The 57,671-nt window shown below is 56.8% G+C and carries 52 protein-coding genes, 3 tRNA genes and 1 other RNA gene (1 of these 56 running past the window's edge); 14 read left to right on the top strand and 42 right to left on the bottom strand.

Going from position 1 to position 57,671, the window contains the following annotated elements; genetic code table 11:
* The 9 genes from AC1EJZ_RS10220 to pheS form a co-directional block, all read right to left on the bottom strand.
* Window positions 1-637 carry the 5' portion of an argininosuccinate synthase gene (locus tag AC1EJZ_RS10220; protein ID WP_480294811.1) on the bottom strand. Its footprint begins 602 nt before the window's first position, so 637 of the gene's 1,239 nt are visible here — the first part of the coding sequence; its start codon is at window positions 635-637; its stop codon lies beyond the left edge, outside the window.
* 42 nt (window positions 638-679) lie between these two features.
* Window positions 680-1,198, bottom strand: coding sequence for an arginine repressor (gene argR, locus AC1EJZ_RS10215; RefSeq protein ID WP_058236925.1), 519 nt, complete (start codon window positions 1,196-1,198; stop codon window positions 680-682).
* Window positions 1,198-2,451, bottom strand: coding sequence for an acetylornithine transaminase (locus AC1EJZ_RS10210; protein WP_480294810.1), 1,254 nt, complete (start codon window positions 2,449-2,451; stop codon window positions 1,198-1,200). Before AC1EJZ_RS10210 ends, argR begins: the two co-directional genes overlap by 1 nt.
* The gene (gene argB, locus AC1EJZ_RS10205; RefSeq protein WP_092648636.1) at window positions 2,448-3,350 is read right to left on the bottom strand and encodes an acetylglutamate kinase; all 903 of its coding nucleotides are present in this window, start codon (window positions 3,348-3,350) and stop codon (window positions 2,448-2,450) included. The genes AC1EJZ_RS10210 and argB overlap by 4 nt, the downstream gene beginning before the upstream one ends.
* The gene (gene argJ / locus AC1EJZ_RS10200) at window positions 3,347-4,543 is read right to left on the bottom strand and encodes a bifunctional glutamate N-acetyltransferase/amino-acid acetyltransferase ArgJ (protein WP_480294808.1); all 1,197 of its coding nucleotides are present in this window, start codon (window positions 4,541-4,543) and stop codon (window positions 3,347-3,349) included. The genes argB and argJ overlap by 4 nt, the downstream gene beginning before the upstream one ends.
* On the bottom strand, window positions 4,540-5,601 hold the full coding sequence (argC, locus tag AC1EJZ_RS10195) for an N-acetyl-gamma-glutamyl-phosphate reductase (RefSeq protein WP_480294819.1): 1,062 nt from the start codon (window positions 5,599-5,601) through the stop codon (window positions 4,540-4,542). The genes argJ and argC overlap by 4 nt, the downstream gene beginning before the upstream one ends.
* Before the next feature lie 64 nt (window positions 5,602-5,665).
* A complete protein-coding gene (locus AC1EJZ_RS10190; protein ID WP_092648639.1) occupies window positions 5,666-6,187 on the bottom strand; it encodes a flavodoxin domain-containing protein in 522 nt (173 codons plus the stop codon).
* A gap of 181 nt (window positions 6,188-6,368) precedes the next feature.
* A complete protein-coding gene (gene pheT, locus AC1EJZ_RS10185; RefSeq protein WP_480294806.1) occupies window positions 6,369-9,023 on the bottom strand; it encodes a phenylalanine--tRNA ligase subunit beta in 2,655 nt (884 codons plus the stop codon).
* 2 nt (window positions 9,024-9,025) lie between these two features.
* On the bottom strand, window positions 9,026-10,111 hold the full coding sequence (gene pheS, locus AC1EJZ_RS10180; protein ID WP_285015546.1) for a phenylalanine--tRNA ligase subunit alpha: 1,086 nt from the start codon (window positions 10,109-10,111) through the stop codon (window positions 9,026-9,028).
* A 176-nt stretch (window positions 10,112-10,287) separates the two neighbouring features.
* Here pheS and panB point away from each other — a divergent pair, with 176 nt between their 5' ends.
* On the top strand, window positions 10,288-11,142 hold the full coding sequence (gene panB / locus AC1EJZ_RS10175; protein ID WP_480294805.1) for a 3-methyl-2-oxobutanoate hydroxymethyltransferase: 855 nt from the start codon (window positions 10,288-10,290) through the stop codon (window positions 11,140-11,142).
* Between the two features lie 39 nt (window positions 11,143-11,181).
* Window positions 11,182-12,102, top strand: a complete 921-nt coding sequence (gene map, locus AC1EJZ_RS10170; protein ID WP_257590273.1) for a type I methionyl aminopeptidase — start codon at window positions 11,182-11,184, stop codon at window positions 12,100-12,102.
* A 5-nt stretch (window positions 12,103-12,107) separates the two neighbouring features.
* Here the strand turns inward: map and rnpB are convergent.
* The 6 genes from rnpB to orn form a co-directional block, all read right to left on the bottom strand.
* An RNA gene (rnpB, locus tag AC1EJZ_RS10165) (RNase P RNA component class A) lies at window positions 12,108-12,488 on the bottom strand.
* 152 nt (window positions 12,489-12,640) lie between these two features.
* Window positions 12,641-13,372, bottom strand: a complete 732-nt coding sequence (locus tag AC1EJZ_RS10160; protein WP_092648641.1) for a zinc ribbon domain-containing protein — start codon at window positions 13,370-13,372, stop codon at window positions 12,641-12,643.
* Window positions 13,369-14,217, bottom strand: a complete 849-nt coding sequence (locus AC1EJZ_RS10155; RefSeq protein WP_058236934.1) for a Nif3-like dinuclear metal center hexameric protein — start codon at window positions 14,215-14,217, stop codon at window positions 13,369-13,371. The genes AC1EJZ_RS10160 and AC1EJZ_RS10155 overlap by 4 nt, the downstream gene beginning before the upstream one ends.
* A gap of 71 nt (window positions 14,218-14,288) precedes the next feature.
* Window positions 14,289-15,971 carry an energy-dependent translational throttle protein EttA gene (gene ettA / locus AC1EJZ_RS10150; protein WP_480294802.1) on the bottom strand — a complete coding sequence of 561 codons (1,683 nt, stop codon included), beginning with the start codon at window positions 15,969-15,971 and terminating at the stop codon, window positions 14,289-14,291.
* Between the two features lie 181 nt (window positions 15,972-16,152).
* Entirely contained in the window at window positions 16,153-16,650 is a 498-nt protein-coding gene (locus AC1EJZ_RS10145) for a single-stranded DNA-binding protein (protein ID WP_092648643.1), read from the bottom strand.
* Window positions 16,651-16,815: 165 nt separating this feature from the next.
* Entirely contained in the window at window positions 16,816-17,457 is a 642-nt protein-coding gene (gene orn / locus AC1EJZ_RS10140) for an oligoribonuclease (protein WP_480294800.1), read from the bottom strand.
* A gap of 232 nt (window positions 17,458-17,689) precedes the next feature.
* On the opposite strand from orn, the gene ilvA reads away from it, so the two are divergent.
* From ilvA to AC1EJZ_RS10125, 3 genes are all read left to right on the top strand, one after another.
* The gene (gene ilvA, locus AC1EJZ_RS10135) at window positions 17,690-19,009 is read left to right on the top strand and encodes a threonine ammonia-lyase IlvA (protein WP_480294798.1); all 1,320 of its coding nucleotides are present in this window, start codon (window positions 17,690-17,692) and stop codon (window positions 19,007-19,009) included.
* Between the two features lie 66 nt (window positions 19,010-19,075).
* Window positions 19,076-19,151, top strand: a tRNA-Arg gene (locus AC1EJZ_RS10130).
* 237 nt (window positions 19,152-19,388) lie between these two features.
* Window positions 19,389-20,522, top strand: a complete 1,134-nt coding sequence (locus AC1EJZ_RS10125; protein ID WP_480294797.1) for a tyrosine-type recombinase/integrase — start codon at window positions 19,389-19,391, stop codon at window positions 20,520-20,522.
* Here the strand turns inward: AC1EJZ_RS10125 and AC1EJZ_RS10120 are convergent.
* From AC1EJZ_RS10120 to AC1EJZ_RS10065, 12 genes are all read right to left on the bottom strand, one after another.
* Window positions 20,519-20,749 (bottom strand): helix-turn-helix domain-containing protein, encoded by a 231-nt coding sequence (locus AC1EJZ_RS10120; protein ID WP_480294795.1) that lies wholly within the window; start codon window positions 20,747-20,749, stop codon window positions 20,519-20,521. The two genes, AC1EJZ_RS10125 and AC1EJZ_RS10120, sit on opposite strands and share 4 nt — an antisense overlap.
* 137 nt (window positions 20,750-20,886) lie before the next feature.
* The gene (locus AC1EJZ_RS10115; RefSeq protein WP_480294794.1) at window positions 20,887-21,192 is read right to left on the bottom strand and encodes a hypothetical protein; all 306 of its coding nucleotides are present in this window, start codon (window positions 21,190-21,192) and stop codon (window positions 20,887-20,889) included.
* A gap of 111 nt (window positions 21,193-21,303) precedes the next feature.
* Complete coding sequence (locus AC1EJZ_RS10110; RefSeq protein ID WP_480294793.1) at window positions 21,304-21,564, bottom strand: hypothetical protein; 261 nt, start codon at window positions 21,562-21,564, stop codon at window positions 21,304-21,306.
* A gap of 138 nt (window positions 21,565-21,702) precedes the next feature.
* Window positions 21,703-22,707 carry a hypothetical protein gene (locus tag AC1EJZ_RS10105; protein WP_480294791.1) on the bottom strand — a complete coding sequence of 335 codons (1,005 nt, stop codon included), beginning with the start codon at window positions 22,705-22,707 and terminating at the stop codon, window positions 21,703-21,705.
* Window positions 22,700-23,590: a pentapeptide repeat-containing protein gene (locus AC1EJZ_RS10100; protein WP_480294789.1), complete on the bottom strand. Its 891-nt coding sequence runs from the start codon at window positions 23,588-23,590 to the stop codon at window positions 22,700-22,702. Before AC1EJZ_RS10100 ends, AC1EJZ_RS10105 begins: the two co-directional genes overlap by 8 nt.
* An 18-nt stretch (window positions 23,591-23,608) precedes the next feature.
* On the bottom strand, window positions 23,609-23,848 hold the full coding sequence (locus tag AC1EJZ_RS10095; RefSeq protein ID WP_480294787.1) for a hypothetical protein: 240 nt from the start codon (window positions 23,846-23,848) through the stop codon (window positions 23,609-23,611).
* A 418-nt stretch (window positions 23,849-24,266) separates the two neighbouring features.
* A complete protein-coding gene (locus AC1EJZ_RS10090) occupies window positions 24,267-25,523 on the bottom strand; it encodes an AGE family epimerase/isomerase (protein WP_480294786.1) in 1,257 nt (418 codons plus the stop codon).
* 2 nt (window positions 25,524-25,525) lie between these two features.
* Window positions 25,526-26,740 carry an ADP-dependent glucokinase/phosphofructokinase gene (locus AC1EJZ_RS10085; protein ID WP_480294784.1) on the bottom strand — a complete coding sequence of 405 codons (1,215 nt, stop codon included), beginning with the start codon at window positions 26,738-26,740 and terminating at the stop codon, window positions 25,526-25,528.
* Between the two features lie 13 nt (window positions 26,741-26,753).
* A complete protein-coding gene (locus AC1EJZ_RS10080) occupies window positions 26,754-27,614 on the bottom strand; it encodes a ketose-bisphosphate aldolase (protein WP_480294783.1) in 861 nt (286 codons plus the stop codon).
* A 39-nt stretch (window positions 27,615-27,653) separates the two neighbouring features.
* Window positions 27,654-28,499, bottom strand: coding sequence for a carbohydrate ABC transporter permease (locus tag AC1EJZ_RS10075; RefSeq protein WP_480294782.1), 846 nt, complete (start codon window positions 28,497-28,499; stop codon window positions 27,654-27,656).
* A gap of 6 nt (window positions 28,500-28,505) precedes the next feature.
* Complete coding sequence (locus tag AC1EJZ_RS10070; RefSeq protein WP_480294781.1) at window positions 28,506-29,423, bottom strand: carbohydrate ABC transporter permease; 918 nt, start codon at window positions 29,421-29,423, stop codon at window positions 28,506-28,508.
* Window positions 29,424-29,469: 46 nt separating this feature from the next.
* A complete protein-coding gene (locus tag AC1EJZ_RS10065; RefSeq protein ID WP_480294780.1) occupies window positions 29,470-30,762 on the bottom strand; it encodes an ABC transporter substrate-binding protein in 1,293 nt (430 codons plus the stop codon).
* Window positions 30,763-30,929: 167 nt separating this feature from the next.
* Here AC1EJZ_RS10065 and AC1EJZ_RS10060 point away from each other — a divergent pair, with 167 nt between their 5' ends.
* Window positions 30,930-31,751, top strand: coding sequence for a DeoR/GlpR family DNA-binding transcription regulator (locus tag AC1EJZ_RS10060; RefSeq protein WP_480294778.1), 822 nt, complete (start codon window positions 30,930-30,932; stop codon window positions 31,749-31,751).
* On the opposite strand, the gene AC1EJZ_RS10055 is transcribed toward AC1EJZ_RS10060, so the two are convergent.
* From AC1EJZ_RS10055 to rpmF, 6 genes are all read right to left on the bottom strand, one after another.
* Entirely contained in the window at window positions 31,742-32,545 is an 804-nt protein-coding gene (locus tag AC1EJZ_RS10055; protein WP_480294776.1) for a class C sortase, read from the bottom strand. The genes AC1EJZ_RS10060 and AC1EJZ_RS10055 overlap by 10 nt on opposite strands.
* On the bottom strand, window positions 32,532-33,956 hold the full coding sequence (locus tag AC1EJZ_RS10050) for a SpaH/EbpB family LPXTG-anchored major pilin (RefSeq protein ID WP_480294774.1): 1,425 nt from the start codon (window positions 33,954-33,956) through the stop codon (window positions 32,532-32,534). The genes AC1EJZ_RS10055 and AC1EJZ_RS10050 overlap by 14 nt, the downstream gene beginning before the upstream one ends.
* Before the next feature lie 79 nt (window positions 33,957-34,035).
* Complete coding sequence (locus tag AC1EJZ_RS10045; protein ID WP_480294772.1) at window positions 34,036-35,520, bottom strand: SdrD B-like domain-containing protein; 1,485 nt, start codon at window positions 35,518-35,520, stop codon at window positions 34,036-34,038.
* 1,232 nt (window positions 35,521-36,752) lie between these two features.
* Window positions 36,753-38,246, bottom strand: coding sequence for a C4-dicarboxylate transporter DcuC (gene dcuC, locus AC1EJZ_RS10040; RefSeq protein WP_480294771.1), 1,494 nt, complete (start codon window positions 38,244-38,246; stop codon window positions 36,753-36,755).
* 117 nt (window positions 38,247-38,363) lie between these two features.
* Window positions 38,364-39,092 (bottom strand): Type 1 glutamine amidotransferase-like domain-containing protein, encoded by a 729-nt coding sequence (locus AC1EJZ_RS10035; protein ID WP_070725182.1) that lies wholly within the window; start codon window positions 39,090-39,092, stop codon window positions 38,364-38,366.
* Between the two features lie 255 nt (window positions 39,093-39,347).
* The gene (rpmF, locus tag AC1EJZ_RS10030) at window positions 39,348-39,524 is read right to left on the bottom strand and encodes a 50S ribosomal protein L32 (protein ID WP_058236940.1); all 177 of its coding nucleotides are present in this window, start codon (window positions 39,522-39,524) and stop codon (window positions 39,348-39,350) included.
* 318 nt (window positions 39,525-39,842) lie between these two features.
* Between rpmF and AC1EJZ_RS10025 the strand changes: the two genes are divergently transcribed.
* The 4 genes from AC1EJZ_RS10025 (at window position 39,843) to AC1EJZ_RS10010 (ending at window position 43,044) form a co-directional block, all read left to right on the top strand.
* Window positions 39,843-40,484 carry a YigZ family protein gene (locus tag AC1EJZ_RS10025; RefSeq protein ID WP_480294770.1) on the top strand — a complete coding sequence of 214 codons (642 nt, stop codon included), beginning with the start codon at window positions 39,843-39,845 and terminating at the stop codon, window positions 40,482-40,484.
* Window positions 40,485-40,733: 249 nt separating this feature from the next.
* The gene (gene cysK, locus AC1EJZ_RS10020) at window positions 40,734-41,675 is read left to right on the top strand and encodes a cysteine synthase A (RefSeq protein ID WP_092648653.1); all 942 of its coding nucleotides are present in this window, start codon (window positions 40,734-40,736) and stop codon (window positions 41,673-41,675) included.
* 96 nt (window positions 41,676-41,771) lie between these two features.
* Window positions 41,772-42,380 (top strand): serine O-acetyltransferase, encoded by a 609-nt coding sequence (gene cysE, locus AC1EJZ_RS10015; RefSeq protein ID WP_058236943.1) that lies wholly within the window; start codon window positions 41,772-41,774, stop codon window positions 42,378-42,380.
* A gap of 145 nt (window positions 42,381-42,525) precedes the next feature.
* The gene (locus AC1EJZ_RS10010) at window positions 42,526-43,044 is read left to right on the top strand and encodes a GNAT family N-acetyltransferase (protein ID WP_058236944.1); all 519 of its coding nucleotides are present in this window, start codon (window positions 42,526-42,528) and stop codon (window positions 43,042-43,044) included.
* A 233-nt stretch (window positions 43,045-43,277) separates the two neighbouring features.
* Here AC1EJZ_RS10010 and AC1EJZ_RS10005 read toward each other — a convergent pair whose 3' ends face one another.
* From AC1EJZ_RS10005 to AC1EJZ_RS09990, 4 genes are all read right to left on the bottom strand, one after another.
* A complete protein-coding gene (locus tag AC1EJZ_RS10005) occupies window positions 43,278-45,155 on the bottom strand; it encodes a DUF4185 domain-containing protein (RefSeq protein ID WP_092648654.1) in 1,878 nt (625 codons plus the stop codon).
* A 64-nt stretch (window positions 45,156-45,219) separates the two neighbouring features.
* Window positions 45,220-46,134 carry a carbohydrate ABC transporter permease gene (locus AC1EJZ_RS10000; RefSeq protein ID WP_058236946.1) on the bottom strand — a complete coding sequence of 305 codons (915 nt, stop codon included), beginning with the start codon at window positions 46,132-46,134 and terminating at the stop codon, window positions 45,220-45,222.
* 2 nt (window positions 46,135-46,136) lie between these two features.
* On the bottom strand, window positions 46,137-47,045 hold the full coding sequence (locus tag AC1EJZ_RS09995; RefSeq protein ID WP_058236947.1) for a carbohydrate ABC transporter permease: 909 nt from the start codon (window positions 47,043-47,045) through the stop codon (window positions 46,137-46,139).
* A 47-nt stretch (window positions 47,046-47,092) separates the two neighbouring features.
* Window positions 47,093-48,487, bottom strand: coding sequence for an ABC transporter substrate-binding protein (locus AC1EJZ_RS09990; RefSeq protein WP_058236948.1), 1,395 nt, complete (start codon window positions 48,485-48,487; stop codon window positions 47,093-47,095).
* A 224-nt stretch (window positions 48,488-48,711) separates the two neighbouring features.
* Here AC1EJZ_RS09990 and AC1EJZ_RS09985 point away from each other — a divergent pair, with 224 nt between their 5' ends.
* A complete protein-coding gene (locus AC1EJZ_RS09985; RefSeq protein ID WP_480294769.1) occupies window positions 48,712-49,839 on the top strand; it encodes a glycoside hydrolase family 172 protein in 1,128 nt (375 codons plus the stop codon).
* A gap of 34 nt (window positions 49,840-49,873) precedes the next feature.
* Here the strand turns inward: AC1EJZ_RS09985 and AC1EJZ_RS09980 are convergent, their stop codons facing one another.
* Together AC1EJZ_RS09980 and AC1EJZ_RS09975 are read right to left on the bottom strand one after the other, a co-directional pair.
* Window positions 49,874-50,821: an Fpg/Nei family DNA glycosylase gene (locus AC1EJZ_RS09980; protein WP_480294768.1), complete on the bottom strand. Its 948-nt coding sequence runs from the start codon at window positions 50,819-50,821 to the stop codon at window positions 49,874-49,876.
* A 34-nt stretch (window positions 50,822-50,855) separates the two neighbouring features.
* On the bottom strand, window positions 50,856-53,762 hold the full coding sequence (locus AC1EJZ_RS09975) for a leucine--tRNA ligase (RefSeq protein ID WP_480294767.1): 2,907 nt from the start codon (window positions 53,760-53,762) through the stop codon (window positions 50,856-50,858).
* Between the two features lie 181 nt (window positions 53,763-53,943).
* On the opposite strand from AC1EJZ_RS09975, the gene AC1EJZ_RS09970 reads away from it, so the two are divergent.
* Window positions 53,944-54,390 carry an HIT family protein gene (locus AC1EJZ_RS09970; protein WP_070725198.1) on the top strand — a complete coding sequence of 149 codons (447 nt, stop codon included), beginning with the start codon at window positions 53,944-53,946 and terminating at the stop codon, window positions 54,388-54,390.
* A gap of 42 nt (window positions 54,391-54,432) precedes the next feature.
* Here AC1EJZ_RS09970 and AC1EJZ_RS09965 read toward each other — a convergent pair whose 3' ends face one another.
* Complete coding sequence (locus AC1EJZ_RS09965) at window positions 54,433-55,161, bottom strand: metal-dependent transcriptional regulator (RefSeq protein ID WP_480294766.1); 729 nt, start codon at window positions 55,159-55,161, stop codon at window positions 54,433-54,435.
* 167 nt (window positions 55,162-55,328) lie between these two features.
* Here AC1EJZ_RS09965 and AC1EJZ_RS09960 point away from each other — a divergent pair.
* A tRNA-Lys gene (locus AC1EJZ_RS09960) sits at window positions 55,329-55,404 on the top strand.
* 12 nt (window positions 55,405-55,416) lie between these two features.
* A tRNA-Lys gene (locus AC1EJZ_RS09955) sits at window positions 55,417-55,489 on the top strand.
* 337 nt (window positions 55,490-55,826) lie between these two features.
* Here AC1EJZ_RS09955 and AC1EJZ_RS09950 read toward each other — a convergent pair.
* Complete coding sequence (locus tag AC1EJZ_RS09950; protein WP_157886364.1) at window positions 55,827-56,300, bottom strand: Imm61 family immunity protein; 474 nt, start codon at window positions 56,298-56,300, stop codon at window positions 55,827-55,829.
* 718 nt (window positions 56,301-57,018) lie between these two features.
* The coding region (locus tag AC1EJZ_RS09945; RefSeq protein ID WP_480294764.1) for a glycohydrolase toxin TNT-related protein at window positions 57,019-57,671 on the bottom strand (653 nt) is incomplete at its 5' end.

Raw genomic sequence — 57,671 nt, 5'->3', positions numbered from 1 at the left:
AGGTCGGGTCGTCGGTGTAGTTGTACACGTCCTTGGTCGGCGCGTTCCAGATGTCTTCAAGGAATCCTGTTTCGATGGCACGACCCCACACGTTCTGGTCGATCGAGAAGGGATTGTGTTTCGTCGTCTCAATGGGCAGATTGTGCTTGTTGGCGTAGTCGATGGCCACGTCGCGGGTCAACGCGAGGTCACGCACGGGAGCGATCGTTTTCAGGTCAGGAGCCATCGATGTGAGGGATACTTCGAAGCGGACCTGGTCGTTGCCTTTGCCGGTGCAGCCGTGTGCCACGGTGGTGGCGCCGAATTGCCGTGCGGCGCGCACCAGGTGCTTAACGATCAGCGGGCGTGACAGCGCAGATACGAGGGGGTAGCGCCCCTGGTACAGTCCGTTGGCTTTCAGCGCGGGCATGCAGTAGTCGAAAGCAAACTCTTCCTTCGCATCTGCGACGTATGCTTCCACGGCGCCGCAGTCGAGGGCGCGTTGGCGGATCACCTCCAGGTCTTCGCCGCCCTGCCCCACGTCAACGGCAACGGCAACCACTTCCATACCTGTCTGCTGTTCGATCCAGCCGATTGCAACAGAGGTGTCAAGCCCACCGGAGTAGGCCAGTACAACGCGGTCCTTGTGTTCACTCATTTCGTTTCTACCCTTTGATTGTCGTACTCGAATGATTCACGCTTATTGGCGAGGCTCGACCAGTGCGATCAGTGTTGACTGAAGTTCCACGGCGTCCTCAGTGCTGCGACATGCGACGAAAATAGTGTCATCTCCTGCCACGGTGCCAACGACTCCCTCGAGCCGCGCGGTGTCGATGGCTGATCCGAGCAGGTTGGCTGCGCCCACTGGTGTGCGCACAACTAGGAATGTGCCGGCGGTGTCTACTGCAACGAGCAGGTCCTGAGCCCATCGCTCCAGGCGCGCCAGTGATTCTTCTCCACGACGCGTCTGTTCCCCGTCCAGGTCCGGCACTGAATAGATCTGTTTACCTGAGGCCGTGCGAATCTTCGTGGCGTGCATCTCCACGAGGTCACGTGACAAAGTGGCCTGCGTCGTTTCGATACCCAGCACGGCCAGTGCTTCACGCAGTTCCTTCTGAGAGGAGATCTGCTGATCGGCAAGGATGTCCACAATGGCTCCGCGGCGAGCGGTGCGTGACGACGGGATGCCTTGCGTGTCAGGGCCGGCGTGGTCTGTCATCAGTCCTCCTTGTGTGCGTGGCCGAGTGTCTGCCGGGCGCTGTGAACCAATGCAGGCAGAGCCTCAGTGAAGGACTGAGCCTGCTGGTCTGACAGCGTTAACGGTGGTGCCAGACGGATTGTATGGGCGTTTGGCGCATTAATGATAAATCCTTCGTCAGCTGCATGGCGCACAAGCGCACTGGCGCACGGTTCATTAAATTCGACCGCAATAAGCAGGCCGCGTCCGCGCACCTCGCGCACCGCCGCTCCGCCTGCCTCACGCAGTTCGGCGCGCCACTGTTCACCCAGTGTGAGGGCGTGTGCCAGCAACGCATCGTTTTCGATGGTGTCGATGACGGCCAGGCCTGCGGCGGCGCACACCGGGTTGCCGCCAAAAGTCGTGCCGTGCATTCCCTGGGTCAGGATCGATCCAGCCTGGCCGATACCGACGCAGGCTCCAATCGGCATGCCTCCACCTAGTCCTTTGGCGAGGGTGACGACGTCGGGCGTGATTCCTGCGTGGTGGTGCGCCATCCACTGTCCGGTGCGTCCCATGCCGCTTTGTACTTCGTCAACGACCATCAGTGCGCCGATCTCATTGCAGCGCCGACGCACGGCCTGAAGGTACTCATCACTGAGCGGGTAGACGCCTGCTTCTCCCTGGATGGGTTCAACGATGATGCCTGCCACGCCTTGGGTCAGGTGGCGGTCGAGTGCGTCCATATTGTTCGGCTCAATGAATTCGATTCCTTCGAGCAACGGTGCAAATGGAGTGCGGTAAGCCTCTTTCCAGGTCACTGAGAGTGCGCCCGCTGAGCGTCCGTGGAATGCGCCAGTCAACGCAATGATGCGAGGTGTCGTGTCGGCAGAAAAGCCCTTGGTACCCTCGTCGATCTTCGTGTTGCCCCAGGTGCGGATCATTTTGATGGCGCACTCGTTGGATTCTGTTCCTGAATTGGTGAAAAAGACGCGTGATCCGTCTGGAACGGCGTCCGCGCACACGATGCCGAGAACGCGTTCGGCCAGTTCAATCTGCGGCGGTGTGGCAAAGAAATTGGAGACGTGATCCAGTGTTGCCAGTTGCGTACTCACTGCGCGCTCAATGGCCGGGTGGCAATGTCCCAGCACGTTGACGGCAATTCCGCCCAGCAGGTCCAGGTACTCTGCTCCGGTGTCGTCCATAACCGTGCAGCCCTGTGCACGCGTGAGGATACGCTGAGGAGGTCCAAATGTGTCCATGAGCGCCTCATGGTAGCGATTTTCCCAGGTCATTGATCCTCCCCTTCATTTCCGTCGGTGGTGATCATCGTTCCGACGCCCTCGTCAGTAAAGACTTCCAGCAGCATGGAGTGCGGCTGGCGGCCGTCGATGACGTGGACACGCGGCACACCCTGTTCGAGGGCGGCCAGCGCAGCAGTCATCTTCGGCGCCATCCCCGAATCAAGGGTGGGAACGAGGGCGGCCAGTTCGCTGCGCGAGAGGCGACTGATCAGAGAGTTTGGATCCGGATAGTTTGCGTAGAGTCCTTCCACGTCGGTCAACATGATGAGCTTTTCAGCACCGATCGCGCCAGCCAGTGCTGCTGCAGCAGAATCGGCGTTAATGTTGAGCACTCCAGATGGCGCATCCTGGTTGGGTGCAACGGAGGAGACTACCGGGATGAAACCCGAATCCACCAGCGCCATCAGTGGCTGGGCGTTGACGTGGGTAATAGTTCCCACCAATCCAATATCGACGGCTTCACCATCGACCCATGCGGGTGTGCGTTGAGCTTGGAACAGACCCGCGTCTTCTCCTGCCAGTCCGATGGCCTGGTAACCCTGAACGTTGAGCAGGCTGACCAGTTCGCGCTGTACTTTTCCAATCAGCACCATGCGCACAATCTCCATGACGTCCTCGGTGGTGACCCGCAGCCCTTTGGTGAAGGGCGCATCGAGGCCCACCCGGGACAGCATCTGGTTGATCTGAGGACCACCGCCGTGAACGACGACCGGCTTGACACCCCACTGGTGCAAGAAAAGGACATCCTGGGCAAATGCGTGCATGAGTGAGTCGTCCACCATCGCATTGCCGCCATACTTGATCACGACATACTTGCCGCGGTGGTGACGCAGCCACGGCATTGTTTCCAGCAAAATAGCGGTCTTATCCTGCGCGGTCAGTGTGGTCATGATGAGTACGCGCTGTTCTCGTGGACGTAGTCGTAGGTCAGGTCGGAGGTGATGATGGTGGCACTGGCTGAACCATTGTGCAGATCGACCTCAATATTGACCTGCCGATCCGTCATGTCGACGAGGTCTCGCGACTGCCCCACTCCCCCTGCCTGGCAGACCTGCACACCGTTGAAGCTCACGTCAATGGCATCCGGGTCAAATGGTGCGACCTCTTCAGGGATTGTGCCGATTTCTGACAGGACACGCCCCCAGTTCGGGTCATTGCCGAAAATTGCGGCCTTGAGCAGGTTCGATCGCGCGACGGCCCGGGCGATAATCTCGGCGGCTTCTTCACTGTGTGCACCGCGCACGGTGATGTCGATGTCATGAGTGGCGCCCTCGGCGTCCGCAATGAGCTGGCGTGCCAGCGTGGCGCAGGCGCTGCGCAGATGTTCGGTCAGTTCCTGTGCATCGGCGTGGTGACCGGATGCTCCAGAAGCCAGTGCAATGACGGTGTCATTGGTGGAGCGGCATCCATCTGAGTCCATGCGGTTAAACGTCGTGCGGACCGCTTCACGCAAGGCGGCGTCAAGTTCACGCTGGTCAACGACTGCATCGGTTGTGAGGACGCACAGCATGGTCGCCAGTGCCGGCGCGAGCATACCTGCACCTTTCGCCATTCCTCCGACCGTGTAGCCGTCTGCATGAATCTCGATCGTCTTGTTCACGGTATCGGTGGTTCGGATGGCATCGGCAGCGTTGGCTCCCGCTTCAGGCGTATCAGCAAGTTCGCCCACCGCCATATCAATTCCGCTGATTACTGCCTCCATCGGCAGCAGCTCACCGATCAAACCGGTGGAGCACACACCGACCTGCATGCTGTCGGCCAGGCTGAGTGCCTGCGCGACGTGGTCGGCCATCTGTTGGGCGTCACGTGCGCCCTGCTCGCCCGTGCAGGCGTTCGCTCCCCCGGAGTTCAACACGACGGCACTGACAGTGCCCGCGGCGAAGTGTGCGCGGGAAAGATGGACGGGAGCGGCGGCGACACGGTTGGAGGTAAAGACTGCTGCCGAGGCGCGAAGCTCGGTCGGTCCGGTGTTGACGACGAGGGCGACGTCACGGTTACTGCTGGCTTTGATCCCTGCGTGAACCCCTGATGCGAGAAATCCCTGAGGTGCTGTCACGCCGGTCAATGGTGCTGTCTGGTTCATGGTGTCACTCCGATGGTGGGGATTCCGGTCAGTTCGGGCAGGCCGAGCGCAAGGTTTGCGCTCTGGATGGCTGCACTCGCAGTTCCTTTACCGAGGTTGTCGAGTGCGCAGATAGTGACAAGACTGTGGGCACGTTCGTCAATCACTGCATTGACGAGGGCACAGCCGGTCGCGTTGACAGGCGCAGTGGACGGCCAGGGTGCCTCGTGGCTGACACCGATCAGCGGCTCATTATCGTAGATGCTGTAGGCGTGGGCCACGTCATCTGCACTGACGGATGCGTGCAGCGGTGCCACCACTGTCGCCACGATGCCGCGAGCTGTGGGGACCAGAACGGGCGTGAATGTCAGGCGAACGTCGTCCGCCCCGCTGATGCGCAGGTTCTGGATGATTTCGGGGATGTGCCGGTGGGTCCCTCCCACGCCGTAAGGCACGATCGCGCCGAGTGCCTCGGAGGCCAGCAGATGCTGTTTGGGTGATCGGCCGGCACCTGAATAACCCACTGACAAGGTGGCGCATAGGGTGGGTTCGACGATGTGCGCGGCGATGGCTGGCTGTATTGCCAGGGTGACTGCTGTCGCATTGCAGCCGGGCACGGCGATCTGACCGGCGTGTGCGAGGGCGTCGCGTTGACGTGTCATCTGTGTTTCGCCGCTGTGCAGCAATTCTGGCATTCCATAGGTCCACGGTTCGGCTGCGTCGGTGCCGTAGTAGCGATGCCATTCGTCTGCATCGGACAGTCGATGGTCGGCAGCGCAGTCGATGATCAGTGCTGACGTGCCAGCGCGTGCGAGTTCATCGGAAAGTCGGGCGGAGTGTCCGTGTGGCAGGGCCAGGAAAATCACATCAACGCCGCAGAGAGCCTGGGCTGTTGTTTCCTGGATCACCAGCGCACCTTGGGGCCCAGTGATGTTCGGATGCATCTGTGCCAGGGTGTTGCCGGCGGAAGATGCTCCCGTAACTATGCTGAGCGTGATGTCAGGATGCGCGGTAAGGAGGCGTGCGATTTCGCCTCCTGCGTATCCCGATACTCCTGCAATAGCTGCCCGAAAATTCATATGCATGACTATACACAGTCATGCATAATTTGCATAACGGGTGTCCTCTATATGGACACCAGGACTACTGAGCGTCCGACTCCTGCGGTGCCGTATTACCCGACTTCAGATCCTGTGCTATCTCATCTGCCCACTGATCCACTTCGTCCCACGGCCGAAAATCACCTTCTACCGCACCGGCAAGGCGCGCGATGGTGCGCTCACGCAGTGACAGGCGCGAGGGGTCGTAGCGACCCGGGAACTTCTGGTGGTGGACAATCGGCACCTTCATCAGCACCGGGCCAATGCGCGAGGGGTCCTGCAGCGAATGCTTCGGCACCCCGGACAGGCCCACTGAAAAAGCCCACACTGGCATCGACAGCAGGTTCGGGCGAAAACGCTCCATGAAATCGTTCGCCTGCGCCATCCACTGCGTCATGTACACGGCTGAACCGCACACAACAGCATCGTAGGATTCCAGAGACTTCACATCCTCCGGATTGATCATCTCGACATCGAGGTCGTGCGAGCGCAGACGGTCAGAGATACGTTCGGCAACCTCACGGGTTGCACCATGTTTTGACGAAGCAGTGACGAGGATTTTCATAATCCCAGTATGGACGCTTTGGCGCGCCAATGTGAGCCGAATCGGTCAAGAAGTCGCAAATTCTGCCCTGCTGTGCATACGTTTCAGACTCTGAGCAGGACTAACGCCCGAGCACACGCGTATGCGCCAGTGCGGCCGGCGCTTCACGCACCGGCCGCACTGATCACGATTCGCGCATTCGTTATGCGCGAAGTTGCGCCCCGAGCGTCTTACCTGTGCGAGAAATGATGTCGTTGCGTGTGCGCGTAACCTCATCTGCACTCAGCGTGCGATCATCGGCACGCAGTTTCACAGTGAAGGCCAGCGAGCGGTGACCGTCGGGAACCTGGTCGCCCTCGTAAATGTCAAAGAGAGATACCTCTTCGGCCAGGGCACCTGCCGCCTGGCGAATCACCTGAGCAACGCGAGCAACGGGAATATCATTGGCGACAACCAGTGCGAAGTCTTCTTTTGCCACCGGGAACGTTGACACGCCGCTCACCTGGATTGGTTCTTCCGCCATATGCGCCACCAGCGCGTCGACGTCCAGCTCCAGTGCGCATGAGCGCTTGGGTAAACCGAATGCCTCACATACACGCGGGTGAAGTTCGCCGGCTCGCGCCACAACAGTCAGTATCTTGCCGTTGCGGACGAAAACCTGCGCCATCCTGCCTGGATGCCACGGTGCCACTGCGTGCGGGTCACTACTCGCTTGAGGCATCGGCGGCCCCTTGTGCACAGGGGTAGATTCAGGAAGCCAGCCGCGTGCTGTTTCCACCTTGACGCCCAGTGACTGTGCGACGCGCCAGACGAGGTCGATGGCATCGGCCCAGTCGTAGACGCGGGGCTGCTCGAACACCCCGTTACCTGTGGCATTTCCGCACAAGATTGCTCCCACATGCCACGGCTGCGAGGGAACGCCGGCCTGGAGCTGTGCTTCCACCTCGGCAGAGGGACGCTGTTCAGCGGACGGCAGATCAGATGGAACCGTTCCTGCCGGGCGCACAACCTTCGCAATCTCAAAGACCGCGATGTGGTTCATACCGCGTGACATGTTGCGTCCGGCAACATCGAGCAGCGTGTCCAGGATGCGTGTACGCAGCAGCGGCGCATCGTCGGCCAGCGGATTGCGCAGGCGCACTGCCTGACGGTTCGGGTCATCGGCAGCCAGCTGCTGGCGGTCATGGGCAGCAGTGGACATGAAGGGGTAGGACTCTGCCTCGGTCAGTCCAGCATTGGCCAGGACGCGTGCGACATCACGACGAGTCTTCTGCGCCGTGGTCAAGCCGTGTCCAGCAGGGGCCTGCGGCAGGATTGACGGGATCTCATCGTATCCGTGCAGGCGCGCGACCTCTTCGACCAGGTCGGCAGGCCCGGTCAGGTCAGGTCGCCAGCTCGGAGGTGTCACCTGCCATTGGGCCTCGCTGTCCTCGCCATGAACCTGGCAGCCGATTGTTTCCAGCAGTTCGCGAATGCGTGCCGGAGGCAATTCGAGTCCGGTCAGGCGCTGCGTCTCACTCACTTTCATGTCGATCGGTCGAGCTTCGGGCACGGTATTGACCTCGAACACGTGGGGGTCAGCCTGTCCCCCGCCGTATTCTTCAAGCAGCGCGCAAGCCCGGGCAATCGCGACGGGCGGAATCGCCGGATCCGAACCGCGTTCGAAACGCTTCGAGGCTTCAGAGGCCAGGAAGTGGCGTCGGGACGTGCGCGCAATTGAAATGGAATCAAAGTGCGCAGCTTCGAGGACCAGGTCTGTCGTCCCCTCAGTGATTTCAGAGTCGAGGCCGCCCATCACTCCGGCAAGTCCTATAATGCGCGATCCATGCTGGCCTTGCGGAGAATCCGTGATAAGCAGGTCTTCGTCGTTCAGTGCGCGATCTTCACCATCGAGGGTGACGAGATGCTCACCTTTTTCAGCTCTGCGCACCACGATGGGTGCTGCCACAGAACCAAGGTCGTAAGCGTGCATCGGCTGGCCCAGATCCAACATGATGTAGTTGGTGACGTCGACGGGCAGGCTGATTGAGCGCATGCCTGCCATCTCCAGGCGCTCCACCATCCATTTGGGCGTCTGAGCGTGCGTGTCGACGCCGCGCACGATGCGTGTAACGAAGCGGTCGCACCCGACGTGGGCGCGGATCGGGCGCTTGTCCTCAACTTCCACGCTCAAAGCTGAGTCGGAGTGTTCGGGCAGGTCAAGGCCATCGGGCAGACCGGGATCAGTCAGGGTTGCTCCCGTTGAGTGGGAGTATTCGCGCGCCACGCCACGCATGGAGAAGCAGTAGCCGCGGTCCGGAGTGACATTGATTTCGAGGACTTCTTCCCCCAGTCCCAGCAGTGGAATCACATCTGATCCGGGAGCGGGGATCTGGTCGGCATCGAACTTGTCGGTCAGAACGAGGATGCCGTTGTGGTCCTCCCCGAGGCCCAGTTCGCGCTCCGAACAGATCATGCCGTCAGAGATGTGACCGTAGGTTTTGCGGGCAGAGATCTCGAAGGGGCCGGGCAGAACTGCGCCCGGCAGACTGACGACCACCAGGTCGCCCACATCAAAATTGTGAGCACCGCAGATGATGCCGCGACTGGGCAGGTCAGATGGCTCTTTCCCAGTTCCCGGCTCGTCGTTGTACTGGCCGACATCGACTCGGCAGTAGTTGATGACTTTGCCGTTGGATTGTTCTTTCGGCTCGCGTGTGAGCACTTTGCCCACGACAAGCGGGCCCGTCACGCGGGCGGGATGAATTGTTTCTTCCTCCAGGCCCACTTTCACCAGCGCTGCGGCCAGTTGCGGAACCGTCACGGAGGCGGGAATTTCTACGTGGTCACGAAGCCACGACAATGGAACCATAGGCATGTTCAGTGTCCCCTTCCGTTGAGTCCGAACTGCTGGGAGAAGCGCACGTCTCCCTCGACGATGTCGTGCATGTCAGCGATGCCGTGACGCAGCATGAGCGTGCGTTCAATACCCATGCCGAATGCGAAACCGGAATACTCGTCAGGGTCGACGCCGCAGGCGCGCAGCACGTTTGGGTTGACCATGCCGCAGCCACCCCATTCAATCCAGCCGGGGCCGCCCTTCTTCTGCGGGAACCACAGATCCATCTCGGCGCTCGGTTCAGTGAAGGGGAAGAAGCTGGGGCGCAACCGCGTGCGCGCGTCAGGGCCGAACATCTGGCGCGCAAAGTGATCCAGCGTTCCCTTCAGGTGCGCCATCGTCAGGTGGCGATCAACTGCCAGACCCTCAACCTGGTGGAAAACAGGTGTATGTGTCGCGTCGAGCGCGTCGGAGCGGAATACCTTACCGGGGCATGCGACGTAGAGCGGAACACCGCGAGCGAGCATGGAGCGGGCCTGAACTGGCGAGGTGTGCGTGCGCATCACCAGGTGACCGTCATCCTCGTGGTCGCCACCGACGGAGCGGCCATCGACGTAGAGGGTGTCCTGCATCTGGCGAGCCGGGTGGTCAATGTCGAAGTTCAGCGCATCGAAGTTGAACCATTCGTGCTCGATTTCCGGGCCTTCTGCGATGTCCCATCCCATCGACACAAACAGGTCGGCCACTTCCTCCATCAAGGTCTCCAGAGGGTGACGCGCGCCCAGACTCTGGCGCCCGGTCGGCACCGTTACGTCCACGGCTTCCGTCTCCAGCGCGCGGGCTTCCTCTTCGTCGCGCAGCACTGATTCACGTTCGGACAGCGCAGTGGCGAGTTGCTTGCGGGCACCGCCCAGTGTCTTGCCTGCCTGCGCACGGTCAGCGGGGTCCAGTGACCCAATCGTGCGGTTAGCCTGGATCAGGGGTGCCTGATCACCCATCACCTGGGTGCGAACGGTCTTGAGTTGGGCCAGCGAACTCGCCTCACCGATACGCGCCAGCGCATCAGTGACGAGGGCACTCACCGCTTCACCGTCAAGCGGATTGAGCTCAGGAGCACAGTCAGCCATATCCTGCTTCCTCGGTCGAAATTGACAATCGGTCATACGGGAAAACTCCACGTTTCCTCTTCCCCCATATTAGCCGTCGAAGCGAGTCCGCCCATTCGTCGCCATTGGCTGGACAGTTCACTGAGCGCGATCGCGTGTAAGCCCGGTGCACTGACGAAAGCGTCTAGGCTACAGATATGAGTTCACTTGCGCCCTCCGACGCTGCGGCCGCTGACACGGTCCCCGCGCCGACGAAACCGAAAAAAGTTCGCGTCCATCACCTTGCTCAAGCTAAGCAGCAGGGCCGAAAACTCACGATGTTGACAGCTTATGATGCGCTTATTGCCCCGCTGCTGGATGCGGCAGGTGTTGACATGCTGCTGGTGGGTGATTCCTACGGCAACGTGATGTTGGGATATGACTCCACGTTGCGCGTCACGTTGGACGACATGGTTCGAGCAACCGCAGCAGTGGCACGTTCCACACGCCGCGCCCTGGTAGTGGCAGACCTTCCGTTCGCAACGTACGAGGCCAGTGCACAGCAGGCGTTTGAATCGGCTTCCCAATTGATGCGCGCTGGTGCCCATGCGGTCAAACTCGAGGGAGGCCGACCGCGCGTGGAAGCTGTCCGACTACTGAGCCAGTCCGGTATTCCCGTCGTCGGACACCTGGGGTACACGCCGCAATCAGAGAACACGATCGGCGGTCCGCGTATGCGTGGCCGTGGCGATCAGCGCGATGCGATGATTGCTGACGCGCTGGCTTTGCAGGATGTCGGTGCGATTGCCGTTGTGTTGGAGATGGTGCCTGACAACGTGGCCACTGACGTCACTGCTGCGCTGGAGATTCCCACTATTGGTATCGGTGCTGGCCCGCACACCGATGGGCAGGTACTGGTGTGGTCGGACATGGTCGGGATGCAGGAATGGGTTCCCTCGTTCGTCCATCGTTTCGCGCAGATCGGGCGTGAGATCACGGCGGCTGCTGCCGAGTATGTGGAAAGTGTGGAAGATGGCACATTTCCTGCTCCGGAGAATTATCACCAGCAGTGACATCCCAGCACTGGTCGGCAAAAGATCTAGGCTAGGGCTATGAGTAGTTCTGACAATTCTGGTCGTATTCCGGCATCTGCCAATGCGCGTCGCGCGCCGCTGGGCAACCTGACTGCCGGACGTATCTCCCCCATGCGCTCGGTGCCTGAGTCGATTGAACGCCCCGAGTACATGTTCCACGATGGCCCTGAAAACGTCACTGCCTCGGATATTAAGGATGCGGACACTGTGGAACGGATCCGCCACGCTGGCCGCATTGCCGCCGATGCGCTTCGTGTCGTGGGTGAGGCGGTTCGCCCCGGTGTGACAACCGATGAGCTCGACCGCATCGGACATGATTTTATTGTCGGTGCTGGCGCCTACCCGTCATGCCTGGGTTACATGGGGTATCCGAAGTCGCTGTGTACTTCCATCAACGAGGTCATCTGCCACGGCATTCCTGATGATCGCCCCCTCGAAGATGGCGACATTGTCAACGTCGATATCACGGCGTTTTACGAGGGTGTCCACGGTGACACCTGCGCCATGTTTGAGGTGGGAAATGTTGATCAGGAGTCGCGTCTGCTCAGTGAGAGGACACGCGAAGCGATGATGCGTGGGATCCGGGCGGTCAAACCTGGCCGTGAGATCAACGTGATCGGACGTGTCATTTCGGTGTATGCGAAGCGTTTTGACTACGGCGTGGTGCGCGATTACACCGGACACGGCGTGGGCGAAGCCTTTCACTCGGGTTTGATCATTCCGCACTATGATGCTGCACCACTGTATGACACGGTGATGGAGCCGGGCATGGTGTTCACCATTGAGCCGATGCTGACGCTGGGCACTGTCGAATGGGAGCAGTGGGATGATGACTGGACTGTTGTCACGGCCGATCGTTCCCGCACCGCGCAGTTCGAGCACACAATCGTGGTGACCGAAGATGGCGCCGACATTTTGACACTGCCGTCGAACGCGTGAGAGTGCAGATGAGCCGGCCTGTACGCCGGGTTCTGTCCTGCTGACCGAAGTCGGCAGCGGCGACCATTCCTCTAGGACCAGTGTTGCCACTGGCCTCAAGCAACCTACCCGCAAGCGTGGAGCGGGCCGCTCGTACTTGCTGCTCGGTTTTGCTCCGGGTGGGGTTTACCTAGCTAGACCAGTCACCTGGCCTACTGGTGGGCTCTTACCCCACCTTTTCACCCTGACCGCTGGTGCGAAGTGTTCTTCGCGCCAGCGGCGGTCTTGTTTCTGTGGCACTTTCCCGCGGGTTTCCCCGGGTGGCTGTTAGCCATCACCCTGCCCTGTGGAGCCCGGACGTTCCTCGTCACCGCATCACGCGGTGCCGCGGCCGCCCGGCCGACTCATCTGCATCCTCGAGTCTACGACGCGCGCGGCGCCAGGGCCTACTTCGATCGGTGTGATTTTCAGGGGACGGCGTGCTGTCGGGTGATATCGTGCGGGGGCGGGGTGGAATAGCGTGCGGTCAGGCAAGAACCGCGCGTGGCCGGGGCGACGTTTAGGCGTCGGTTCGCACCACTATCTGGCTGGTGTCGACGCACCAGTACACCTCGTCTGCGGGCAATGCATTTATCTGCTGCAGCTCGGCGGGCGAAATTTCGCCGGTGGCTCCTGTGACGACGCCGCCTCGCACCTCCACGATGGCGAAGGGGCTGTGCCGCTGCCAGACCGAGTCGTATTCGGCGATGAGGTCAGAGGGCAGCGAGTCATTCAGGTCAGCTCTCTTGCACTCCAGGTCAGCCAGTTCGAGGTCAGACTGCGCGTTATCATCTTCGAACTGTTTCTTGGTTGCTTCCACGTCCTGCGTCAGCGCCTGCGCTTCGCGGATCATGTCGTCTTGTGCTTTTTGGGCAGCTTCGAGGCGTTCTTCAACTTCAAGTTGGTCTTCTTCGAGGCTGTTGAGCCGGGTGCGCATCTGGGCGATTTCGTGTTCCATTGCGTTAATGTCGCGCAGGGGAACTTCATTGCGTTCGATGCGTCCTTCCTGGGCACTCTTGCGTGTGTTGACTCGCTCAATGTCCGCTTCGATGCGCGCCACGTCACGTTTCGTGTCGGCTATCACTGCACTCTGATTGATCGCAGCACGCTTGAGGTCCTCTGCCCGTCCGGCAAGTTCACGCAGCTTGGCGTGCGCCGGGTGTGTGTCACGCTGGTGTCGCATCTTCATGATGGCGCGATCCAATGACTGCAACTCGAGTAGCGAGCGTTGATCTTCAGGTGATGCCTTCACTGAGTTCCTCCGGTTGTCTGCATGTGAGCCGTCCATGGTTCTGTCACTATGGTAGACGCTGTAATGTCGACGGAGACGTTGTCCGCCTCGGCTTGCTCGCTGAGTCGTTGCGCGAGCACCGGAACCCACGGCCATTCGGTCGCCCAATGGGATCCTGAGATCAGTGCAGGCGCTCCGCCTTCGAGGTGTTCGGACGAGGGATGGTGGCGCAGATCAGCGGTGACGAACACGTCGGCACCGGATGCGCGTGCCTGCTCAAGCAGGGAATCACCTGCACCGCCTGACACCGCCACACGCGCGACGGTTGATTCCAGGTCTCCGCCCACGAACAGGCCGTGCGGACCGGCAGGCAATGCAGATGCCACTCGCTGCGCAAATTCACGCAGGGTCACCGGATCTATTGTTCCGACGCGCCCCAGTCCCACCGAGCGGCCGTCGCGGTCACGTCCCGAGGGGTCCAGCGGCTGCGTGCGTTCCAGTCCCAGCAGGTCTGCCAAAGCATGCGCGACTCCCCGATAGGCGATGTCGGCATTGGTGTGGGCGTTGAACAGTGCGCACTCGCCACGTACGAGTGTGGCGACGACGCGCCCTTTCGGGTCGCTTTCAGGTAGGAACGACACGCCTCGCAGATACAGCGGATGATGTGTGATGATCATGTCGATCTCATTGCTCACAGCTTCGTCGATTACCGCTGCCACGGGATCAACGGCAATGAGAACGCGGCGCACCTCGCGTGAGGGATCTCCCACAATGAGGCCTACCTTGTCCCACTCTTGTGCCGTTTCGGGTGGATACCACCGATCCATCACAGTAACGACATCGCTCACAGTCCACGTTGTAGTCATGGAATTACCCTAAGCGTGTTCGCATGCGATGTGCACAAGGTGGGACGAGGTGTGTCAGTTTGACGCTCTCCTCAGTCGCGCGTGAGACGACGGTGCGTGACGCGGTGCGGGCGGGCTGCATCAAGACCAAGACGCTCCACCTTGTTGTTCTCGTAGGATTCGAAGTTTCCTTCGAACCAGTACCACTTCGCAGGGTTATCTTCCGTGCCTTCCCACGCGAGGATGTGCGTGGCAACGCGGTCGAGGAACCAACGGTCGTGGGTGACAACCACCGCGCACCCGGGGAATTCGAGCAGCGCGTTTTCCAGTGATCCAAGTGTTTCCACATCGAGGTCGTTGGTCGGCTCATCCAACAGGAGCAGGTTGCCGCCCTGTTTAAGCGTGAGCGCCAGGTTCAAGCGGTTGCGTTCACCACCGGAAAGCACGCCTGACGGCTTCTGCTGGTCCGGTCCCTTGAATCCGAATGCGGACACGTAGGCTCGCGACGGCATTTCAACGTTGCCGACTTCCAGGAAGTCGAGGCCATCTGAGACAACCTCCCACACTGATTTGTCCGGATCGATGCCCGCACGGTTCTGGTCGACGTATGAGATCTTGACGGTCTCACCGATCCTGAGGTCTCCCCCGTCCAGCGGTTCAAGCCCAACAATGGTCTTGAACAGAGTTGTCTTGCCCACACCGTTCGGACCGATCACACCGACGATTCCGTTGCGCGGCAGTGAGAACGACAGGTCATTGATGAGGACACGGTCACCGAAGCCCTTGTGCAGATTGTTTGCCTCGATCACGATAGAGCCCAAACGAGGCCCTGGCGGGATCTGAATTTCCTCAAAGTCAAGCTTGCGTGTGCGCTCCGCTTCGGCAGCCATCTCTTCGTAGCGTTCCAGACGGGCTCGTGACTTGGCTTGGCGTCCCTTGGGATTGGAACGAACCCAGTCGAGCTCTTCACGCAGCCGCTTGGCCAGTTTCGCATCCTTCTGTCCCTGGACTTTCAGGCGTTTTTCCTTCGTTTCCAGGTAGGTGGAGTAGTTGCCCTCATAGGGGTAGAGGTGACCGCGGTCCACTTCAGCGATCCATTCGGCTACGTGGTCAAGGAAGTAGCGGTCGTGGGTCACTGCGATCACCGCGCCGGCATACGTGGACAGGTGCTTTTCCAGCCACTGCACGGACTCGGCATCCAAGTGGTTCGTTGGCTCATCCAGCAGCAGCAGGTCAGGAGCTTCGATCAGCAGACGGCACAGCGCCACGCGACGACGTTCCCCACCGGAAAGAACCTTCACATCCTGATCGGCAGGCGGGCAGCGCAGTGCGTCCATGGCCTGCTCCAGCTGGGAGTCGATATCCCACGCGTTTGCAGCGTCGATCTCACTTTGCAGCTTGCCCATTTCTTCCATGAGCGCATCAAAGTCGGCGTCCGGGTCAGCCATCTCCTCAGAGATCTTGTTGAAACGCGCGAGCTTGTCGAACGTTTCCCTGGCACCCATCTGCACGTTTTCCAACACGGTTTTCGTGTCGTCGAGTTGGGGTTCCTGCTCGAGGATGCCCACTGTGTAACCGGGTGTCAGACGTGCTTCGCCATTGCTTGGCTCATCCAGACCCGCCATGATCTTGAGGATCGATGACTTTCCAGCACCGTTAGGACCAACCATGCCGATTTTCGCTCCGGGGAAGAACGACATGGATACGTCATCAAGAATGATCTTGTCGCCATGAGCTTTGCGCGCTTTGATCATTTGGTATATGTACTCAGCCACAGTTCTCCATTTCAAGAAGGGACTCGTCAACTTCGTGTCACTCCATGCTACGGCACGAAGCCCACCCACGGTCAACGTGAGATAACCCGAAATGGCTGATTTTCACCACAAGCGCACTGCCCGCCGATTCGCCGCATTGAGGCAGCTCCCTGCATACAGTGCCCCGTTCGCACCGCCTCCCTCACACCGCTGCCGTTACCATCTGGGGCGCTGGAGCATCTGCTGCGACCGCATCGCCGCCATCATCGCGCGAGGTCCGGATCTGAAGGTTTCCCGTGCCTCCGTCGTCACGTTCTGCTTCTCCCTCTGGCCGTGATTCCTTTGGCCTATCGAAGTGCGACCACCCGTAGTTCAGGTCGTGCCCGGCGCTGTGCGCCACAATAACCAGTTCGCTCTTAACCTCACCCGCCGCATCCTTCCACGCATTAACGCTGGGCCGTCCAGTCAGCACGATGGGATGCCCCTTGGCAAATGAGGTCGACATATTATGCGCGAGCTTGTCCCATGCGCGGATCGTGTACCACTGGGGTTCCTGCTCATCGAATTCTCCCCGATCGTTGATGCGCCAACGCGGTGTGGCAAGCCGGAAACGTGTGGTCGTTCGTCCCGTCGCAGTCCTGATTTCCTTCACGTCCGTTCCGATGCGTCCGCGTAATGTCACTGTCATATTCGCGCTCATGAATTGTCCTTTCGTGTTATCGGCCCTGTGCCGTAGGACAATCCTCACCGCGCCAGGCCCTTGTCCAAAGGCTTCGCGGGCAATCTGTGGACACACACTCAGCCCGCCGCATCCCTGTGGACAACGGCGGGCTGGCAGTGAACTGTGGATAGGGCGTTCCCCTCGTCAATTCTGCTGGGCGGCACCCTCGACAATGCCCAAAGCGGCAACCTCGCCGGCAATCTTCTGGGCGTCTTCGCGACTGGGTCCCTGGTCAGATGGGAAAAGTGCGCGACGGTAGTACTCAAGTTCCTGGATGGATTCACGAATGTCGGCCAGTGCGCGGTGGCCCCCATGCTTCTCAGGTGAGCACTCGTAAACGCACGGGTACCAGCGCTTGGCGAGTTCCTTGATGGAGGACACGTCGATAATGCGGTAGTGCAGGTGGTCGATGACGCGTGGCATGTTCGCGCTCAGGAACAGGCGATCCATGCCGACCGTGTTCCCCGCCAGCAGGGCGCGACCCGACACAGGGACGAACTTCTTGATGTAGTCCAGGACGATGCTCTCGGCTTCCTCCATCGACGCGATGCCGTCCTTGAGCTCGTCAAGCAGGCCGGATTGTGTGTGCATGTTGCGCACATAGTCGTCCATGTGATTCAGCGCCTCCTCAGAGGGCTGGATCAGAATGTCGATTCCGGGGTCCACGACGGTCAGGTTCGCGTCGGTGATCACGACCGCCACTTCGATCAGGGCGTCATGCGCCACGTCAAGACCGGTCATTTCGCAGTCGATCCACACCAGTGGATTCTTCAGTTGCTTCGTCATGTCTCCCAGTGTAGTGACCCGCGCGGGAATGCGGGTGACTAGCTTGGGTGTGCGGATGGTCAAGCGGACGCTCAGGGCCACAGGGACCGTCCGGATTGTCGAGGATAACGAGGGTGACTACCACGAACCGCTGCACCGTTTCATACAAGTGGACAGCCTCTCCGAATCGGCACACAGGTGAATACACTGAACCCACAAACAACTTGTACACGCAGATGGAAGGAGCGTTGCCGTGGCATCATCTCAGCACGTACCGCCACATTCAGAACTCAACGACACATTGACAGTGACGCTCAATGACATTATGCGTGCCAGCCTGTCCCTGAAAGACGTCGTCAAGCACACGCCGCTGGATGTGTCGGAACGGTTGACGCAGGAACTGGGCGTGCCCGTCTTACTCAAGCGTGAGGATCAGCAGGTGTGCCGCTCATTCAAAGTGCGCGGCGCGTACGCGAAGATGAGCGCACTGAGCGCGCAATCACGCCAGCAGGGTGTGGTGTGCGCTTCGGCCGGTAACCATGCTCAGGGTGTGGCGTTCGCATGCGCGCACCTGAACGTGCGCGGCACGATCTACCTGCCGTCGACCACGCCGCGTCAGAAACGTGAACGTATCGCCGCCATCGGAGGCGAATGGGTGGAACAGGTCATCGTGGATGGCGGTTTTGACCGTGCGAACGCTTTGGCGACGGAGGCTGCGCGCGTCACGGGACGCGAATATGTCCACCCCTACGATGATCCAGGAACAATCGCGGGCGGAGGCACCATCGGTGTCGAACTGGCCGAGCAGATCCCTGCTGACACGTCCTGCGTGCTGGTGCCTGTCGGGGGCGGTGGCCTCATCGCGGGGATTGCGACAGCGCTCAGCCATCTGCGTCCTGACGTGCGTGTCATTGGTGTGGAGCCGGACGGCGCTGCCTCGATGCAGCGCGCCTTTGACGAGGGTGGCCCTACCGCGCTGGATCGTGTTGATTCCTTTGTTGACGGGACCGCTGTCGGGACGGTGGGAACCTTGCCGTTCCACCTGGCGCAGGAAAACGTGTCCTCTCTTGTGTCGGTGCCCGAAGGGGCCGTGTGCACGGAGATGGTGTCTCTGTATCAAACTGACGGCATCATTGCTGAGCCTGCGGGGGCGCTGGCCAGCACGGCTGCTCGCACGTTGCTGACCGATCCGAAACGGCGCGCTGAGCTCACGGGCAGCGATGAGGGATCCATTGTCTGTGTCGTGTCCGGTGGCAACAATGACTTGAGCCGTTATGCGGAAGTGGTGGAACGCTCGCTGCGTCATGAGGGGCTGCGGCACTATTTTGTTGTGACCTTCCCGCAGCAGCCGGGTGCGTTGCGCCTGTTCCTGTCAGAAGTGTTGGGTCCAGGTGATGACGTGGTGCATTTCGAGTACACGAAGAAGAACAATCGTGAGACCGGGCCTGCGTTGGTGGGGATCGATCTGAGCGATCCGGCAGACATTGAACGGCTGCGCACACGGATGGAAACCTCTCCCCTGCATGTCGAAGAAGTTGCTCCGGATTCGGAGATTTTCCGTCTGCTGGTGTGAAGTGAGACCACTTCACCTGCCTGTATTCACACCCGAGGGTGCAGGCACGCTATCCTTATGCGAGTAGCCCCCGTAGCTCAATGGATAGAGCAAAGGCCTTCTAATCCTTAGGTTGCAGGTTCGAGTCCTGTCGGGGGCGCCATTCCTCGTTTTTCTAATCGTTGGGATTGCAACGGAAACCCCGTTTAAACGTTGAAATTAAACCGTTTTGAGGGTTCTTTTTAGTTAAGCGTGTTGCTTCGGTTTATGCCACTTTTAGAGGTATTTACTGCACGGTTGTTGCACGCTGGTTGAGTGTCGTGCAATAAGGTGTTGCACGCGCGAGAGGCCGCAACCTTGAGGAGGGAAACCAGCAACTGCGCGACATAAGGAGAAAGACATGCCACGTAAACGCGCTCATTACGGTTCCGTCCGCCGACTGCCTTCAGGCACCTACCAAGCCTCAATTCCCAATCCCGATCACCCCGGCAAAAGGATCAGCGCCCCACACACGTTCACCTACTCCCGGGATGCATGGTCATGGATCTATGACCAACGTCTCCAAATCGAGCAAGGTACGTGGGGCAAACAGAAAACCTCACTCACCTTCGGGCAATATGCCACCACCTTCCTACAGCGCCAACCATGGTCCACCTCCACGCGAAATAACCGTACCCGCATCTACAGAAATCACATCCGTGACTACTGGGATGAGGTCCCTTTAGAGTCAATTTCTCCAACATTCGTGCTCAGGTGGATTGAAGAGCGCCTGCGAGGACTGTCCGCTGCCTACCGCAAAGATGTGTTTAGACTGTTCAACCAGATCCTGCTCGGCGCTGAAGACGAGGAACTAATCGAACGTAATCCCGCGTCCAAAAAAGTCGTACGCAGAGCCCGTGGTCCACGCTCGGGCGAAAAACTGGGGCGTAGGCAGAAGTGGGCTCTCAGCCCCACACAGATTAAGATGCTTAGCCTTCAACTCCCCGACAACATGAGAGTCTTGTTCTATCTGCTTACTATCTATGGCCTGCGAACTGAAGAGGTACGCGGAATTAAAAAGCAAGCGATCAACTTCACTGAAGGGAGTATTAGAATCCGCTCGGTTGTCACAGGGGATGGGAAAAACAGGGAGATCCGCGACACGACGAAAACACCTGCTGGAACGCGCACCATCTACCTTGGACCCATCACATCAATGATGCTCAAAGAATACATTAGTGTCCGATCGAGAAAAGAAGAAGATTACGTGTTTCAAAGCCCCACGAAAGACGGTGAGCCCATCGGACATGGCACCATCTATCAAGCGATCCACGACGCTGTAGAACGCCTCGGCTACCCTGCTGCTGCACCTCATGACATGCGCCACGGTGCGATCACGTGCGCAAGCAGGCTCAAGGGGTTTTCACGAGTGGATTTAAAGACGTTTTTTGGGCACGCTCACGGCTCTAAAGACATTACTGAAGTTTATGAGCACACTGATGAGGATGCTCAACGCCGTCTCGGGCTCGCATTAGAAAAAGAGGTTCTTGGCTAGGAGCGTGTCCATGGAGCCACGCGGGGGAAGTCGAGGAGGGCGCGCCGGGAAATTCGCACCGTGCCCTTCCCTAGGTGCATCGCTGGGAGCAAGCCGTCATACACCCACTTGTAGACGCCCTGCTGGCTCACCCCCAAGATGGTAGCAACCTCACGCACGGTGAACATCATTTGATCAGGCTTGTAGTCCGCTAAGAAGTCCGGCACTGGGTCGTGTTGTTTTTCCATGCCCCTCCTTGTGGGACACGCACGAAAAGAGAGAGGGGGTGGGGCGAGCCACACGAGGAAAGCCAAAACAAAACCAAGAAAAAAACTTCCCTTACGGCGGGCAGCTTAACTTGCACCCCACCCCAAGCTAGATGTGCCTATTGGAGCACTCCGATGGCAAACAGATTGTGATCGACGGGTAGGGTGAGTTGCCCCTCAAACTCTTCACGCGCGTGAGGATTGTTGCCTACCCCTAAAGTCGGGTTGATGTAGGTCCTCTCTTTTTTCCCACTGAGCAGGTCGGTTGCTGAGGTTTGCGCCACCACGCAAATAGGTTGACCACCATCGGCTTTTTCAAGGAGGCGCTGTGCGTTTTCCCACGCCTGCGGTGTGTCTTTAATCCCCATCTCGATTAAAAGGTCCATGAGATCAACGAGAAGGCACCTAGGGTCAAGATCTTTCACCGCAATAATAATGTGTCCGAATCTGACGCTTTCGGTTTGCCGGATCAACCGAGGCAACGCACTTTCATCACGGTGAGACCGGTAGAAAGCGAGGAGGTCTTGCGTTAAATTTCACTCCTCCCCCTCGTATTCTTCGAGCAGCTGGCGGTAACCGTGACTGTGCCGTGCTTCTTCCAGAGCTTTGATTTCAATTGGATTATCAAAGAAGTGGTACACCCGATCATTGACCACACCATGAGGATCGCCTTCAAGGAGCTGCTCAACCTGTCCTAGCGTGAGCTGCTCTAAACGTCCGGGTCTGCTCCCACGTAGGACCACCTGATGAGGGTCCTCCGAAATGTTCAGGGTCTCGAAAACGTCAGCAAGTTCCATGATTCACCCCAGCGCATAGATTCTTCTGGGCTAGAAGCGTCAGTGCTCTGCGGATTAGCTCATGGGCAACCACGCGTGGAATGCCACACGCCACCATGTTTTGCGCCTCAACTAAAAGGCTTTCAATCTCGTTCATGCTTATTCTTGTGGGACATTCCAACTTTTACGGGTTGGAGTACGCGTAATATGGTGGGCAGCTTCCTCACCGTAGACGTTGTTCGTGGCGAAAATACTGTCTGCACCCACTTCGAGAGGGACTCTCATCGTGCCTGTGAAAGATCCAGCTTCAAGAGGTCCACGGTAGTTGTCAGCCTTATCGAGGTGGAGTTCAATGAGAGGCTCCTCGTAAGTCATGGTTGAGTCTTCCCACCATGCTTCACGCCCGTCACCATCTTTCAACAGATCAGCCCCATCAGCTTTACCCGCCACGCTGATCGTAAAATCAGTGTCGTAGATGTCGTCGTCTGTGATCTCGTCGATCATGGTGTGCAGCTTGGAGCGATTATCCTCAGTGTCATCAACACCCATTACGACGAGTTTTCTCATTACCGCGTCTTCAATTTGAGCTCTCGCGTGGGACTCATCCTCCTGATCAAGATTCAAACCAAGATCGTCGAACGATAAGGCGTTATGTCGGAAATACACGGGGCGAGTGTTATCAATCAGCTGTGACATTGCTGACTCGTCCATGTGTTGCCCGTAGTAGTCGCACGCTTGGTCGTAGAGCGCGTCCCTATCCCCGTCAAAATGCTTGTCAAGGAAAGCGTCCCACTGTTCCCAGTCCATGGACTCTTCCCACGATTCAATGGTCTTATTTACCACCTCGTCCACGTGTTCCATGTCCATGTTGACGTAGATCTCATCTAAAACAGTATTATCAGGGTCCCCTGCTAGCAGCGCGTCAAACTGCTCGTCACGCAGCTGATCCCTATAGTCCACGTACGTGCCGAATAGTACGGGATGGTTGGGGTCGCGAGAATAATCCTGCTCAGCGAAAAGCTTTCTAAAGTCAACTTCCCCCTCAGGGGTTTCAAGGTCGCGTGCGCTCACATCCATGCTCAATGCAGTTAAAGCATGAGGTTTCGTATCAAACTGCCCACCCGTGGGAGACCCTGCGGGCTTACGTGGTTGAAAATTACTCATGGTCATCACAGTTGCGGCTCGGTTTGATCGTGGCGCCACGCTGGATCAGCTCTTCTGCTTGCGCATCACTGAGGGTGCACTCGACAAGCTCTGTGCCATCAAAGCCTGCGCCTTTAAACGTTGCGCCCGTAAAATCGCAGCCCACAAAGCGGGAAGCATGGACGCGAGCACCTTCGAAACTGGATTCTCGCATCGAACAGTCTGTTATTTTTCCGCCGTGAATCACCGCGTTTTGCCACTGAGTTCCACTTAGATCTCCCCCACGCACAATCGGGTACATGAAAACCGCGTCCTGAGCGTTCACGCCACGCGCGTTCGTTTCATATAGGCACATGCATTCAGTGCGGGCGTGGGAAAAATCAGAATCGCATATTTCGCACGCTTCAAGTTCTAGCCCGTCTACTTTCAACGCGTGAGCGTTTATTGCGGTAAGCGTGGAGCATTCACACGTGGTTGAGCTGATGGCGCAGCCAAAAAGATCGGCACCTTTCATAGACGTTTCCGTAATCCGAACGTCTTCGATTCTCGACCCGCTGAAATCAGCATCCCCCACTTGACACCTATAAAAATGGGTGAAATCAAGATCCGCGTCTTGAAAAACACTGCCCTCCATGTGGCATTGCGTAAAATCAGCGTCGATACTCGCCCTGTTAAAACGCGCGCCCTTCACGTCGCAGTCTTCAAAAATCGTGTAGTTGGCGAGGGTGGCGCCCCGAAAATCAGCTTTCCTCAAGTCAGCAGAGGTGGATGTGACTGAGCGGAGGGTCTGACCAGAATAATTATTCTCACCCATCTCCACGACGCCAGTTAAAGCGTGGGGCTTCCTATCAAATTGTCCGCCCGTGGGAGACCCTGCGGGCTTACGTGGTTGAAAAGTGTTCATGCACCTTAATGTTGCGGCTTAAATCAGCCCAAGTGCGCGCACCACGTAGACGATGAGCCCGATCCCTACGACCGTGCCCACTATTGAAAGCGTTGTTTTTACTCCCGCCCCCAGCACCTTGCCAATCAGTGAACCAAGGGACGCCACGATGGCGATCATGAGAACCCACATGAGGACGTTGTTCGACCATACGAGGTCCCACACCTGACTTGCCGCCTGAACAAGAAGATTCCACGAGCCCTGCCCACCATCAACCATGAGTGATTCCCCTTTTTAAACGAGCGTTTTCATCACTTCACTGTTGCGGCACCTTGTCCCACAAGGAGGGCTGCAAAAAAGAAAACAGTTTATTTGTGGGATTAAACAATTTTGTCAACGTCGTTCACCACGCGCCTGCTCCGCGTCCAAACATCGTTTAAGCTAACTCTCACCCAGCTTGCTGCTCTGCTTGGAACCAGCCCCCACCAGCTACTGCGCACTATGAGAACCGGTATGCCCACACGCTATCAGCTCACCCGCCTCGAAAAGCTTGAGAAACTGCTCGATGCAATGGGACCCGCCTCTCCTCGTTCGCTTCAAGCTCGCCTTTTCGCCAGTGGAGATGGGGTGAGCCTCTACGAGAGGCTGAAGGAAGACTGAGAGCACATCGCATGTGGTAATGCTCCTTTGGGCAGCGCTAATTGACTTTCGAACCCACGTTTTCGCACTGTCGTATAGCTTTCGCGAATGTTGGCGTAGGAGGGAGATCGTGAATCAACATTGCTTGAAGCGTGTGGTAAATATCTGGTTTACCCTGCCATGTCTTATATGAAGGACGGTTGTGTTCGTCAAGCTCATGGACATACATTCCCGCAGCGGAGCGGAAATAACCTGTTAAGTAGTCGAATGCTTCTTTTTGGAGATCATCCCATTCCTGCGCATTTTGGGGATCCATCTTTCTTGCTACCGTTGCTGCAACGATCGCTTCACATGCCACCCAATACATTCTGCTTCGGCTCACTGGCTTCCCATTAAAGTCCACGGTGTACACGTATCCCACATTGCCATCTGAGTTCCAACCGTCACGTCTACCCGCACGGATTAGATTGAGCGCGTTCGGAAAAATCCCGGAGTCGAATGGCACGTTGTTTTTGGCGCATGTGTTTGTTACTTGCAGGGCGAGGCGTCCCCATTCGAAAGAATGCCCGGGAGTTGCTCCATAGGGGCGAAAAGCATCTTCTGGCTTGTCTTCATTGAAATCTCTCATGGCAGAAAAGTCGGGCGTATAGTGCTCGCATAGTCGTCCATTGTCTTCCGGCGCATACTTCCCGACTACTCTTGTAACCATTCGTAGAGCACGTTTCAAGTAAGTCTGGTTTGCAGTTGCGTCGAATGCGGCTAGATAGGCTTCAACTGTGTGCATCGCCGCATTGAGCCCACGGTAGTCTTCGCACTGTGAAAAATCTCTGTTGTAGGATTCCTTCACCATTCCGTTTTCTTGCTCCCACCACCTTTCCGTACTGACGTTGAGCGCATCATCCAACAAGGGTGAGGCACCTGTGATTCCGGCGATTTTTGCTGATGACGCAGCGAGAATGACAAAAGAATGGGCGTAGGCTTCTTTTCTTTCCCCCCTTCCTTCAAATACAAGTCCCGTAGAAGCGTCCAACGCGCTAAAGTAACCACCAAATTTCGTGTCCTGAAAAAAAGTTTGTAAGCAGGCAACCCCGTGTTCTGCCAACGCCGCATAGCGCTCCCTTTTATCCGCACTCACGCAGTTCTTAAGCATTGAGCCGAGCGCAAAGCAGTGCGTCATGCGCGCATTAAGCCATAATTCCAAAGGCTTTTCTTCGAGTAGGCGTCCCTTGTCATCCAGCCACCCAAAACCCCATTGATGGTGTGAGCGCGATGCAAATTCAAGGAGTTCAACAATCTCATTGTCACGGTTCAACATTTTTAGTCTCGATTCATCAGACAGTTGTCTTGTGCATTGTCAGCCAATCCCCACACCATTCCTCCACAGAAAGTGTCCCCTAGCCCGATAGTGGTTGGCTTCTCGGTTACTACGTCGATGCTCGGTACTGCGCTAATGCCATAGTGGGCGAGCTTTGCGCATAGTGCTTGCGCGGACGAAATTAACGGGGTTTTCTTGATTTCTTGATATTTTTCTTTGCTCAAGTCGTCTCCCCACACTAGGCGAGCTGAGGCAAGCGCAACTCCTCTTTGCAATGGCTCAAGCATGTGCTCAGCCCTCTTGCGTGGACTTTTTCCTACCGCTCCAGCCCAAAACTGGGTGTGGATAACGACTATCTCATGGGGGAACATTTGTCCTAACTCTGCGAACATTGCGACGACAGAGCCAACGTCGGACAGATCTACCTTCCTGCCAAGATAACGTTGGGCTTCGTCCTCGTTCATTGATCGAACGTCAATCTGCCCGCACAGTTCAGCGTTAATAATCTCTTGAAATCCATCAACGTGGAATCCGGCTTCCTCGTACACGCATAGACTGTTTTCGCTGGCGCTTTGCGCAATTTCGCGTAGCTGTCGCGCTCTCTGGCGGAAAGCCAGCTCATCACGCACTCCGTTTATCCCCGAGTACAAGAACACGTCAGACGTGGACACATAGTCCTTCAGCTTTTCTGAAATATCCATTCGTGAGTTAGGCAAGTCGTTGACATATATAAGCCTGTTGGATCTTCTTGTGGTGAATTCACCGTCTTCTACTGCGATCAGTTCATTCGATGGGTACTGGATGATAATGTGCGGATCGCTATTCTCTCCAGTCTCGTGATAGATATATGTCATGTCGCTTGGTGATAGTTCAGCGAAATCGTTGTTGTAGGAGACCACGTGAACTGTTGTCGGTATCCCCATCCGCGCCAGAGCGATACCTGCTCGAACAGGTGTCCCCCCAAGGGTTTGCCTGTACTGGAATTCTTCTGCGAACTTAGCCAGCGCTAATTTCGAGGGAACGTACTCTTCTCCACCACTATCTTCACGCATATACGTGCAGATACTGACTACGAGGTCACGCAAAGTGGTGATGGAGGGTGGGCGTACTAGGTCGTCGGTTTGGATTCTCATCCGCGAGACTAACCGCTGGAAAGCATGATGATCCCACTGCAATTCAAAATCTACGCAGCCAGACAGACCTAGTACGATTCCCATCTTCTTCCCCTTTTCAATACAGGTCTGCTTTACCGGCAGACTTAAACAAGTCGATCTTTTGCGCGGCGCATTCTTTTAGCGCCTCTTCACACGGCGGCTCAATCGCATTTGGCTCACGCAACTTCATGTCGGTAAGGACATCTCTCATACGCAGGAAGTAAGCGGCTTTAATGTCGGAGCTAATATTAATCTTGTTGATCCCGCCGTCAACTGCCTTGGCGATTTCATTATCAGGATTATTCGATCCGCCGTGGAGAACCAAAGGCACTTTCACCGTTTCTTTAATAGTTCTCAGCAAATCAATCTTCAGCTCGGGCTGCAAATCATCCGGGTACAGTCCATGACGCGTGCCGATAGCTACAGCGAGCGAATCTGCACCTGTTTTTTCGAGGAAGTCTTTCGCTACGTCAGGTTCAGTGTAGATGATGTCGTTCGTCCCTTTTTCGTCATAGTTCTCGGTTTTTCCAATAGTTCCGAGCTCGGCTTCTACTTGGATTCCAATGGCGTGCGCCGCTTCTACAACCTTTTTAGTGAGCGCAATGTTCTCTTCGTAAGGCAGTAGTGATCCGTCAATCATCACTGAGGTGAATCCACAGTGGATTGCGAGCTGAACCTGCTCATACGTTGCTCCGTGATCAAGGTGGATCATGGTGGGAACAGGTGAGCGATATGCAGCCTGAATCACCGCAGGAATAAAGTTTTCGCCAATATGTGCTAATTCATCTGGGTGGATCGCGATGATGTGCGGAGAATTTTTCTCTTCGCAAACTTCCATGACCGCGTTCAACATGGAATGGCTTGAAATGTTGAATGCAGGGACGGCGAATCCGTTTTCGTTCGCTATGTCGAGTAGTTCGGTGCCTTTAAGCAGCATTGTGTTCTCCTTAGATTCTGGTTGATAACTTGGCGACTTCTAGTTCTTAACTGAGCCAGAGGTCATTCCACCGATGAAGTATCGCTGGAAGAAAATGAACAGGATAATGACGGGGATTGAGCCAAGTACGCTCATCGCCATCATTTGATTCCAGTCGTATGAATGTTGACCCATGAGGAGCTGAATTCCGATTGGCACGGTCCGCATATTGTTGGTTCGGGTCAGTGTCAAGGCGAAAAGGTATTCGTTCCACGCAATCATGAACGTATAGATAGCCACTGAAACGATTCCGGGGATCGATATAGGGACGAGAATCCTCCAAAGCGCTCCAAAACTTGTGCTTCCATCTACTTTTGCCGCTTCGTCAAGTTCACGTGGAAGCGTGTTGAAGTATCCGGTAAGCATGATTATGGCGTAAGGCAATGTGAGGACCATGTACGTAAAGATCAGTCCTTGGTATGTGTTGTATAGCTTAAGGGCGACCATGAGCCCAAAATATGGGATCAGCAAAGTAATCGGCGGAATCGCTTGCACTGAGATAATAAAAACATTGATCACTTTCTTACCCCAGAAGTCATATCTACTGAACGCATATGCGGTGAGTATTGCGACGAAAAGAGTAAGTAGCGTAACCATTCCGGCGACCAAATAGCTGTTTAGAAAAAACCTGAGTTTCTCTGAGTCAGTAAAAATCGCCACATAAGCGTCGAAAGAGAAATTCTTCGTAACTATTTGTGGTGGGAACGCGAATATCTCTGAGTTGGTCTTAAAAGATGAGCACAGCATCCAGAAAATTGGAAATCCGGCAAAAAGAGCGCCCATCGTCAGCCCTATTATTGTTAGCGTCTTCGCAAGTCGTGCCTGTTGTCTGCGTCCGAGTTTCATGCGATTTCACTCCATTGAGTGTTGGTGTCGGACATAGAAGAATGCGAGCACCATTGACAGTAATAAGATAATGACCGCGCTCGCGGATGCCCCAGAAAAGTCATAGCTGGCGAATGCGAGCTTATAGGTGAACGTGGAAAGCATTTCCGTTTTATCCATAGGACCACCGCCGGTTGTCATCCAGATCAACGCGAATTGCTGCGAGGTCCATATCAAGTCGAGTAGTGCCATCGATATGATGATTGGGCGTAGCTGCGGGATGGTAATTGACCAGAATGTTCGGATTTTTCCTGCACCGTCGACAGCTGCTGCCTCGTAAAGGTCGCGGGAGATTCCTTGCAAACCTGCTAGAAGGCTGATCATGAAAAATGGGTAACCTGCCCAAATGTTGATGAAAGTCACGATCAGTAGGGCAGCATCGGGATTGGACAGCCATTCGAAATTGTTCCCTACGAGTCCGACCAGTCCAAGTAGATAGTTAATAATTCCATTGGGGTTGAGCAAGAGACGCCATAGGACTGCGATAATAGCCACTGTCAGAAGCCACGGAAGCACGAAAATGGTGCGGTAAATAGCTTTTGTTATGCGTCCGACGTGCTCAGTGTTTAGTAAGAGTGCAAAAGTCAGTCCAATGATCATGTGCGCAATCACGCTAACAACGGTGAAGAACAAGGTGTTTTTGAGCGCGGCGTGAAAAGTTGGATTAACAAGGACTTCACGGTAATTCTTAAAGCCAACTAGCGTTGAATCAGGTGCGGTGATAACCCTATCCATGAATGAATACGAGACGACGATCACAACTGGTATGAGCAAGAGAACGACCATGAAGACCAGCGTGGGCGTCAGGTACAGGTATGGCGTCAAAAGCGGGCGACTTGAAGGTTTTTTAGAGATGCTTTGCATTGTGAACACTGCTTTCGTCACGTCCGTCTAGAAGCAACCGGGAAGGCTGCTTCTAGACGATGGCGTGTCAGAAATTTTGTGTCCAAGACGCTTGCACGGTCTTGAGCATACTTGGGATGTCTCCCCCCTCAGAGAGAATCTTCTGGAAACTTTCATCGAACTCGCGCATGAGTTGCTCTGCTACCGGTAACCCAGTGAATTCATTTGCGGGTGTCCCCTCTTTCCAAATCTCAAATGCACTTGCTAAGATCTCGTCTTTCTTAACGAATTGAGGTTCAGAATCCGTGTTCCCGGGGAATGCGTTCGCTGCGTCGCATAGTTTTGCATTCACGTCTTTTGATAAGAGAAATTCAACGAGTTTCCACGCTTCATCGGGGTGTTTGCTAGTTGCAGAGATTCCCACTCCCCATGAAGCAAATGGCATTCCTCGTTTCCCGTCATAACCGTCCTTTGCTGGGATCGGAGCAAGCGAGAATTTGAGATCGGGATTGTTTTCGCGGATGAGGTTGACGTGGGCAAGTGAGTCGATCATCATCGCTACACGACCGTTGGTGAACTCCTCAACCTTGTCTTGTTCCTTCATGGTCAACACACCGGGTGCGATTAGGTCTTGATCAGACAGATCTTTGATGTATTGGACGACTTCCTCAACATCCTTGTTGCCTTCGAGGTAGGGCTTACCGTCTTTGAGCATACTTCCGCCTGACGCCCATACCCACGACATCACATCGTTTTGAATACCGTTAGGCGCTTCAAGTGATAGCGGCAGAGCCCAACCTTTCGTGTTTTCATCTGAGACCGCTTGAGCAGTCTTCATAAAATCTGTTCGCGTCTTAGGCGCTTCTTTAATACCTGCTTTTTCAAGAAGCCCATCATTAACGAACAATGGGTAAACGAAGTTTGTGACAGGGATGGAGTAAGTTTGATCGTCTACTTTAACTTGGCTGACCAGTTTTGAAGCGTCGTATCCTTTCTTTTCCATCATTTCACTCAAGTTGGCGATCGCGCCCTGTTTAGCAAAGTCATTCACCCATGCGCCATCTAGCCCAACGACATCGGACATCGTTCCTGCTGCTGCGCCAGCAACGATTTGTTCTCGCGTTGATGCGTATGGACCCGAAAGGAGCTTGACTTTGATGCCGGGGTTCTGTTCTTCGAATTCGTCCATCAGTCCGCGCAGTGCATTGTCGGGAAGCTCCGGTTCCCACCATTGCGTGAATTCAAGGGTGACATCGCCTGCGGCGTTGCTCTCGCCATTGCCGGATTGTTTTGCATCTGTAGATCCGCACCCTGCTAGTGAAACAGATAGGGCTGCTATAGACGCAGCTGTACAGAGTTTTAGATATTTACTGCCTGTCATTTTTCCTCCTCATCCTCATCGATTGAGATTGAGCAACATGCTGCTTGTTGCTTGCTTATGCAGTTTACCGCAGTTTATGACGTTTTACAACACGCTTATATGCGTCCTATTGTGGGTTTTTGCTGTATAACAGAAAATTCGAGGTCACAATCGGTTACACTCGACACATGCTCCAAATGAATAACGACTTGCCCGCCGGAAGAAGACGCAAGCTTCTCGATCACATTGAAAAGAATGGACAAGGAACAGTTAATGACTTCGCGCAGGCTTTTTCTGTCTCTGTTGACACCATTAGGCGTGACCTTGACCTTCTCGCAGCAGACGGTTACATCACCCGTACTCGCGGTGGCGCCGTTAGTGCACGAGCAACCATGCCCGTTGAGTCCGCTATCACGGTACGATCCCGCGTCAACAAGCAAGCTAAAGATCAAATTGGGGCACTCGCTGCAAGCCTCATCAAGGACCAAGACGTCATTCTTATGAATGCTGGCACAACGATTCTCTCAATAGCCCCATTCCTCAGAGGCAGGAAAAACCTCACGATTGCGACTAACAATCTTGCGCTCGCAAGTTCCTTGCCAAAAGACACATGCAGAGACCTCTACATGTTTGGTGGTATTGTCCGCATTCATTCACTTGCCACAATCGGACCAGTACGTCTTCCAGCTTCGGGAACGAATCCCGACACCAGTCTCAGCGCAGATATTGCTTTTCTCTCTGTAGGAGGTGCTGACGCGCAAGCTGGGTACACCACGTCCTATCTTGCTGAAGCCAATATGATGGCGCAAATGGCTCATGCAGCTAGAAAGGTCGTTATCCTAGCTGACTCCTCAAAAATCGGACGCCAACTATTTTGCCAGATTGGTCCACTTTCCCTCGCTCGCTACTTCATTACAGAGCACCCGCTCACACCCGAAAATGCGCGAGCATGGGAAGAAGCCGGAGTAACCGTCCTTACTCCTTCAAATGAGAAAGACGCTCAATCGTAAGCCCCACCAACTAAACGCATTTTCCATGCGCACACCCCGATAATCGCCACCAGTCCAATGAGCGCCCACACTAGGGGCAGGGCTGATGCGGTTTTTCCTTTCACGGGGATCGGCGCGGTATTTTCATCGATCGTGGTTCGCTCACCCACCACTAGAAAGCGGTGAGTGTTCACCGAGTAGGGCGTGCAGGTTACTAGGGTCACAATGTCGCGTCCGCTTACTCGTTGAGCAAGCGTGGTTGCCTTTTCTGGGGAGACGACGAGGGTTTTCACTACCTTGTAGGCTCCGGTCCACCCGCCCGTGCGCACATAGAACACGTCCCCTGCTTCCACGCGCGTCAAATTGTCGAACATTCGGGCTGCTTTCAGCCCCGTGTGCGCGGTGAGCACGCTGTTACGCCCTACTCCGCCCACCGGCATGTCACTACCAAAAAGGTGCCCGACCCCGCGCTCAAGGGTGGCAGCATCCGTCCCATGGTAAACAGGTAGGTCAATACTTGCGCTGGGCTCAACAATGCGTGACATGACGTCAGTGCCTTTAAACGAGAGCACGCTTTCATAGTGCGCGTCGCCTCTACCACCCACGGGCGCGTTTTGACGCTCATCATCGTAGGTGCGCGCATCCTCAACGATCTTCTCCCACCCACTGCTGCCAGATGCCTGAGAATAGGTGGCGATCTGGGATGACTGGAGCTGGGAGGCGACCCACCCGCCGACAAACGGGTAGGACACGAGCACCAGCCCCATGATCATTCCCAGACCACCGAGTATCACCCGCCTTTTAGTGGCGAGCACGAGCAACCATTAAGCCAGAGCCGACGAGCATGAGCACGCCAGCACCAACGAGCACCCAGAAGCCGGTTGAACCGGTTCGTGGAAGCATCCCACCACCATGCGAGGGGGTGTTCACCACGCTGATTGCTTGGGCAGCAGCAAGCTGTGAATCCACGCTCACCTCAATAGGCTGTGGTAAAAGCTCGTAGCCTGCGGGGGCTTTCGTTTCCACCAGCCAGTAGTGGGCGTAGCCGTCAGCGCTCTTATCCACGCTCGCACCGTTAGCGAAAGCAGAGTAGCGCAGTCCATCAAAGGAGAGTTCACCGTTTTTACCGGTGGCTCCAGTGCGGATCTGGGTTGCTGCCTTGAAGTCAGAGCTTGCACCGTAGTACAGGGCGAACTCAGCGCCTTCAAGAGGTTGCTGAGCGGCGTTCTGCTTGACGAGTTTGACGCCACCGAACTTGGTTTGAACCGTGTTCGTTGGTGTGCCACCCGTTTGGACAGAGGCTTTATTCGGGTAGAACGTCGCCTTGTTGTCGATCTCACCAGAAGCTGTGACGCGGGTGGTCAGGGTGGTGACAACTTTTGCGTTCGCATCACTTGATAGTGCAGCGAAAGCTTTCGCGCGTCCCTGCTCGGTCAGCTCCATTGCCACCGTGTTCTCAGCGTTAGTGATCGTGTAGTCGCTCTTATCAGTGAGTGCGGTTTTACCGGCAGCAACTGTCGCGCTCTTAAACTGAATGCGAGAATCCAGCTTGTCTTCAACGCGGTACAAGTCGCTCGCGTGACCTGCTGGAATAGATGTTTCAATCGTGAAGTTCACGTCGGACGTGTTCATGTCAGAAGCCGAAGCGTCAACAACCTTTTTCTCAGCTGCATGAACGTCATTCTTCGGGTAGACGTGAACGTCATAGACCCACGTGTTCAACTGGGTGGGATGAGTCATCGGGATCGTGACAATAAACGGTACCACACCCGTGTACTTCATCTTCTGCTCGTCGGTGAGTTTCTCACTAACCGCGTAAGCGCCAACAGGAAGATCATTAAACTTCGCTTCACCACTAGCTGTGGTTTTCACGCTCGTTGAATCCCCCAGTGTCACCCCGCTCGGCAGGTTCTCACCTTTTGAAAACGCATCCACAACGGTAGGTAGACTTGTCCACCCTTCGTTCGTCTTCAAGTTCACGCCGTTAAGTGGCTGAACGTCGAACTGGATACCTTCAATCGGTTCACCAGAAACATTCGGGTCTTCCAACCCGTTACCAGCAGGCGCTTCACCCACAGGCTGGACAAGCTTGTGAACGGTCAGCGACCCAGTGTCTTGATCGATCGACGGCGCGTCAGCAGCTTGAGCAGCGCCTCCCACGCCGGATAGCCCTAGACACATGATTGCGCCCAATGCGAGGGGCATCCCCCACAGTGTTCGTCTCACGTTAACTCCTTTACATGTTTTCGCCACGCCCCGTGTGGGCGCACATGCGTCTGGACGTATACGCCCACCCCCTTTTCTGCTACTTCCTGCGCCTAACGCTAAGCGCTCCCACGCTAAGGAGAATCATCCCCATGATGGTCAGCCCAATAACCCCACCGCGCCCCGAGTCAGGGAAAACCACGTTCGAATACGTGCTAAAAGACGCCTCATCAGAAGTGTTCTTGTGGGACTTGACACCAACCCCCACCGCGTACACCGTGTCAGAATGCTTCGACCCAGCGCTCATCGTTAACGTGCCCGTACATGTCAGTGACTGCCCGACTTTTAAGCTGCCCTCACCTGCGGGCCATTCACAGGAAATACTTTGCACGCTGTCACGCCCAACCGTGGTCGTGTCGCTCAAATCCACGCTCTCTAGATCCTCATTACCCGAGTTCGTCACCTTGAACGTGACCGTGGTGGGCTTTGCTTGCTCGAGTGGAATGTTCGTGGTGAAAACCCCTTTATCAAGCACGCCTTTTTCAGCCGTGATCATTGGGGTTGGCACGTCTTCTGGGCGCAACCTGACCCGCATGGTTGACGAGTCAGACAGTGGAGTGTTCGTTCTCGTCGACGTTCCAGTGACCGTAATCGTGTCCTTATGCTCATCTTCACCCACGAGAAGTGGCACGTGACACGCGATAGACGCACCGGGGGCAAGGACCGTTTCGTCGGTGAACTGGACGCTCGTATTTTTCTCGTCAGATTGGGTAGTGCCCGCATCGAGAGTGCACTCATTGCCACTGACGTTCTGCCAGTCAGCCCCAGCCCCGCTTTCCACTGCGTCCACCAGCTTGAGGTTTCCGATTGGCTCATCACCCGTGTTTTCCACGATGATGCTCTGCCACACCTTATCGGCTGCTTTCACCACAGCGTTTTGACTCAAGTCCGCCTTGTTTGCGCTCTGCTTGTTAACGGAAGCGCCTTTCAACACTTTCAGCGCAGCATCGAACGTGACGAGCCCAGCGTTCACATTCCCCACGTTCAACGACTTCTCGCTGACCGTCAGGGTAGGTGTCCTGCTCGTGTCTTCACCGGCGCATGAGCGGTCTTTCACGCACGCGCTCTTCGCCAGAGTAAACGCCCACGACTTGTCAGGCTGCGGGTTTTCACCAGCGTTAAACGCCACCTGATACTCACCGGTTTCAACCCCATCAAACGTGTACTCACCGCGAGCATTCGTCACCTGAGTTGAGATGGGTTCATCTGAGCCCGCCTTGAGCAGTGTGACAGTCGAGTTCGCAATCAGTGGCTCATCTGAGTCTTTAATGCCGTCACGGTTCTTATCCCACCAGATAAGCCCGCTAATGGAGCCAACCGGCACGCTTGCAGGCGAGATGGACGCATACACTTGATCGCACGCGTCACCGGGGGTGACCCACCCGCCCGGGGCTGTACACGACGAGCTGCCCGAAATGTTGCCTGAGCCTAAAGGCTTGCCCGCATTAAAGCGTGGGGGCACAGGATCATTCGGGCGAGACCGTGGCGTCTGGTTAGACGTGTAGAACGCTTGATTAGCGATCACCTTACCCGCCTCGCTTCGAGTAACAGTGCCCCGCACCGTGTAAAACTCACTCTCACCCGGCTTCAAAGATCGAACCTGATATTCACGTTCAACAACGCCCGCGAGCTTATTGAAGACCAGCTGGTAGTCGCACTCACCATGGCGGTGAAGGCGGGGATAACCAAGCTGCGTCTTAATGCCACTGCTGCTCAAATGGGAGAACCTCAGCTCGCAGTTCTCTTGCCAGATGATTTTGAGGGCAATGTTCCAGCAACCACCGTGTGCAGGGGGATCAGTCGCCTAGCGTGCAGGCTCGACTACGCCCACGAAACTTCCCTCACTGACCAACAGATTTGTCTAGGGCTCCATGAACTTTTCCTGCTTCTCGGTCCTTTCACCCAGATTTTAAGTCAGCAGAATTTCACGTGGCACGACTAGCCGTTTAAAAGTCTTGGGGTGGGGTGCAAGTTAAGCTGCCCGCCGTAAGGGAAGTTTTTTCTGCTTTTCTAGCTTTCCTCGTGCAGCTCGCCCCGCCCCCCGGTTTTCCATGCTCTACTCTCGTGGCGTAGTGGTATTCTCGCCAGTATCAAAGACGCACCCGCATCTGTGATACCCCTTCTGAAGAACTAAATATGCCTCTCACCCCTTGTTGCACGTTTGTCGCTCGGCACAACTACTACCGGCTTTTTCCCGCACAATAACGCCGTTTTTTCGAATCTTGAAGTTCCTGTCGGGGGCGCATTTCGTGAAGCGACTGGTAGTGCCGACACCAGTTCAGCTGGCGTGTTGTACGACAGACAATGTGCGTCAACCGGTCAAGGTAAACGAACGGGCTTTTCGTCAACCGGTCAAGGTAAGAGACCACTACTGCCACGTCTCACTATTCAAGATCCGCATAATAGTGCGGGAAAGTCACTGTCGCTGATAAGTGTTCAGTCCGAATCGTCCGCTCATACCTTGACTGGTTGATTCCAGACAACGCGATGACCTTGACCCGTTGACTCCTACCTTGACCGGTTGACTGGCACTCGCTTCACTGACTGTAACTAGGGCACTGCTACCTCGATCCGATGATGTCTACCTCGACCTGTTGAATCCTGCCACAAACAGTTTGATAAGCCGCGTTCTCATACATGCGCTAAGCGTGCTCAATGCACGTGGACAGCACACGAACAGGGGGCCTGCTCTCTGCGGCCGGATTACCAAAATCCCGCCGCGTGGAGCAAGCCCCCTGAGTGAGCCAGTCTCACCGCTTATGCGTGAATGAACAGGAACGAGAAAATCACGTTCAGAACCGTTGCGGCGATCATCGGAACCGCTGTGCGCTTGACCAGTTCAATCGGATTGACCTTAATGGCGCCCGATACGATCAGGACCGCAGCGCACACAGGCGACACCTGACGCATCAGGTTTGACGTTGCCCACATCGAGTTCAACATACGAATGGGCAGCACACCACCGCTTTCGGCCAAGTGCGGGACAACCTCGGAGAAAGCGAAGTACGGAGCGGTACCAGACCCCGTCAGGGTAGACAGCAGCGCGACCGACACGACAAAGATCAAGATGATCAATGCCGCAGCGCCGCTTGAACCTTCCGTCGCATCAGTCAGCATCTTGATGACACCAAGCTGCGTGATACCTTCCACCAGAATTGCGGCGGCGACCAGCAGCGCAACCACGCCGCCCGCTGCCTCACCCATACCGGTGAAGAAGTTCTTACCCGCATCGATCGCCTTGTTCAGTGAACGCAGGCGGATAGCCTCGACAATCATCGCGATGAACAGGGAGACAACGGTGACAGGCAGGATGCCAGCCTCAAACGGGATGACACCCAGACGTTTCAGAGCCGCTGAAATGATGATGAGCAGCAGTGGCAGCAACGGCAACAATGCGTAGAACCACGGCAAATTGGCTGCGCGCTTGAGGGCATCCTGGATCGTTGCTTCTGAGGCACTGTTCGACGCGCCCGACGCAGATTTCTCACCCTTCTTCGCAGCCTTCATTTCAGCTCCGGTCGCACCGGTCGCTGCGACAATGCCAGCAGCCACGTCAGCACGTTTGCGTGCATCGACCAGATCGCATCGACGCTGCCACCACATATGAATGAAAGCCGTGATCAGCAGTGTCGGAATCGTCGCCAACGCCACATGGCCAAACACGTACTGCGTGACAGGCATACCAACCAGGTCAGCGCCCTGGATCAGGCCCGCTTCCAGCGGCGTCGGGACAATGGTCGACGACGTCACCACAATTGCGCCCACCGTCAGCGGCGTCAATCCTGATGCCACCAGCGCCGGCAACAGCGTGGCGATGAGCAGCAGCGACAGGGATGCGGCCGACGGCACCACCAGAGACAAGATGTTGCCCAGGATGAAACCGACGGGGATCAGCCAATATGAGCCGTGCAAAGCCCTGAGGGGTTTCGACAAGATGACGACGGCTTTGGCATCTGCGCCGATGTACCGCATGTAGGATACGAAGCCGAACAGCACCATGATCGCCATACCGATTCCGGTGAAGCGATTGGCGAAGATCGATTCGACTATCTGCAGCTCGTCGTAGAACGCATTGCCAGTGGCTTCAATTTCGCGTGTTGCGTTATCGATCTTGCCCATCGCTGCAGCGATCATCATGAGCACGATGCCGACGGTGAAAATTGACGCAGCCGGATGTACCTTCTTGATCACCAGGTATCCGACCGCAGCAATGCCCGCCAGAGCAATAACAATCACGAGGAAAGTAATCATGCGGACCCTTTCTTTGAAATGTTTCACATGCCAAAGCGGCATCACCCGTGCGGTGCCGCCGTGGGGACGAGTCGCACTGTATCAGTGGACAGACCCAAAACTGTGATGATGATGTAATTAATCAGCAAGACGGCGAGGCGTGAGTTGTTCTTCGACAACCTCATCCCCGTCCTTGAACGTGTGCCAACCGTAGACCTCGTCCCGATCCGACACCACGTCGACAAGTTCCGTATCGCGGTAGACCAGGCCGATCCCGTTTTCTGACGAGTAGGCATCAGTGAAGTCACCCTCGGCCACCATGCGCTGCAGGAGTTCACGACGCTGCGGGTTCACTCCGTAGTGCACGCCGTTGCCGTAGGGAAGGAAGCCGAGGCCATCGGTGACGGGACGCAGGTCCGGTCCGAATGAATCCGTGGCTCCGCCGATGTGCCAGCACATTGATCCGGCGGACACGCCAGCCAGAACGATGCCTTTCTCCCACGCTTCGCGCATGACCTCGTCCAGTCCGTGTGCGCGCCACACTGCCAGCAGGTTCACCACCGATCCCCCGTCAACCCAGATGACGTCCTGGTCCAGGAGGTATTCGCGAGGGTCGTCGACGTTCGGCATCATGAAACAGGTCAACGGGTTAAGCTGCCACCCGCGCAACCGCGCCGCCTCCATGCGTTCAGCGATTCGCGCCTTCTGGTCACCGCACGCCGTGGCGAGGTAGCCAATCTTCGGTGCCCGCCCTTCCACGCCTGCCAGCTCCACTGCGTATGCGGCAAGAGGACCATATTCAACGTCGCACCGCCGTCCCGGATGATATGTGCCTGACGTGCCCACAATAAAGCGCTCTCGAGTCATCCCTCACCTCTCAGATTCTTCATGCCGCCGCTGTGATGTGCGGCCACAGGCACCGGATTGCCGTGCTGTTCTTATGTTAACGGAAAGACACGTCCTGTCTGAGTGTTCGGCTGATCCTTCTGGGCACGCACAGCGCATGGATCAGCAGCGTTGCATCATCCACGGCGGCAGCGATCGTACACACAACAAAAGACCCGGACACCTCGCGGGGTGTCCGGGTCCTCACGTCATCGAGTGACGCGTAAGAAAAATGTCTCAGTCGAGATCGTCGACGCTGAGCAAGCCCTTCTTGTACGCCTTCGCCAGGCGACGGGGCACGCGAATCTCACGACCGGCAACCTTCAGATTGTCGAGCTGGGTGAGATCAGCCTTCCATGCTGACCGGCGAGTGCGGGTGTTCGCTCGGGACATCTTGCGTTTGGGAACTGCCATGGCCCTACCGCTCCTCTTTCTACATTCGTGGACATCACTACCGGCAATAACTGTGCCATGCCTGCTGACAAAATGCCAGCTGCTGACTCCAGTTTCGCTGTGATTTCACTCGCGTACCGGCAACCCAAAAACTCTAGCACGCCAGGGGCGTGACTTTCTTCCCTCTTTGTAGGACTTTGCCCACATTTGCGCCCTCCACTCCCCTCGTAATTGTCGTAATTGACGAGGACGACCATGCGCCGCTACTGCATGCCGACACGATAGAGTGACAGCATCATCAATGGAATCACGAGCAAGCGGAGGGGTGACACAGATTCCGTGAACGATATCCGAACGCTTCGTGCAGGAACGCTGATCACCCATGAAATCGAGATCAAACGCTCACGCTTCATCGCCACTCTGGCCCGCGCCGACACCGAAGATGAAGCGCGCGCACTCATCGACATGGTCCGTTCGGAGCACCCACAGGCGCGGCATAACTGTTCGGCCTACCTCATCAGTGCGGATGGCCGAAACGCAATCCAGCATTCCTCTGACGACGGGGAACCATCGGGCACAGCCGGCACGCCTATGCTTGAAGCCCTCAAAATGTCTGACACGTGGAATGTGACGGCTGTCGTCACCCGTTATTTCGGCGGAGTGTTGCTGGGTGCGGGAGGCCTCATCCGCGCGTATTCGTCGGCGGTGAGTGAGGCACTGGCCCGCGCACCTCACGTGGTCATCAAGACTCTTAACATTGCTCGCATCACTGTCGATCCCAATGATGCCGGTAAGTTCCAGTCGGAGCTGCACAGCGCGAATGTGCCGATTGTGGGCAGCACGTGGGATGCGCGTGTCCACCTCGATGTCGCCGCCACTGACGACGACATCGAGCAGTGGGTAGACCGCGCGATGGTTCTGACCCACGGGCAGGCCAGCGTTCACGTAACGGGACAAACTCGAATAGAAGTGGACGCATGAGACAAAAGGCCGTACAGTGTCGCATGTGATTCACACAGCAACGAACCAGATGAACGCGACACAGGTCGCGCGGCGTTGCGTGCACGCAGTTTCTGCGTGCTTTTTCTGTATCTGCACGGCGGAGTGTCTCTAGGGCGAATAGCCTTCTCCGTACGTCTATGCGTACTGCTGTTCGCCCGCATGGTGATTGAACCAGCCCATTTTTCTTTTTCTTTCCTTCTTGACTTTTTCTCTATGGAGTGATTTTTCATGACCGCTATCGCCGCAAACGTCACTGAACTCATTGGCCGCACCCCCCTCGTCGCTATCAATCGCCTCGCGGGCGACAACGCCCACGTCATCGCAAAAGTAGAGGCGTTCAACCCTGCGTCATCTGTCAAGGACCGTATCGCTGCCGCCATCATCGACGCTGCCGAGGAATCGGGCGCCCTCAAGGAAGGCGGAACCATCATCGAGGCCACCTCAGGCAACACGGGTGTCGCACTGGCAATGGTGGGCGCCTCGCGTGGTTACCACGTGGTCATCGCGATGCCCTCGTCGATGAGCATTGAGCGCCGCCTGCTGATGAAAGCCTTCGGCGCTGAACTGGTGCTGACCGACCCGAAGGACGGCATCTCCGGTGCCGTGGCCGCAGCCGAGAAGATTCGTGACGAACGTGAAGGCTCAATCATCGCCTCACAGTTCACCAACCCTGCCAACCCGCAAATACACCGCGTCACAACCGCGGAAGAAATCTGGGCGGATACCGACGGCACGGTGAATATCGTCGTTGCCGGAGTTGGAACTGGCGGCACGATCTCAGGTGTGGGCGACGCGCTCAAACAGAAGAACCCTGATATCCAGATCATCGCCGTGCAGCCCGCTGAATCCCCTATGCTGACCGGTGGCGCAAGTGGCCCCCACGGAATCCAAGGAATTGGACCGAACTTCGTGGCCGACACTTATAACGCACAAGTCGTCGATGAGGTGATAGATATCGACACCCCCACTGCTCTCACCTTTGCCCGCCGCGCCGCTGCTGAAGAAGGCCTGCTTGTCGGCATTTCCTCGGGTGCTGCTCTGGCTGCAGCAACCCAGGTTGCTGAGCGTGCTGAAAACGCCGGTAAGAACATCGTGGTCGTGTTGCCCGATACGGGCGAGCGATACCTGTCAACTGCGCTGTTTGAAGATCTGCGCGACGACAACGAGTAATACTGATACTGATCGGTCTCACGTGTGGGTGGCACGAGCGGTGTGCTCCTGTCACCCACACTGGGGATCTCGGCCACTGATTGAATAAGAGGCATCATGGCACTTTCTCCCTCACGTGCGCTTAAGCTTCTGCGAGAGGACCTCGACACTGCGCTCAAACGTGACCCAGCTGCACGATCGCGCACTGAAGTGGCGTTGACCTACCCTGGTGTGCACGCGCTGTGGAGTCACCGTGTTGCGCACGCACTGTGGCAGCGCAATGTGCGTATACCGGCTCGCCTGATTTCCTCTTTCGCGCGTGTCATGACTGGAGTTGATATCCATCCGGCCGCGCAGATCGGCCATCAGGTTTTCATTGACCATGCGACCGGTGTCGTGATCGGCCAGACGACTGAAGTGGGCGACGACGTCGTGATCTTCCATGGTGTCACGCTGGGCGGTGTGTCGATGAGTCCGGGGAAGCGTCACCCCACAGTGGGGCACCATGTCATGATCGGTGCGGGCGCAAAAGTTCTGGGCCCGATCACCATCGGTGACAATTCAAAGGTGGGTGCGAACGCCGTGGTGACCCGCGATGTTCCGGAATGCTCGGTGGCCTTGGGGGTTCCGGCCAGGTCGCATCCTTCCCCCGAATCGGTGGAAGAGCCGGACGATGAGCTGATTGTGGATCCGAACTCCTACGTGGATCCGTCCCTCCTGATTTAACCGAGGAATCTCGGCCTCTGCGCTGCGCTTCCCCCTCGGCCCACACCGCATGTTGCACGTGCTCACGCCAATGTGTGTGACATCGGAGGTGACGTCACCTGCCAAAATACCCACAAACGTGCGCCAGGTCACGTAGGCTAAGGGCATGACGAAGCGAACGTTGCAAGCTTCTTTGAATACGTTGGCCGATGTCGATCAGCCCCAGGGCGTCCAGCTTGCCACCCTCACGAGGTACGACATCCCAGCGTTGGCATCGCTCCATGTCATCGCCTATGGAGCGCCCTCCACTGCGGAGAACCTGTGGGAATCAACGGATGAAATGCGTCTGTATTTTGAAGGTGCGTTTGGTCAGCCTCGTGACGACTCGTTCATCGGCGCGTGGCGTGACGGAAGCCTGGTGGGAGCGATCCTGTGCGTCACCGATGTTGTGTGGGATGATGCTCCGCGCGGTCCGTTCGTCATTGACTTGATTGTTGATCCTGAATGTCGTCGTGAAGGCATTGCAACGGTGCTCATTGCCGAGCTTGCCCGCCGTTGCGCGTCGTGGGGTGAAAATGACTTGTCCTTGCGCCTTGATCTGAAATCCGCGCCCGACGCGCAGAAGTTCTACGACGCACTCGGTTTTGTGGAGGTCAACGCCGAATCGGACGATTCCGCGTCCTAGGTCCTCCCCTGCTCGCTGCAGACGCCTGTCTACCCCGCTTCTCTACCGGCTTTCGTCCGTCTTCTATTTTGCATGGGCCTGTATGCCCGAGCTAGCTCCGGCTTGCATCCATGACCACTGCGGGTCACCGCACCTAGACGCCCTAACACGATTGACGAGGGCGACCCATCCGATGTTCGGTGCACACCACCAGTGCGTGAGTCGCCCTCGTCAATGTCGTATTCAGCTGAACATTACCTAGCCTGTCGGCGCCTTGCTGCAACCAAGGAGAGCCCACCAATCAGGCTGATTCCAACAAGTGCGGGCACGAGGCTTCCGACTGTGGAGCCGGTACGCGCAACCGTTGCCTTGTAGCCGGCTTGAGCGGATGCCGCTCCTGCCTTACCCCCGTTGCCGTTTTCTGGCCGGTTCACGTCGCCACCAAGATTGCCCTCGTCTTTACCCGCATCGGCATCGGCGTTTGCATCACCATCTGCAGGCTTGGTGTCGGACTTACTCGGTCCAGTGGCCTTCAGAGACAAGCTATCCATCTGCACCCACTGGTCAGCAGTAGGGGCAGCGTCTACAAAAATATCGATCTGGCTGTTGCTTCCCGAGTCGAATTCCACAACAAAGCGCGTGTATCCGGCCAAGTGTGTGAATTCCTGAGAGGCAAGAACCTGTCCGCCTGGACCGGTTTGACGCGCACCCACCGTTCCCTTGTCAGTGCGCTGCGGGTTGTCAGGACCAGTCGTCACGAACGCTGTCATCTTGTAGTGAGTGTTGGGTGTGACGGTTACTGTCTGGGAAAGCTCCAACGTGCCTTGGTTGTTCCGCATCCATGCCTGGTGTTCTGACCCATATGCCCAATCCGGCTTGCCATCAAGACCGCAAGGTCCGTGGCATTGCCAATGGGGACTCATACCGCCATTCTCTACGCGCTCAAAACCGGGGTCCTTAACGAGGTTCGGGTGGATCACATTGCCATCCTTATCTACCTCGAATGCCATCTGGAAAATGTTGTAGGAGCCCCAGATTGACATGGCGAAATGCACTTCTGAACCTGAATTCCACGGGTGCATGTACGGTGCATACATTCCGGGATAATCCAGTGAGGTTGCCACTACTGTCTTGTCTGACCACGGACCTTCCGGACGATCTGCCAGGCGGTACACCACGTCAAAGATTCCCGCTTCGTCTGAATCAGTGGTGTACATCAGCATCCACTTGTTCAGGTATGAGTTGTACTGCAAAGACAGTTCCGTCGTTGGAGCTTCAATGATGTCGGCCGCGGTACCCTCGTCGTCACCCCACTCGCTGCCGTTCCAGTACTGGTAAGCATCCTTTTCGAGGATCTTGTTCTCATCAACCCTGGCGATGCGGATGGCACCGAAGCGACCATTCGGCGTGCCCATCATGTAGACGAAGCCATCGCCTTGACCGTGAGCAAAGCCCACCATCTGAAAGTTATTGGACCACTTGTCATCGTTGGTCCACTGCGGGCCGTCGGTCGTATTCCAGGTTTCTCCCCCGTCATCGGAGTACGCGATACGGGAATAGTTCGTGAACCATTCTCCGGGGACGCCCCACTTATTCACCGACATGAACGCCAAATACTGCCGGCCGCCCACCGCGATGCCGCCGGTGGGAATAGTGGTGTGCTCGGTTTCAGGGATCTTGAGCGAGGGAATGATCTCCCGCGCTTTTCCGTTCTCATCGACCACGGCAGAATCGAACAGGATTCCGTCTTCAGCGAAGTTCCTGGTGGACGAACGCAGCAGTGCATTCGAACGCCAGTCTTCTCCGCCGCCACCATTGCCGCTCCATTCGCCGAAGGTGTCACCAACAGCGAATAACACATGACCGTGTCCGTCATCCCACATGATTCCAAGGTCGGTTCCCTGGATTTTCATGGTCTGGGCGGTGTTTGTAAAACCTTTAGCACCTGTCAGCTGAGCGACAACGCGTGCAGCCGAAGGATGAGCGTATGGCTTCTCCGCCTCGGGTGCGGCTGGATCGGCAGCGCACGCTGTTCCTGCCAGACACAGCGCGCCGGCGCATGCGCAGGCAGCAATGATTGCTCCTCGTCGAGTGAATAAGCAGCGCCCTGGTGGTGAGCTAGACTCACGCATAGCGTGTCCTTTCCTTGGATGGGTGTGTCGGCCGTGACCGTCGTCCTCATCGATGAGGACGCTCCTACTTCAGACCGGACATTTTGATGTTGCCAATGATCTGGCGCTGGAAAATAAGGAAGATGATGATCACTGGCGCCGCTGACAGGACAGAGCCCGCCATGAGTAAACCCAGTTCAGAGGTACGTTCCGAGCGGAACGTCGCAAGGTATTGCTGGAGCTGGTACTTCTCCGGGGACGTGATGGTCAGAATCGGCCACACGTATGCATTCCAGTATCCCAGGAAGGACGTGATGCCCATGACGACGAACGGAGGCTTCGACAGGGGCAGGAACAGACGCACGAAAATCTGGAAACGCCCGCACCCATCCAGCATGGCTGCCTCTTCGAGGGATGAGGGGATCGACAGGTAGAACTGTCGGATAAAGAAGATCATTCCCGCGTTCGCGATACCGGGAATAACCAGAACGGCCAGAGTATCCAGCATGCGTAACTTCGTCACAACGATGAAGCTGGTCAGCAGAATCGTCATACCCGGAATGAACATCGTCGTGATCATGACGACCCACAGGATTTTCTTGAAGCGGAACTCCAGGCGTGCGAACGCATAGGCAGCAAGTGAGTTGACGGTCAGGCTGGCAGTCATGAAGAGCAGCGCACCCAGAAGCGTCCACAGCAATGCGCGGATGAACGTGGGATCCTGCGCGATGCGCGCGTAGTTTTCCCAGTGCCACACTTCGGGGAAGAACTGGAAGGGGGTCTGAACAACTTCGGTCTTTGCCTTGAATCCTGCGATGACCATCCACAGCAGGGGGAACAGTGCAGCGAAGATGAAGATCGCACCGAACAGGCCTTTGATCAGGATGACCGGCCACCATTGTTTCCGGTGGAACTGCGGTGCTGCTGCCTGTTCTTTCTTCGTGGAGTCCGATGTCTCCATTGCGGTGCTGACACCCGTCGACGTTGACATTACTGACATGATTAATCCACCAGCTTCTCGGAGTTCACGAATTTGAAGATCAGTGCGGAGAGGGTTCCCAGAACCAGGAACATCAGCAGGGCTGCTGCAATCGAGTAGCCCACGTTCATGTCTCCGCGGAAGTGATTGAAGATGAACAGGTTCGGTGTGGTTGTCGAATCCAACGGCCCGCCGCCGGTCATGACCAGCGGGAGCTCGTACTGTTGGATCGCGCCGATAATGCCTGTTACCAGCAGATACAACCCCACATTCTTCATCTGCGGCAATGTGATGTAGAAGGTCTTTTGCCACCAGTTCGCTCCCTCGAGCGAGGCGGCTTCGTAGAACTCGCTGGGGATGTCAATCATGGCTGCCACCATGATCAGGGATGTGAGGCCCATTCCCAGCCAGATTGCCGGGACTGCGATGGCCAGAAGCGCCCACTGGGGGTCACCCAGCCATGCGATTGGTTCAACTCCGAAGAACCCGAGGAACCAGTTCAAAATGCCGCCGGAGTAGTCATAGATCAACACGAAGATGATCGAGGTAATAACGCCGGAAATAATGGTCGGCAGATAGATGCTGACCTTCAACGTGTCAGCAAATCTGCGCGACACAGATACGACAAGACTGGAAAAGAGGAATGCGAGAACCAACGTGGTGGGCACGGTGAACAGAACGAACATGAAACCGCGTTTAATGGCGGCGATAAACAGCGGGTCCTTGAGGACGTCCGTGTAGTTCTTGAACGCAACGAATACTGCGGGCTTGTAAAAGCTCCAGTCCTGGAATGACAGGTACGCTGCGTAAATTGCTGGCCACACCACGAAGATCCCGAGCAGCACAAAGGCGGGAAGGATCAAGAGGTATGCGAGTCGTCCATCACGGAAACGGAACTTCTTTGAGTCCTTCCGCACCTTTGTACTGGACATCGGGATTCCTTTCTTCAGCCTGGGAACAGTCCTATGACAGGGCTGAGTTACTTATCGCCGGGAGCAGGTGCTTTCTCGGGAAGGCTCTCACGATCGATCACGGTCTGGATCGCCTTCTCAGCAGTGTCGATCGCCTGGTCAGCGGTCGCGGCACCCTTCATCACGGTCTCCATCGCCGTGCCGACTGCCATCGAGACATCCCACGGGTAGGCAACGCTTGGAATGGCATCGGGAGCAATCTCAGTCATGATGACGTCTGACCACGGAGCGGACTTGGCCTCTTCAGTGGCGGCCACGCCTTCCTGAACGTCGTCGCGCGGAGGAATCTTGGTGAACTGGGTGGCAACATAGAACGGAACGAGGTTCTCAACGTCTCCGGCCAGAACCCATTCGAGGAACTTGCCTGCTTCTTCAGGGTGCTTGGCCTTTGCGTCAACAACCCACTTGAAGTCACCCAGTGTGGTGGTGGTTCGTCCCTCTCCGTTCGGTGAGCTCGGGAACAGGCCCAGACCCGTGTTCGTCAGCATGTCCTGGTAGTCGGAGCCAACCTCGGACATCATCCAGGAACCGGACACCTTGTAGGCCACCTTCTTTTCACCGAATTCCTTGGCTTCCAGGTAGCTGCCCAGAGGCTGCTTGGCCATGTAGCCGTTGTCCCACAGATCCTTGTAGAACTGCATGAGGTCACGGTAGCCCTGGTCGTTGATGTTCGGTGCGCTCCAGTCATCGGTCAGTGCGTTGTGTCCGGAAGCATTGAACTGCTGGCCCACAGATGCCCAGGCGAATGTGCCGGCATCAGATGCCGGGGAAATGCAGTACTGACCATCCGACAGGGTTGGCTGAATCTTCGCGCAGTTGTCGAGCAGATCCTGCCACGTCTTCGGTGCCTGCTCAGCGTCAAGGCCGGCAGCGGAGACCATTTCCTTGTTCCAGAACAGCACTGTCTGCGGCTCCAGAACCAGCGGGTATGCGTAGTAAGTGCCATCAATCTGGGAAACCGAACGTGCCAGGTCGGTCATCTTGTCCAGGCCTTCCTTGGACACGATCGAATCCAGATCGTGGAACTGAGCGGCATTCACGCCGTCGTTGAGCGGTCCGGCGAAGGTGTAAATGTCGGGACTCTTGTTTGCTGCCTGCGCCGACTTCATCTTCTGATCCCACGCGTCGGCCGGTACTTCGGTGTCGACTACGGTGATCTCGTCCTGCGCTTCGTTGAACTTCTGAACGATGTTCTTGTACCACTCATTTTCCACGGGGGTGAATGTGCGGTGCCAGAATTCAATGGTCGTGCCGCCCTCGGATGATGACCCCGAGGCTGCTGCGCCGCTTTCTGAACCTGCGGGTTCACCTGGCGTTCCCGAGCCGCATCCTCCTACGAGAACAGATGCCAAGGTGAACGACGCAATCCCTGCCCACGCCCACCTGCTCTTTCCTGAATTCATGGTGTCTCCTCTTCGATATGACTCAACGTTGAGTCCGTTAGCCCTATCTCGCGTTGTGATGATCTTTGAGCATTCCACCAGTGGAAAACTCGCTGATTATGGCACCTGGAAGCCAATGGCTAATTGACCCTGACTACCTGGTGCTCTACACTATACAGTAATCGATTACAACTCGTGAAATTTCGACACACATTGTGATATTTTCTCAGGAAAGGCGATCAACGATGCTCTCCCCCTTGACAGGTCTGACCACAATTCGCAACGTAGCCACTCGCTCCATCTCTCCGGAAAACTTCGACGGCACACCTGGGGATGGCGGCCGTGCGACCGAGGGAACCGGTGCGGAATGTGCACGCGACCTGGGACCCACGTGGAAGATCTCCCCCAGTATCGACGTTCCGGCTCGCGGCACATTCGAGCTGGCCAACATCTCAGGTGCCGGATGCATCACTCATATCTGGATGACCGCTCACACCTCACTGTGGCGTCGCCTGGTCTTCCGCTGCTACTGGGACGGCAGTGACGAACCTGCCGTTGAGGTGCCCTACGGCGACTTCTTCTGCAATGGCTGGTCCGTGTTCTCGCAGGTTAATTCTGTTCCGATCGCCGCCAACCCGCACGGTGGTTTCAACTCCTTCTGGCCCATGCCGTTCAAGTCCGGTGCTCGCCTGACATTGGAGAACACCTCCGACGAGGATGCCCGCGTCTACTACCAGATCACCTACGACATTGACGAGGGTGACTCATCCGCCGCTGACGGCGCAGCCGCCAAGGACGATATCGCCTACTTCCATGCGCAGTGGCGCCGCTCCAACCCCCTGCCGACGCTCACCACACACCCGATTCTGGAAAACATCGAGGGCCAAGGGCACTACGTGGGCACCTACATCGCATGGTCAGTCAATGACAATGGCTGGTGGGGCGAAGGCGAAATCAAGTTCTACATGGACGACGACACTGACTATCCCACGATCTGTGGCACCGGCACTGAGGATTATTTCGGTGGTGCCTGGAACTTCGATGTCCCCGGCCGCGGATACACGACGTTCTCCACGCCGTATTTGGGAATGCCGCAGGTCATCCGCCCCGATGGCCTGTATATCGCCAATCAGCGTTTCGGAATGTACCGCTTCCATATTCAGGATGCAATCCACTTCTCCAAGGGACTGCCGCGCGTCGACATTCAGGCTTTGGGCTGGCGTTCAGGTGGCCGCTACCTGCCGCTGCATGACGACATCGCCTCGACCGCCATGTTCTACCTGGATCGTCCGGTCACGAACCGTCCCGAGGCGCCGACCTACGATTCCATGGAGGTCCACCTGGGAGCAGCTCCGGCCACTGACCTGGCCTAGTGTCATAGCCTTCCTGTCAGCGTCGGGCTTTTGCCTAGCGCTGACAGCTCGGACACCAGAAGAGACGCCTCGTAGCCATCAGATCCTCCGCAACGGGAGTGCCGCAACGCAGGCACGGCCTACCGGTGCGGTGATAGACATACCAGCGTGATGCTTCAGGATCACCCTCAAGGGGTGGTTCCGGAGCATCCTCGTCGCTCACTGTTTCGATTCTGCCCACTTCAAGGCCGTGTGCCATGAGTGGGCAGATCGTTTTCCACAGCAGGCTCAGGCGCGCCTCGGCCACTCGGTTGCCTCGGCGTCTGGGATGAATCCCCGTAATGAAGAGCGATTCTGCGCGGTAAATGTTCCCAACGCCGGCAATCACAGACTGATCCATAACCAGTTCGCCGATGGTGCGCGATCGTGAGCGGATCGCATCGATGAAGGCGCACTCCAGGTCGGGACGAGTCAGCGCGTGGGGTGAAAGCGGATCGGGACCCAGACGCCGCAGCACCTGGCGCTGTTCATCAGGTGTGATGACTTCGCAGCGATTGGGACCTGACAGGTCGGCGACCGCGTCATCTGTTTCGATGCGGACCCTGACCTGGCCAACCGGCTCGGGTGGAGTCCATCGGCCGTACTCGTCCGTTGTGCCGCTGTCGCCAGCCAGCCGCGGAGCTCCGATCGATACCGGAACCTCCACCGATTCACCGCCATATAAACGCCACGACCCATACAGACCCAGGTGGACATGCAGCCACAGGTCGTCGGTATATGCCACCTGCGTACCGTCGGGGTGTCCCTCGCGTACCGGTCCGGGCGCGCTCAACTGCATGAAGAAATGCTTGCCGTGCGCACGAACCGACGTCACTATCCTGCCGTTGATCAGGCGTGCTCCGCCGGCGAAGCGCCCCTGCGGCGATGACACCCGGACCGCACGTCCGACAAACAGCGTGTCGAACGTGCGGGTCAGAGCGTGAATAACGTCGCCTTCAGGCATAGGTTCTCGCCACTACCAATCTGGCAGTGCGCGGCTAGTTCTTCGGCAGAACCAGGTTCACCAGTTTAGGTGCGCGCACAATAACTTTCAGCGGCTCACGTCCATCGAGGATGGCGCGGATCGGCTCCAGGTCGAGCGCGCGAGTGAGCAGATCGTCCTCGTCAATTGAGGGCGATACATCGAGGCGGGCACGAACCTTGCCGTTGACCTGCACGATCGCAGTAATCGTTTCTTCTTCGAGCAGTGATTCGTCCTCAACGACCGGGAACGGTTCACGTGCGAGCGACTCACCGTGCCCCAGTTTGTGCCACAGTTCTTCAGCGATGTGCGGCGCAACAGGGCTGACCATCAGCACCAGGGGTTCGATGATTTCGCGCGGTACCGCATCCATCGACGTGATGTGGTTATTCAACACGATCATGCGGGCAATGGCGGTGTTAATGCGCAGGTTCTCGAACTCAACCGTCACATCCGCGATCGTGCGGGCCAGCAGTTTGCGCGTGGCCAGATCGGCCGGTTCGTCACTGACAGTGACCTCACCAGTTTCTTCATCGAGGACATTGCGCCACAGGCGCTGCAGGAAGCGCTGAGATCCAACGACGGCTCGCGTCTCCCACGGGCGGGAAATATCCAGCGGTCCCATCGACATCTCATACACTCGCAGCGTGTCCGCGCCATAGTCCTGAGCGAATTCGTCAGGTGTGACAACGTTCTTCAGGGACTTGCCCATCTTGCCGTATTCCTGTGTGACGGGCTCACCCTTCCAGGTGAATCCGCTTTCCTCGTCGCCCGTCACTTCATCGGCCGGCACGTATGCGCCGCGTGAATCCGTGTAGGCGTAGGCCTGGATGTAGCCCTGGTTGAACAGCCGGTGGAACGGCTCAGATGCGCTGACGTATCCCAGGTCGAAGAGGATCTTCTGCCAGAAACGCGCATACAGCAGGTGCAAAACGGCGTGTTCGACGCCACCGACATACAGGTCTGCACCGCCGGATTCGCCCGGGTTGCGCGGCCCCATCCAGTACTGCTCATTGACCGGATCAGCGAAATGTTCGGCGTTATTCGGGTCGCCGTAACGGATTTCGTAAGCGCACGAGCCAGCCCAGTTCGGCATGGTGTTCGTGTCACGACGATACGTCTGTTTGCCTTCACCCAGATCCAGTTCAACGTCCAACCAGTCCGTTGCCCGACCCAGCGGTGCTTCCGGCTCAGACGCAGCATCGTTCTCATCGAATGTGCGCGGCGAAAAGTCATCAATTTCCGGCAGGGTGACGGGGAGCATCTCATCAGGCAGCGCGTGCACGCGGCCATCAGCCGAATACACCACGGGGAACGGTTCACCCCAGTAGCGCTGACGTGAGAACAGCCAGTCACGCAGGCGGTACGTCACGGTTTTCTTGCCCAGGCCGCGTTCTTCCAGCCACTGTGTGATGCGCTCAATGGCTGCTTCCTTGCCCAGACCGTTGAGGTCCACTTCCTCATTGGCCGAGTTGGTGATGACACCGTCACCGACCCACGCGGCCTCTTCGCGGTCGAAGTCTTCGGGTGGGGTGATCGTGGTGATGATGTCCAGGTCGAAACGACGTGCGAAGTCAAAGTCACGCTGGTCGTGCGCGGGCACAGCCATAATCGCGCCGGTGCCGTATCCCATCAGGACATAGTCGGCCACAAAAATCGGGATGCTCGTGCCGTTAACAGGGTTGGTGGCGAAACGCCCGGAGAACACGCCTGTCTTCTCTCCTGCTTCGGCGGTTCGCTCCGCATCCGTCATGCGTGCAGCGCGTTCACGGTAGGCTTTCACAGCCGTAGCTGGTGTGGCGTATCCACCTGTCCACGCTTCGCGTGTTCCATCGGGCCACTCAGCAGGCACGTTCAGGTCAGCAGCGTCGCCCTCGTCCCCGAGCAGGGGGTGTTCGGGGGCAACGACCATGAATGTTGCGCCAAAAAGCGTGTCAGGGCGGGTGGTGAACACATCGAGCCGCGTGCCGTCAGCGTCAAATGTGACGCGCGCGCCGGTGGAGCGGCCAATCCAGTGATGCTGCATTGAGCGCACCTTGTCCGGCCAGTTCACTGTGTCCAGGTCAGCGTCCAGGCGGTCAGCGTAGGCGGTGATTCGCATCATCCATTGGCGCATGCGCTTGGTAAAGACTGGGAAATTGCCGCGCTCGGAGCGTCCCTCGGCGGTGACTTCCTCGTTGGCGAGCACGGTGCCCAGGCCGGGAGCCCAGTTCACGGGCGCCTCGTTGATATAGGCCAGGCGGTAGGAATCGAGCACGCGGGCCTGTTCGACCGCTGTCAGATCGTCCCACGCCTTGTCGAATGTTTCCTCGCCCTCAGATGTGGCGATCGGGCGCGTGCCGGAGCGGAATTCGTCTTCCAGTTCGCTGATCGGACGGGCGCAGCCTTTCGTGCCGGCCGGGTTCGTCGCTTCAGTGTCATACCACGCGTTGAAGATCTTCAGGAAGATCCACTGCGTCCAACGCACAAACAGGTCATCGGTTGTAGCAAATGAGCGGCGCTTGTCGTGCGACAGTCCCAGGCGCGCCAGTTGGCGACGCATATTCGCAATGTTGTCGTATGTCGTGATGCGCGGATGTTGGCCGGTCTGGATGGCGTACTGTTCAGCGGGAAGACCGAATGCGTCGAATCCCATCGTGTACAGCACGTTAAAGCCGCGCATGCGCTGGAAACGTGCGATCGTGTCAGTGGCGATATAGCCCAGTGGGTGTCCAACGTGCAGGCCTTTGCCTGACGGGTAGGGGAACATGTCGAGCAGGAAGTAAGGGGTCAGTTGCGCCAGTGGCCCTTCAAGGTCTCCGGTTGGGTTATCGGCATTGAATGTGCCACGGTCATCCCACTGCTTGTGCCACTTGTCTTCGATGGCGTTGGCCATCTGTGCGGTGTAGCGGAATTCCGGCTCCGAACCTTGATTCTGGCTCATTGATGGATCCCTCTCGAATTCTTCGGTCATGCTCGTCAAATTGGCCTGTTGCCAACCACTTAAGGGTATCTCATCGCGCCACTGGCTACCGGATTCGTTCAGCGTACGATCGGGCGCAGGTGCGGAGGGGTATCGCGACGAGGGTGGCCCATGCGGGCGCAAGATGGGTGACAATAGAGCCATGAGTACAGCATTTGAGAACATCATTGATGGAACATGGTCGGGACGCTTCGCATGGGCTGACGACGTTTGTGTTGTTTTTGCCACCATTGAGCCGATCCGCGCTGGTCACATGCTGGTGGTGCCGCGCCACCCTTACCCGTCGTGGACGGACGCGCCGGTGGAGGTTGCCGAGCACCTGATGCGCGTGGCTCACATCATTGGGCGAGCACAGATCGAAGCCTTCGACGTGGAACGAGCCGGCCTGATCATTGCCGGTTTTGAGGTACCTCACACCCATCTGCATGTGGTCCCCATGAAGTCGGAAGCAGATATTGCATTCGCCAATGCTGCTCAGGCTAGTGATGATGCCCTCGACGATGCTACGACGAGGGTGCGTGAGGCACTGGTGGGCCTGGGGTACGAGGCGAACGTGCCGCCGTCGATGGGGTCAGCTTCCCTGAGCTAGCTCGGGTGCGCGGCTGCGACAGTTGGCGCGCGATTGCGCCCGTTACTGTTCAACGTGAAGATCGTCGGGGTCGGTGGCTACGAAAATGGCATCTGCGGCCACGTCACCGATTTCGACGGTATGCGCGCGCTCTTCACCAGATTCACGCACGTCAAGTGTGAGTGTTCCCAGCGCAGGTGAGCGGCGCACCACCGTGATACGGGCATCCAGGGCGATCCTCCTGCTGGCCAGATCGCGCAGCATCTGCGGATGGCCATCTGAGATTCGCACGATGACCGTGTCAGTTCCTTCGACAACGTCAGACAGCGGCATCATACCGGGAGCCAGGCGAGTGCCGTCAGGAGCCGGAATCGGGTCGCCATGTGGGTCGCGCATCGGGAAACCAAGCGCACGGTCGAGGTGCTCAAGCAGCGTCTCGGAGACCGCATGTTCAAGGATTTCTGCTTCTCGGTGAACTTCGTCCCACTCAAAGTCGAGCTTTTCGTACAGGTAGGTTTCGAGGAGCCGGTGGCGACGCACCACACCTACTGCTATTGCGCGGCCCTTTTCGGTCAGGTGAACCTTATGGTAGGGCTCGTGCTCAACCAGTCCCTGCTCTGTCAGGCGCTTGACGTTTTCAGATGCGGTCGATGCAACAACGCCCATCCTGGCGGCAAGATCGTTCACCGATACTCCGGCACCACTCCACTCCCCTGCGGAGTAAATGGTCTTCAAGTAGTCCTGCGTCATCTGCGTGATGGGCACGTCACGCAGATCGTCGTGGTGTTCCATCAGCCCTCCAGGTTTGTCAGTGTCAAAGACGCGTTGGCGCTCCGATTCTTACTGTAGATGCCCATGCGCGCCTGTGCATGCGTCCTGCAGATGTGTCCTATCGCCTACTTTTCAAGTTGTCTGAAGCCCCTTGACACGAGTACAGTATTACTTCGTTACGAGACGTAGCGCCGTTAGCTCAATTGGCAGAGCAGCTGGCTCTTAACCAGCGGGTTGGGGGTTCGATTCCCTCACGGCGCACCACCTGTAACTCATGCGCCGTTAGCTCAATTGGCAGAGCAGCTGGCTCTTAACCAGCGGGTTGGGGGTTCGATTCCCTCACGGCGCACTTTTTATGCCTCCGCTCCTCCAAGAGAATTTGTCACCTCTTCATGCTTCTTCGGTCACGTGCACGTCTTGGCGGTCGACAACAAAGCCTGCACAGATATTGCGCAGAGTGAGCCGAGGGTCGGCCATGGTTGGCGTCTCAATGCGCATCCCCGTCATCGAGGTCGGCGAGGCGATTGTCGTGATCCCCGTTCGAGTAGCTGACGCTGGATCGAGTGCGGATGAAACACATTGCGCATGAAAAGAGCGTCCGAACTTTCCACCAGCGGCCTCAGCTCTTCGAAGAACGGCTCATCAAGACTCATCAACGACACAGCCTCACACCACCCTCACACCCGCTATTCCTCGACAACGAATGCTTCGAGGGCTGGATGACCATCAGGATCCAGAAAAGAGTCAAGAAGATCCCGAACCGGAATATCACAGACATAGGAGAACTCCACCGTACGCGAGTAGTCATTGGTCAACGTATCGCTCATGAGCATGGGAAGGATTCCGCGGTCGGGTGTCTGAAGCGTGTAGTCAAATTTGTTGATTTCCACGAGGGAATAACCAGGGCGCTGTTCGTAGGTGTAGCAGGGAATGTACATGGATGGGTAGTCGCGTTGCGCCCAGCGGAATGATTCGCCCGCCTGGTAGATGAACCAGCGTGTCACCAGGTCAAGATCCGGGGAAAAGAACGTAAATTGGATATCCTCGTTTCGCGTACTTTCTCCGTATGCGAACTGCCCATCCTCAAGCTGAGCCACGTGATAGACCGGATCCCCAGCATGACTGATACTGATCGAACGAGGATGGAACACATTGCGCATGAAAAGAGCGTCTGAACTTTCCGCCAGCTTCGACAGCTCCTCGAAAAACGGCTCATCAAGACTCGTGAGCGTCAATATTGCATCATCCCTTATTCTTAAGACATGTGACGGAGTCTTATCCTTCATTATACGGTCTGAACATATGAGAGCCATCCAGCTCCGGGTGGAGCCTCCGCTCTCAGAGTTTTCTTGCGTTGGCTCTAAGGGGCAAGGAATTGGGAAAGCGAAGGTTCTCCGTTTGCGTTGGTCACTGAATCGACCAGGTCGTGTACCTCTATGTCATGAATGTGAGAGTAGCGCACGCATTGGGAGACGTCATGTACAAGGTCGTCGCTCATCTTCATCGGCAGAAGTTCGCCATCTGGAGCTCGCAGAGTCGAAAGTGTGCGCGTCAAGCGGTGGAGAGCATATCCTTCCCGTATCTGACTAGTTCGGTGAGGAATGGAGAACTGCAGGTAGGCGCGAGCGTATCGATAGGGGAAGCTGGCGTTTAAGATAAGCCAGCGTAGGGCAATCTGTGCGTCCATAGTGACAAGTGAGAAGGAAATAGGACCACCTCGACCGCTTGAACCGAATGCGAAAGATCCGTCGTTGTGGTGTACCACGTGGAGGGCGGGGTCGCCATAGTCGTAGCTCAGCGTGACAGATTCATGTGCTACCTCGTTGAGTGCAAATCGGGCCCATCGGCATTCAGCTAAAGGCCGTAACTCATCGAAACTCAGTGTATCCATTCGAGGAGAATTCCTTTCTCTATGCACTCTGCAATTGACACCATTTCACCTCGTTCATTTAAGAAGATGAATTGCTTACCTCCGTCTTCAAATCCTAATGCGGGGGCGATTGTACCCTCTTCAACAGAGTAGCCACGAGGCAGTTCACCCAGCTGATAACCGTAGAGACGGTCATGAGCTTTCGGAGGCGGCATTGATCGCTTTTCAAATGGAATATGACGGCCTTCAGGTGCCGATGCGACGAATTGTCCCCCTGGATGACCGATCCGGTCGACGAATCGTCCATACTTTTCCTTGATTTGTTGAAGGCTGCTATGGCGCACAACTGAGTCAGGCAAGGCGCCGTTTGTATCTTGAAATCTATAATTCGGAACACCTCTCGAGTTTAAATTCTTTGAAGCCCACGCGTCGTAGGTCGGATACGGCTCTCCGTGCGCGTTCTTCCCAAATGGTGCGGGGCTTGTGTCCCAATGGGGGGTTGCGTCGGAGCGATGCAAGGAAAACTCGGTATATTGAGCTGGGTCTACGTGAGGGGCAGAAGCGTTGATGCGTGTCGAGGGTGTGTCTGCGCCTTTGCGGAGGAGCCTGTTGAGGGTGTCAGAGAACTTCCTGAACAACTCGGTGAGCTTGCCGAGCAGCC

It is taken from the genome of Pauljensenia sp. C0170B5 (assembly GCF_056590195.1).
The sequence above is the reverse complement of the archived record's forward strand: the minus strand, read 5'-3'. Positions and strand labels throughout refer to the sequence as shown.

Excerpts from the sequence above, each read along its gene's own strand:
- argR (WP_058236925.1), bottom strand. The coding sequence starts at position 1,198 with ATGACAGACCACGCCGGCCCTGACACGCAAGGCATCCCGTCGTCACGC.
- AC1EJZ_RS10210 (WP_480294810.1), bottom strand. The coding sequence starts at position 2,451 with ATGACCTGGGAAAATCGCTACCATGAGGCGCTCATGGACACATTTGGA.
- argB (WP_092648636.1), bottom strand. The coding sequence starts at position 3,350 with ATGACCACACTGACCGCGCAGGATAAGACCGCTATTTTGCTGGAAACA.
- argJ (WP_480294808.1), bottom strand. The coding sequence starts at position 4,543 with ATGAACCAGACAGCACCATTGACCGGCGTGACAGCACCTCAGGGATTT.
- argC (WP_480294819.1), bottom strand. The coding sequence starts at position 5,601 with ATGAATTTTCGGGCAGCTATTGCAGGAGTATCGGGATACGCAGGAGGC.
- AC1EJZ_RS10190 (WP_092648639.1), bottom strand. The coding sequence starts at position 6,187 with ATGAAAATCCTCGTCACTGCTTCGTCAAAACATGGTGCAACCCGTGAG.
- pheT (WP_480294806.1), bottom strand. The coding sequence starts at position 9,023 with ATGCCTATGGTTCCATTGTCGTGGCTTCGTGACCACGTAGAAATTCCC.
- pheS (WP_285015546.1), bottom strand. The coding sequence starts at position 10,111 with ATGGCTGACTGTGCTCCTGAGCTCAATCCGCTTGACGGTGAAGCGGTG.
- panB (WP_480294805.1), top strand. The coding sequence starts at position 10,288 with ATGAGTTCACTTGCGCCCTCCGACGCTGCGGCCGCTGACACGGTCCCC.
- map (WP_257590273.1), top strand. The coding sequence starts at position 11,182 with ATGAGTAGTTCTGACAATTCTGGTCGTATTCCGGCATCTGCCAATGCG.
- AC1EJZ_RS10155 (WP_058236934.1), bottom strand. The coding sequence starts at position 14,217 with ATGACTACAACGTGGACTGTGAGCGATGTCGTTACTGTGATGGATCGG.
- AC1EJZ_RS10145 (WP_092648643.1), bottom strand. The coding sequence starts at position 16,650 with ATGAGCGCGAATATGACAGTGACATTACGCGGACGCATCGGAACGGAC.
- orn (WP_480294800.1), bottom strand. The coding sequence starts at position 17,457 with ATGACGAAGCAACTGAAGAATCCACTGGTGTGGATCGACTGCGAAATG.
- AC1EJZ_RS10125 (WP_480294797.1), top strand. The coding sequence starts at position 19,389 with ATGCCACGTAAACGCGCTCATTACGGTTCCGTCCGCCGACTGCCTTCA.
- AC1EJZ_RS10120 (WP_480294795.1), bottom strand. The coding sequence starts at position 20,749 with ATGGAAAAACAACACGACCCAGTGCCGGACTTCTTAGCGGACTACAAG.
- AC1EJZ_RS10110 (WP_480294793.1), bottom strand. The coding sequence starts at position 21,564 with ATGGAACTTGCTGACGTTTTCGAGACCCTGAACATTTCGGAGGACCCT.
- AC1EJZ_RS10105 (WP_480294791.1), bottom strand. The coding sequence starts at position 22,707 with ATGAGTAATTTTCAACCACGTAAGCCCGCAGGGTCTCCCACGGGTGGG.
- AC1EJZ_RS10100 (WP_480294789.1), bottom strand. The coding sequence starts at position 23,590 with ATGAACACTTTTCAACCACGTAAGCCCGCAGGGTCTCCCACGGGCGGA.
- AC1EJZ_RS10095 (WP_480294787.1), bottom strand. The coding sequence starts at position 23,848 with ATGGTTGATGGTGGGCAGGGCTCGTGGAATCTTCTTGTTCAGGCGGCA.
- AC1EJZ_RS10090 (WP_480294786.1), bottom strand. The coding sequence starts at position 25,523 with ATGTTGAACCGTGACAATGAGATTGTTGAACTCCTTGAATTTGCATCG.
- AC1EJZ_RS10085 (WP_480294784.1), bottom strand. The coding sequence starts at position 26,740 with ATGGGAATCGTACTAGGTCTGTCTGGCTGCGTAGATTTTGAATTGCAG.
- AC1EJZ_RS10080 (WP_480294783.1), bottom strand. The coding sequence starts at position 27,614 with ATGCTGCTTAAAGGCACCGAACTACTCGACATAGCGAACGAAAACGGA.
- AC1EJZ_RS10075 (WP_480294782.1), bottom strand. The coding sequence starts at position 28,499 with ATGAAACTCGGACGCAGACAACAGGCACGACTTGCGAAGACGCTAACA.
- AC1EJZ_RS10065 (WP_480294780.1), bottom strand. The coding sequence starts at position 30,762 with ATGACAGGCAGTAAATATCTAAAACTCTGTACAGCTGCGTCTATAGCA.
- AC1EJZ_RS10060 (WP_480294778.1), top strand. The coding sequence starts at position 30,930 with ATGCTCCAAATGAATAACGACTTGCCCGCCGGAAGAAGACGCAAGCTT.
- dcuC (WP_480294771.1), bottom strand. The coding sequence starts at position 38,246 with ATGATTACTTTCCTCGTGATTGTTATTGCTCTGGCGGGCATTGCTGCG.
- AC1EJZ_RS10035 (WP_070725182.1), bottom strand. The coding sequence starts at position 39,092 with ATGACTCGAGAGCGCTTTATTGTGGGCACGTCAGGCACATATCATCCG.
- rpmF (WP_058236940.1), bottom strand. The coding sequence starts at position 39,524 with ATGGCAGTTCCCAAACGCAAGATGTCCCGAGCGAACACCCGCACTCGC.
- cysK (WP_092648653.1), top strand. The coding sequence starts at position 40,734 with ATGACCGCTATCGCCGCAAACGTCACTGAACTCATTGGCCGCACCCCC.
- cysE (WP_058236943.1), top strand. The coding sequence starts at position 41,772 with ATGGCACTTTCTCCCTCACGTGCGCTTAAGCTTCTGCGAGAGGACCTC.
- AC1EJZ_RS10010 (WP_058236944.1), top strand. The coding sequence starts at position 42,526 with ATGACGAAGCGAACGTTGCAAGCTTCTTTGAATACGTTGGCCGATGTC.
- AC1EJZ_RS10005 (WP_092648654.1), bottom strand. The coding sequence starts at position 45,155 with ATGCGTGAGTCTAGCTCACCACCAGGGCGCTGCTTATTCACTCGACGA.
- AC1EJZ_RS10000 (WP_058236946.1), bottom strand. The coding sequence starts at position 46,134 with ATGTCAGTAATGTCAACGTCGACGGGTGTCAGCACCGCAATGGAGACA.
- AC1EJZ_RS09995 (WP_058236947.1), bottom strand. The coding sequence starts at position 47,045 with ATGTCCAGTACAAAGGTGCGGAAGGACTCAAAGAAGTTCCGTTTCCGT.
- AC1EJZ_RS09990 (WP_058236948.1), bottom strand. The coding sequence starts at position 48,487 with ATGAATTCAGGAAAGAGCAGGTGGGCGTGGGCAGGGATTGCGTCGTTC.
- AC1EJZ_RS09985 (WP_480294769.1), top strand. The coding sequence starts at position 48,712 with ATGCTCTCCCCCTTGACAGGTCTGACCACAATTCGCAACGTAGCCACT.
- AC1EJZ_RS09980 (WP_480294768.1), bottom strand. The coding sequence starts at position 50,821 with ATGCCTGAAGGCGACGTTATTCACGCTCTGACCCGCACGTTCGACACG.
- AC1EJZ_RS09975 (WP_480294767.1), bottom strand. The coding sequence starts at position 53,762 with ATGAGCCAGAATCAAGGTTCGGAGCCGGAATTCCGCTACACCGCACAG.
- AC1EJZ_RS09970 (WP_070725198.1), top strand. The coding sequence starts at position 53,944 with ATGAGTACAGCATTTGAGAACATCATTGATGGAACATGGTCGGGACGC.
- AC1EJZ_RS09965 (WP_480294766.1), bottom strand. The coding sequence starts at position 55,161 with ATGGAACACCACGACGATCTGCGTGACGTGCCCATCACGCAGATGACG.
- AC1EJZ_RS09950 (WP_157886364.1), bottom strand. The coding sequence starts at position 56,300 with ATGCGCAATGTGTTCCATCCTCGTTCGATCAGTATCAGTCATGCTGGG.